This is a genomic window from Photobacterium indicum (assembly GCF_003026215.1).
Classification (GTDB): Bacteria; Pseudomonadota; Gammaproteobacteria; order Enterobacterales; family Vibrionaceae; genus Photobacterium; species Photobacterium indicum.
Window position 1 is genome coordinate 115343 of record NZ_PYOC01000006.1, and the last position, 56394, is coordinate 171736.

Below are 56394 nucleotides of genomic sequence, written 5' to 3' on the forward strand. Positions count from 1 at the left end.
TAAATCAGGTTGGCGAGTGGTGAGTACTGAGTGAATACGTTGGTAACGATCAGGAGTCATAATATCTTTTTTATCTAAACCATAAAGAAAACGCCCGTAAACGGGCGTCTGTTTTATCTTAGAGAGATGAAATATGAGTGTATGGTATTCTCATTATTTCATGTCTGCTGATTAGTTCTTTTGTCGTGCCACACGTACAACATTTGGCATCACACGAATATGTCGCATAATCTTGGCCAAATGAATACGGCTCTTAGTCGTGAGACGAACAGTGATGGTATATAAACGGCCATCTTTTTCTTCTGTCGCCAAACCTTGAATATTAGAACCCGTTGCTGCAATGGTATTGGTTAAATCAGCCAGCGCACCTTGGTGGTTTTGCATATCCACTTTTAGGTTGGTCACAAATTCATGTTCGAAGTCTTCACTCCATTCAACAGGCATATACTTATCAGGCTCACGCTGGTAACCACGAATGTTAGAGCATTCTTCACGGTGGATAACCAAGCCTTTACCTGGGCTAACATGCGCCATAATTGCATCGCCCGGCAGTGGGTGACAACAATTGGCGAAGGTCATTAAAATACCATCGGCGCCACGAATCGGCATCCGACGACCCGTATTAGCATCTGTAGAGTGGTTATCTTCAGTATTACCAAGTAAGCGACGTGCTACAACAATGCTCATTAACTCACCTAAACCAATTTCAACCAGCAAATCATCTGATGTTTCTAGACGTTGATCGGTCAGTAGTTGTTGTAGGCGAGTTGGATCAACTTGGTCGATATTCAGTTCACCAAGTGCATGATTGATTAGGCGTTTACCCAATGTAATGGATTCTTCACGGCGCATAGTCTTAAGAACCTGACGGATCTTCGTACGTGCACGTGCTGTCACTACATAGTTAAGCCATGCTGCATTAGGGCGAGCACCGGGCGCACTGATAATATCCACGGTCTGACCGTTTTTCAGTGGCTTGCTTAATGGATAAGGTTGACGATTGACGCGCGAACCGACACAGGCATTACCTACGTCAGTGTGTACTGCATACGCGAAGTCAACGGCCGTTGCACCTACAGGCAATTCAACGATTCTGCCTTTTGGCGTGAAGACGTAAATTTCATCTGGGAACAGATCAGATTTAACATTTTCAATGAATTCGAATGAACTTCCGGCACTTTGTTGAAGCTCAAGTAAACTTTGCATCCAGCGCTGTGCTTTAACCTGAGCGGTTGTGCCAGAGCTTTCGCCATTTTTCTTGTAAGACCAATGAGCAGCAACACCTTTGTCTGCCATCTGGTCCATATCGTCAGTACGAATTTGTACTTCGACAGGTACACCGTGAGGACCAACTAATGAAGTATGTAATGACTGGTAGCCATTGCCTTTAGGGATGGCAATGTAGTCTTTCATGCGACTTGGGCGCGGCTTGTACAAGTTATGTACTTGCCCTAATACTCGATAACAAGTATCCAAATCTTTTACTAAAACTCGGAAAGCGTAAATATCCATAATGGAATGGAATCGCTGTTCCTTGTTTTTCATCTTGTTATAGATGGAGTAAAGATTCTTTTCGCGGCCTAAGACTTTGCCTTCGATCCCCGCATCACCGAGACGTCCCTCGATTTCAGCGTGAATCTTATTGATCATTTCTTTTCTGTTACCACGGGCAGCAGCAACAACCCCTTTAAGAACGCGATAACGGTTTGGGTATAACGCTTCAAAGCCTAACTCTTCGAGTTCAGTTTTGATGTTATGGATACCTAAACGGTGAGCGAGGGGAGAAAATATTTCTAAGGTTTCGCGGGCAATTCGGCGGCGCTTATCTGGGCGTAAAGCACCCAACGTGCGCATGTTATGCGTACGGTCAGCGAGCTTGATGAGAATAACGCGAATGTCATGAGCCATAGCCATGATCATTTTACGGAAGTTCTCAGCCTGAGCTTCTTTGCGGTCACGAAACTTAAGTTTATCCAGCTTTGATACACCATCGACGAGTTCGGCTACGGTATCACCAAAGCGACTAGCAAGGTCTTCTTTTGTGACTTCGGTATCTTCAATAACGTCGTGGAGTAAGGCTGCCATGAGCGTCTCTTGATCGAGGCGCATTTCCGCAAGAATACGGGCAACAGCAATAGGGTGGATAATATAAGGTTCACCGCTTGAGCGGGTTTGCCCTTCATGGGCATCACGCGCAACGAGATACGCCTGCCGAAGAGCCTCAATTTGAGACTCTGGCAGGTATTCGATTGCGACTTCTTTCAGGCTATCAAATAGATACAATTCGCCCGGTTCCCTGAATTAACGGTGGTGGTGGTCGCCTGCAATTGCACTAACAGCAGCTAGTTCTGCCGCTTCTTGCTCTTGCAGTTCCTGACGCTCGCGAGCATCTAGGATATCTTTAGTGATTAGGCCTTCTTCGATTTCACGAAGCGCGATCACTGTGTATTTGTCGTTTTCTTCTGGTACCAATGGATCCTTGCCGCCCGTTTGCAATTGACGCGCACGGCGTGAAGCAATTTGGATCAGGTCGAAACGGTTGCCAATTTTATCAACAGCGTCTTGAACGGTTACGCGTGCCATGGAGGACTCCAGTGGTTATATAATGAGAAAGAAAATTGTATATAAATACTTACTGTTCTGCCAGTAGAGCATTTAGCATACTGTTATATTTAGCAGTTTGCTTGTCTTGCTTCAATCGTTCAGCACGAATAATGGCTTTAAAATCCATTAACGCAGCATCGAAATCATCATTCACGATAACATAGTCATATTCGTTGTAATGAGAAATTTCAGAACGAGCTTCTTGCATACGACGTGCAATTATGGTTTCACTGTCTTGACCACGAGCATTTAAACGACGCTCTAATTCTTCTTTTGAAGGTGGTAAAATGAAGAGACTTTTCGCCGCTGGCATTTGTACGCGGATTTGACGCGCACCCTGCCAATCAATATCTAAAAAGACATCAATACCTTTGTTCAGCTGTTCTTCAATCCAAGGGCGTGATGTACCGTAATAATTACCAAATACTTCAGCATGTTCAAGGAATGACTCTTGTTCGGTTAGTTCTGTGAACTCTTCAACACTAATAAAATTGTAATGAACACCATTTTCTTCACCAGGTCGCATACCGCGAGTCGTGTGGGAAACGGATACTTTCATGTCATAGGTCGGATTAGTTTCAAGCAGCGCATTAATCAAACTTGATTTACCAGCGCCACTTGGTGCCGACACGATGTATAGAGTACCTTTGCTCATTGCCTATTTTCACTCAGTGCTAGAAGGGCGCGCAGATTATCACGAACTGCGCAAAATTGAAATTATCTGATTGCTGGAATTTTCATCTTTTATACGGTTAATGCGACTTTATAAGCCGTCAGCTTAAGCCTAGATGGATTTATGGTTAATTTCAGACTATTCGTATTTTTAATTTTAACGCTAAAAAGTGTGACGATGGACCGTAAAAGGCAGTATTACTACTGCCTTTATTGGAATGACGTAAAGTCGCTCATTCACACATTCTTGATGATTATTCAATATTTTGGATCTGCTCACGCATTTGCTCAATCAATACTTTTAATTCAACAGCAGATGCTGTGATTTCTGTGGTGATTGATTTTGATGCGAGCGTATTTGATTCGCGGTTGAATTCTTGCATCATGAAATCAAGACGACGGCCACATGCGCCTCCTTTCTTCATGATTTTTTGTGTTTCTTTAACGTGCGAATCTAGGCGATCTAGCTCTTCAGCGACATCACTTTTTTGTGCCATCATGATCAGTTCTTGCTCAATACGACCTGCATCCAGCTCCACTTTTGCATCTTCAAAGCGGTTGGTTAGGCGTTCACGTTGCCACTTAATAATCTCAGGCATTTGTGCGCGAACTTGTGTTGCTTCAGCGGTAATGGCATCAAGGCGTTGAACAATTAATTCCTTCATGTTTTCGCCTTCGCTTGCACGTGCGGCAATAAAGTCAGCAATTGCTTCATCAAAACCTGTCAGCAAATCTTTATTGATTGCATCCAAATCTTGCTCTGGGGCTTCCATTACACCAGGCCAGTTCAATACCTGGAAAGGACCAATATTGCCTTCACCAGCCGTGTCTTTTACCCACTTAGCGGCTTTAATGACTTGCTTGGCTAAATCTTCATTGATTGTGAGCTCGCTGCTTGCTGCTTGGTTAGCTTCAAAACGCAGGTTACATTCAACTTTACCGCGGGCTAGGCGCTTACGAAAACGCTCACGTAGTACTGGCTCTAAACTACGAAATTGCTCTGGCATGCGAAGGTACGTTTCTAGGTAACGTTGGTTAACTGAACGAATTTCCCAAACGGCAGTGCCCCAGTCGCCTTTAACTTCGCGACGAGCATAAGCGGTCATGCTATGAATCATTGGCTGATGGCCCTTTATATAGATGGAATGTAACTACTTATTAAGTTTACTGCTATCGAGCAGGAAGCGTAATAGAAAGAATAGGCGCGTAGTTACAAGATTATGGTGATTATACTCACCATTACTTATAAAAGAAATGAAGCGCAACATGCACTTGATATTATGGGGTCGGTTTGCGGTCGGGTTTAACGTGCACTGCGAGAGAGAACTGGCTATAATCGCCGGTTAATGTAGCCCAGCGAAAGGTAAACCCCCGATGCGTCCAAGCGGAAGAAGCACTAGTCAAGTACGTCCTATTACGATCACTCGTAATTTCACAGCACATGCTGAAGGTTCAGTATTAGTCGAGTTCGGCGATACAAAAGTAATCTGTACAGCAAGTGTGGAAGAAAATGTACCTCGCTGGTTAAAAGGCAAAGGACAAGGTTGGGTTACTGCTGAATATGGCATGCTGCCTCGCGCGACTCATACGCGTAACCGCCGTGAAGCATCAAGCGGCAAACAAGGCGGCCGTACGATGGAAATTCAACGCTTAATTGCACGTAGCCTTCGCGCTGCGGTTGATTTAGAAGCGTTGGGTGAACAAATGATTACCGTTGATTGTGATGTAATCCAAGCAGATGGTGGCACTCGTACTGCTTCTATTACTGGTGCAATGGTTGCTTTGGTTGATGCCGTCAACTCAATGATTGAGAAAGGCACTCTGAAAAAGAGCCCAATTAAAGGCATGGTTGCTGCTGTGTCGGTGGGTATCTATAAAGGCGAAGCCATTTGCGATCTTGAGTATCTTGAAGATTCAGCGGCTGAAACCGATATGAACGTGGTCATGACCGAAGAAGGTAAGATGATCGAGATTCAAGGGACAGCAGAAGGCGAGGCGTTTAGCCACGAAGAATTGCTGGCCATGCTGGCTCTGGCGAAAGACGGCATTGCCGACATCGTCACAATGCAGAAACAGGCATTGGAAAGTTAATTATTAGGCGACTCGATTGAGTCGCTTTTTTTTGTCTGCATTTTGTTGAATGGTGTCCTTTTGACTACATTCGATAGATGTAGCGCGTAAGACGTATACCCAAGTTACCTCAAGGTGCTCGTTTCAGCGAGAATTTGTTGGACTCTAGGCAAGGCACTTATTTATAGACCTAGTCGTTCTAAGTTGAAAATAAGTAACACCGCATAGAGCCCAACAAAACTCGCCCTTCGGGAGTGATTCAGCGTATCTACTTCTGTGTCAAATGTGTTTGAAAGGGAATGCCATTCCTACACACATTTTCCTTGAATTAGATACGCTGAGATCACTCTGAATCCTGCATCTTGAGGTAGCTTGGGTATATCACCTATTTATCAATATTAAGGAATTACAATGAAAGCATATCAGCGTCAGTTCATCGAATTTGCCCTAGAAAAAGGTGTGTTGAAGTTTGGTGAGTTCACTCTGAAATCTGGCCGTATTAGCCCGTATTTTTTTAATGCTGGTTTGTTTAATACAGGTCGTGATTTAGCGCGCCTAGGCCGTTTTTACGCTGAAGCTTTGGTTGATGCGGGTATCGATTACGATGTGCTATTTGGCCCTGCGTATAAAGGTATTCCAATTGCGACAACAACAGCGGTTGCACTGGCTGATCACCACGATATCGATACGCCATATTGTTTCAACCGTAAAGAAGCAAAAACACACGGTGAAGGTGGTAGCTTAGTTGGTAGCGATCTTGAAGGTCGTATCATGTTGGTTGATGATGTGATTACGGCAGGCACTGCAATTCGCGAGTCAATGGAAATTATTAAAGCGAATGGTGCTGATCTTGCGGGCGTGTTAGTGGCCATTGACCGTCAAGAGAAAGGTAAAGGCGAGCTATCTGCTATTCAAGAAGTTGAGCGTGATTTTGGTTGCGCAGTTATTTCTATTGTATCACTGGGTGATGTTGTGACGTATTTGTCTGAACAAGACGGCATGGATGAACACTTAGCAGCCGTGAAGTCGTACCGTGCTGAGTACGGTGTATAAGAATATAAGATACGAGAACCTAGATTCTAGGAAGAACGTTTAAGTAAGAGACGCCTATGGATCTAGGCTCTAAAAAAGCGAGAGGTATTAACCTTTCGCTTTTTTATCTCGAAAATCGAGTAACTTGGATCTCGTTACTCGTAACTGTTTCTAACCTAGCTGAGCACTTAATAGTTGCCAGTAGTTATCGAAGTTCTCGGTAGGTTTATATTTGAAGTTAGAACGCACATAGCGGTTCAAACTGCCTTCAACCTGACCAAGTAATTGTGCAGCAAGTACACTTTCATCAACCGGAAAGCCTTTCCCTTCTCGTAATTTTCGTTCACGTAATACCTGACGAATCTGGGTTTCAATGCGTTCAAATAGCTGATTAATACGCGATTGTAGACGGTCTTGTTCAAACATCAGAGCATGACCTGTCATGATGCGTGTTAAACCTGGGTTACGTTCTGCAAAGACAAGAATAAGCTGAAGCACCATGCGTAGACGGTTCATGGTATCTTTTTCATCATCAAGGATACGGTTGATACGGGTAGAAATTGAATCTTCAATAAACTCAATTAAGCCTTCAAACATACGGGCTTTACTCGGGAAGTGGCGGTACAGTGCCGCCTCTGAAACACCGACTTGTGCTGCCAGTTTTGCTGTTGTAATACGTTGGCTGCCCTGAGTTGATTCAAGCATTTGTGCTAATGCTTGAAGGATCTCTTCGCGGCGATTGTTTTTTTTGTTGCCAGCCATGAATAACCGTTCCTTTTCAAAAATGACTGCATATAGCTGCAGTTTGAAACCCGTCTATCTTAGCGATGCCGTTGCGTTGTGAAAAGCGCAAGCTGTCGATACTGATCTATTTATCGACAAAAAAAGCGTAAGCTTAAGGCTTACGCTTTATATTTGATCAATTTCGTTTAATTACTAGTCAGATTAAGGTGTTGCCAATACCACTTTGAGTGTGTGTATCTTTTGATTTCTCTTAACGCTGACCAGAATGACCAAAACCACCGTCACCGCGTTCCGTTGCATCGAAATCAGTCACGATATTAAATTCGGCTTGTACTACCGGTACAAATACCAGTTGTGCGATACGATCGCCAGGTTCAATGGTGAATGTTGTTTGTCCACGGTTCCATACCGACACCATAAGCTGACCTTGGTAGTCAGAGTCAATCAGGCCCACTAAGTTCCCTAATACAATACCATGCTTATGACCGAGCCCTGAGCGAGGTAGAATCGTGGCTGCAAGGCTGTTATCGGCAATATGAATAGCCAAACCTGTTGGGACTAAATGGGTTTGACCGGGTTCGACAATTAATGCGTTATCTAAACAAGCACGCAAATCTAACCCTGCAGAACCGCTTGTGGCATAAGTGGGTAGTGGAAATTCGCTACCTACACGTGCGTCGAGAATTTTAAGATCAACCTTCTTCATGCTTATTCTCTTTGTAAAGTGCGACAATTTCTGTGATTAACTGTTGTCCCAGTGCATTTTTTGATGATAACGGCAGGGCTTTATTGCCGTTTGGCCAGAATAAATGCAGTGCATTATGGTCACTGTTAAACCCTTGCCCTGACTGGGATACATCATTGGCGCAGATTAAATCTAAATGCTTGCGAGCCAGTTTGCTGCGGGCATATTGTTCTACGTCTTGTGTTTCTGCGGCAAACCCAACAGTAAAGGGACGTTGTACTGACAGAGCGGCAACGTTTGCGACGATATCAGGGTTTTTCACCAGCCTCAGTACCATCTCGTCTTCATCTGATTTTTTCTTCATCTTGTGCTCTGCAACAGCTGCCGGACGGAAATCAGCCACCGCGGCGCAGGCAATGAAAATGTCGTGCTCAGTCGCCTGTGCGATTGCTGCCTGATGCATCTGTTCAGCACTTGCCACATCAATGCGGTTCACCCCTGCTGGCGTTGCAAGGCTCACTGGACCACTGATGAGTGTGACGTTTGCCCCGCGTTTAGCGGCGGCTTCAGCGATCGCGAACCCCATTTTTCCAGAACTACGATTGGTAAGGTAGCGAACAGGATCAATGGCTTCTTGGGTCGGACCGGCAGTAATAACAACACTGAGGTTGGTCAGATCGGCGGGTTGAAAGAAATCTTCCGCTAAATGTACTAATTGCATTGGCTCTAACATACGACCCGGCCCTACATCGCCACAAGCTTGCTCACCACTGGCTGGGCCCCAAACATGGAAGCCACGGCGTTGCAGTGTCGCAATGTTTTCTTGTGTCGCGACATTAAGGTACATCTGTTGATTCATTGCGGGTGATACGGCAATGGGGGAGTCTGTTGCCAAGCATAATGTACTGAGTAGGTCATTCCCCATGCCCGCACTGATTCGGGCGATAAGATCAGCGGTGGCAGGAGCTAATAAAATTAAGTCAGCCCATTTTGCCAGCTCGATATGCCCCATCGACATTTCAGCAGCAGGATCTAATAAGCTGTCTGATACGGGCCTACCAGACACGGCCTGCATTGTTAGTGGTGTAATGAATTCTTTTGCCGCTTTGGTCATTACTATCTGTACTTCGGCGCCGCGCTCGATTAAGCGACGTGTCAAATCTGCACATTTATAAGCGGCAATACCGCCGCTAATACCAAGAAGTATTTTCTTTCCTGCCAGTGTTTGCATTGTTTTACCTAAATCCATATTGCGTCTAAATCAACGCGACCAAAACCTAAAAAACCTTGCTCATATGCTAAATACGATATCACTAAAGGGCTATGGATTCATCGGGAACACGTTTCTAACCATAAGTGTGAAGGCATAGGGAAAGGGTGCTGCCCATAATGTAAGCCTCGACAGAAAGTGCGAAGGCATTCCCATAACCAACAAGATAAATTGAACAAGCAGAGAAAACCCCCTCATTTTAAATGGGTAACCATAAAGGGGGATGCATGTCATTAAAGCTACTACCTGAAGAATCTCGTCCACGGGAAAAGCTGCTAACACGTGGTGCAAAAGCATTATCCGATGCGGAATTATTAGCGATATTTTTACGAACTGGCATTAAAGGGATGAATGCGGTTGAGCTTGCAACCCACTTATTGGCAGAGTTTGGCTCGCTTAGGGCGTTATTTGCCGCCGATCAAACACTCTTTTGTTTGCACAAAGGGTTGGGGCCAGCCAAATATGCTCAACTGCAAGCCATAATAGAAATGAGCCAGCGACATTTGGAAGAAACACTAAAGGAAGGGGATGTACTGACCAGCCCCCAGCATACTCGACATTATTTGAGCCAATTATTACGCGATCGGCAACGTGAAGTTTTTTATGTATTGTTTCTTGATAATCAACATCGGGTGATTGCTGGAGAAGTTCTATTTGAGGGAACAATAAATTCTGCAGCGGTTTATCCAAGAGAAATTGTAAAAAGATCGTTGGAATTTAATGCAGCCGCTCTTATTTTAGCGCATAATCACCCGTCAGGCGTAGCTGAACCTAGTCAGTCAGACCTCCGAATTACACGAACAATCAGCGATGCGCTGGCTTTAGTCGATATTCGTGTACTAGATCATTTTATTGTAGGTGATGGAGATATTGTCTCTTTTTCCGAACAAGGTTGGCTATAAAATAAGCTAATTTTGATAAAAAAGATGAGAAAGGGTCGCTCGGGACTTGAGCAACTGGTTTTGACTTAGTATAATGCGCGACCTTTGATAGCTATGATTATATGCGAAAAGCTTTTTCGCATTGAATTAATCATAGTAGATATCGAGCTGAAACGATTTGGAGAAGACAGTAATGTCCCGAGTATGCCAAGTAACTGGCAAGCGTCCTGTAACGGGTAACAACCGTTCACACGCACGTAATGCCACCAAGCGTCGTTTTCTGCCGAACCTGCAAACTCATCGTTTCTGGGTAGAAAGCGAAAAACGCTTCGTTAAACTACGTCTTACCGCTAAAGGTATGCGTATCATCGACAAGAAAGGTATTGATATCGTTCTTGCAGAGATGCGTGTCCGCGGCGAGAACGTTTAAGAGGAATTTGAACAATGGCTAAAGGCATTCGTGAGAAGATCCGTCTAGTATCATCAGCTGGTACAGGCCACTTCTACACTACAGATAAGAACAAGCGTAACATGCCAGGCAAATTTGAGATCAAGAAATTTGATCCAGTAGTTCGCCAGCACGTTATGTACAAAGAAGCTAAAATCAAGTAATTGATTTGTAGTACTTTGATAAAAGCCCAGTTTAGACTGGGTTTTTTTATACCTAAAATTTGCCGTCAATATTACCTACCAATATTATTTATTTCCTCGCGAGATTGACCTTATTCCTTTAGTGTTATGATTCAAGTCGTTATTACGGCAAGACATACGCAAGGAAAAGCCCAATGAGATTGTCACGACGTGGCTGGAATAATGTCATCATCATCGCGGTTGTTATCTTCATCGCCATGATGCAACTGCCCGATCTAATTAAAGCCCGCTTAGCATCGTCTGATATAGCGTCATCTGATGAAGTAGCGTCGCCCATTTTGCATTCTTTATTACCCGCTAAAGCGACTATTTCTCAGTTAGTCTTACCTCATCATCAAATTATGAAGAAAGAGGGGATTTGGGTATCAGAGCCGAGTATCAATACAGAGCCTCAAGTATGGATTGAACATTGGGAATCTATTGCTGGTACGCCGGTGAATGATGACATGATGGTGCAGCTAAAAAGCCAGCTCACATCCCCCCGTACAGTTGAAATCTGGTTGCAATCAGCAGAAGAGCCGATACGGGTGACGGTATATCAACAGCCGCAGTTCTGGTTGTTAAAAAGCTGGCAAGGTAGTTGGATCGCTATATCTGTAGAGGAAGCTTACCTTTTCCCTCTTTAAAACGAAGATGCCAACGCTCACGAAGAGCCCTCACCATTGCTCACAATAGACGAGAGACATAATGCCTGAATTACCGGAAGTTGAAGTAAGCCGTATGGGGATCAGTCCGCATGTGGTTGGTCAAACCGTGACTAAAATTATTGTCCGGAACCCTAAATTACGCTGGCCTATCCCTGAGGAAATTCAGCAAATAGAAGGGCAGGTGATTCGAACGGTGACTCGTCGAGCTAAATATTTACTGTTACATACCGATGTGGGGTATGCCATCGTGCACCTTGGTATGTCGGGGAGTTTACGAATTTTACCTGCTTCCATTCCGCCAGAAAAGCATGACCATGTTGATTTAGTGCTATCGAGTGGTGAGGTGCTGCGTTATAACGATCCTCGTCGCTTTGGGGCGTGGTTATGGGAGTTGCCTGACCTTAACCATAAAGTATTGAGTCAACTTGGCCCTGAGCCGCTTAGCGATGATTTTAACGCTGAATACTTACAAGGTAGAGCTAAGGGTAAGCGCACGGCAATAAAACAGTTCATCATGGATAATAAAGTGGTGGTGGGAGTCGGGAATATTTACGCGAATGAGTCGCTATTTAGTGCGGGTATTCATCCCAAACGCGCTGCGGGTGAAATATCGGCCGAAAAAATCGCGTTGTTTGTCGATGAAATCAAATTGGTACTCGCGTTTGCGATCGAGCAAGGCGGAACGACGTTGAAAGATTTCAAAAATACAGACGGTAAACCCGGTTACTTTGCTCAAGAGCTGCAAGTCTACGGTAAAGGCGGAAAGCCCTGTCCACGCTGTGATAATCCGTTGAGTGAAATGAAAATTGGTCAGCGAGCCAGTGTGTTTTGCAGTGAGTGCCAGAAGTAGGCTCAATTAGGTTTAACCTGAGCCTCAATATTATTGATGGTATTTATCGTAAGATGCCATACCGTACAAGCACGTGCAGTGCTATGATCCACTCATTGTTGAATTGTAACAGTTAGATTTCTGTTTGGGTAAGAAGCGTTTATATGAAATATTTAGTAACTGGTGCTGCTGGTTTTATCGGTAGTTCTGTCTCTGAGCGCCTTTGCGCCCAAGGTCATGAAGTCATTGGTATCGATAATCTGAATGATTACTACGATGTCTCATTAAAACACGCACGGCTCGAACGTGCGGAGCATGACAAATTTACGTTTGTAGAATTAGATCTGGCTGATCGCGACGGTATGGCTGCGTTATTTGCTGAACAGCAATTTGATCGTGTTATTCATTTGGCGGCGCAAGCAGGCGTGCGTTATTCAATTGATAACCCAATGGCTTACGCTGATAGTAACCTTGTTGGGCACCTTGCTATTCTTGAAGGCTGCCGTCATAACAAGGTGAAGCACCTGGTGTATGCTTCATCGAGTTCGGTTTACGGCCTGAACCAAAAAATGCCATTTAATACCAGTGATAGCGTCGATCATCCTATTTCTCTCTATGCTGCGACAAAAAAATCGAATGAGCTGATGGCACACACGTATTCACATTTATACGATGTTCCAACCACTGGGCTGCGTTTCTTTACTGTTTATGGTCCGTGGGGGCGTCCTGATATGGCGCTGTTTAAGTTCACCAAAGCGATTGTCGATGGCGAGACAATTGATGTGTACAACAACGGTGATATGCGCCGTGATTTTACCTATATCGATGATATTGTCGAAGGTGTGATGCGCATTCAAGACGTGATTCCACAGAAGACCCCAGATTGGACCGTTGAAGCTGGCTCGCCAGCAACAAGTTCTGCACCTTATAAAGTGTATAACATTGGTCATGGTAGCCCTGTAAAGTTGATGGATTATATTGAAGCGCTTGAAGATGCACTAGGTATTGAAGCAAAGAAAAACTTCATGCCAATGCAGCCTGGAGATGTATACGCGACCTATGCTGATACTGAAGACCTATTTAAGGCGATCAATTATCAGCCTGCAGTGAAAGTGAAAGAGGGCGTGAAAGCGTTCGTTGATTGGTATCGCGCATTCTACAAATGCTAATTAGATAGATTATATGCAGATACAAAAAAGGAGCCTTAGGCTCCTTTTTTAATCGGTATCATTTTGAATTATTTAGTATGTAACTTCGCATTAAGCGCACCGGTAATTCGCAAATCAACAAACTGGCTAACATCGCCTTTATGTAACGCGACTTCTTTAACTATAGTTGACGAAATAAATGAATTTTCTTCTGAAGGCGTTAAAAAGACAGTTTCTAGCTCTGGCATTAAACGGCGGTTCATATTTGCGAGCTGGAATTCATATTCAAAGTCAGATACTGCACGTAACCCACGCACCAATATGTTTGCATTCGATTCTTTCGCAAAATCAACGAGTAAACCAGAGAAGCCAACAATTTCGACATTCGGTAAGTGTTTGGTGATGGCCTGCGTTAGCGCAACACGTTCTGGCAAATCAAATAAGGGCTTCTTACTGGGACTTGCAGCAATACCAACAACAACATGGTCAAACATTGCAGCAGCACGCTCAATCAAATCGAGGTGACCATTAGTGATTGGATCAAAGGTACCTGGGTAAATTACACGTGTTGTCATTTTCATCTTCCAGTTAATAAAGTGTGTTAACGTTGGTTTGCAGTAGAGAGTATGCCAGCTAGGATATTCTTAACGTGCTCGACACTAATGTCTTGCATTAAATCCGTTCCCTTTACGCGAGTACCCCAAGGTAAGTCATTAACTGGTTTACCTTGCTGCTCTTCAACATGTTGCTCGTAAACGCTCGCGACAATATCAAGACTATTGTAAGGTCCCGTTCTTTTAGGGTTACTGTGAGCATATAGACCGATCACTGGTGTGCCCTGCGTTGTCGCGAGATGTGCTGGCCCTGTATCCGGAGCCAAAACAACATCAGCTGCCCCTAATAGCGCCGTTAATTGTTTTAGGTTTGTTTGGCCAATAAGGTTTACGACGGGATGTTGGCAATGTTGCTCAATGCTTTTGCCTAGATTTATTTCTCTAGGGGCAGGAGAGCCGCACAACAGCACTTGCATCCCTTGCTGGTTGGCATAGTCTGCGATTTCGGCGTAGCGTTCTGTAAGCCAATTACGCTCATCTTTACTTGCGGCAGGAGAAATGAGTAAGGTCTTTTTATCTGCCGTATAATGTTTGGCAAATTGAATATCTTCACCTGTAAGAGGGATATTCCAACTTGGTGTGGTAAACGGCACACCAATATAACGTGCAAAATCGGCAAAGTTATCTAAAACATGAAATGAGTCAGTATTAGGAAGATGCTTATTGGTGAAAAGCCATTGGCCTTCTTTTGTACGATTACGGCTAAAACCGACACGGTACTTCGCTTTTATACCTAAAGATAATGCACTAGCGCGTATCGCAGCTTGCATATGCAGTAATGCATCGAACTTTTGTCCTTTTAATGCACTCCATACTGCCTGCATGCCTTTTAAACCCGCTTTCTTATCGAAGGTAACAACATTGATGCCGGGTAAATTACCAATGAGTTGAGTTTCTATTTTTCCAGTGACCCATGTGATGTCCGTGTCTGGCCAGTGCTGTTGGATGGCTTGCACAACAGCAATAGCATGGCAAACATCTCCGATCGCAGATAGTCGTAGAATACATAGCGATTTTGGAGGAGAAGAAAATAGTGCCATGGCTGATACTCAAGAATAAATTGAAGAAGTAATTATGCAGTTCATTCAGGGGATTGTAAAATGATGGCGCCTAATCTATCAGGAGTTTCACCGTGGAAAAATTGTGTTTTGATAACCAGCGCATTTGGTTTGATCCGAACTTATTACAAGAAGACCCGAAAGCATGTTTTGATGCATCTTTTTGGCAGCAGCAAGGAAAAGTGATTGGGTCAGCGCAAGGGCGCGGTACAACGTGGTTTGTTCAAGGTGAGACGTTACCGATGGCATTGCGGCATTATCGCCGTGGTGGGTTATTCGGTAAATTGGTTGAAGATGCCTATGTGTTCACGGGGTGGGAAAAAACCCGCTGTGCTGAAGAGGTGGCGTTACTGTCGACACTTGCCGCTGGGGGGGTGAATGTACCTCGCCCGGTAGCTGCACGAGCAACACGTCATGGTCCGGTATATCGAGCCGATTTACTGGTCGAAAAGATTGATAGTGCTAAGGATTTAGTGGCTTTGTTACAACAAGCAATGCTACCTGATCATGTGTGGTGTGCCATTGGGCGCACGGTTCGTAAGATGCATGACTTACAGGTGTGCCATACCGATCTTAACGCGCACAATATTTTAGTGGATAGCCGTGAATTGGTGTGGCTGATTGATTTTGATAAATGCTATACGCAAGAGGGCGAAGCGTGGAAGTCGAAGAATTTGTCACGCTTATATCGCTCTTTCATCAAAGAGCAAGGCAAGCGTAACATTTATTTCTCTGCCGCAAGCTGGAAAGTGCTGTGTCAGGGTTATGAGATGTGTGAGCCTGATAGCTGAGCCATAACAGCTGACACTGTTTTATTTACAGCGCCTTGGTTTTGTTTGACTACGGTCAAGGCTGCTTTCCCCATTGCCGCTTTTTGCTCGGGGTGAGTGAATAACTGAATAAGCTGTTGCGCTAGCATTTGGCTATCATCACATACCCACACCGCTTCCGCTTGGCGAAGTTGCTCCGTTATGTCGGTAAAATTGTAATAACTTGGCCCGGTAATGGCGGGTTTACTTAAAGCCGCTGGCTCCAACAAATTGTGACCCCCTACAGCGTTGCCGATCAAGCTTCCGCCCATAAATGTAATGTCGGCAGCCCCCAACATAATGAGCATCTCTCCCATCGTATCAGCCAAATACACCTGTGTGCCTGCGGTGATAGGTTGAGTTTGTGTACGGCGAACACACTCAAAGCCGGCTTGGATACACAGCTGTTCCACGTCGTTAAAACGTTCGGGATGGCGAGGTACCAAGATCAGTAGGCTATCTGGTTTGGTATTGAGTACTGATTGAAAAGCCGCTAAAACGTGTTCATCTTCCCCTTTGTGGGTGCTGGCAGCAACCCACACTGGTCGCTGAATACCAATCGTTTCTCGTAAAGTATTAGCTTGTTGCACGATGGTATCAGCGATCTCAATGTCGTACTTTATCGAACCAGTCACAGAGATGCGCTTGGCTGGTAGCCCTAATTGTTTGAAGCGTTCTGCATCATCGGAGTGAAGGCATAATACATGATCGAGGTGCTTAGCCAGTAAATTAAACACAGGTTGGAATTGCTGGTAGCGAGCAGCGGAACGGGCTGATAAGCGGGCGTTCATTACCATTACTGGTATCTTGTTATTATGTACTGTCGCGAGGGTGTTGGGCCACAGCTCAGTTTCCATGATTAACAGGGCTGAGGGTTGAATGTTTTTTAGAAAGCCTCGTACACACCATGCGAAATCTAACGGCATGTAACGGTGTTCTACCAAGTCCCCCAATTTTGAAACTTGTTCTGCACCTGTGCTGGTGGTCGTGGTGACCACGATCGTTGTCTCTGGATATTGTTTTTTCAATGCTTTAATCACAGGTACGACAGCAATTGATTCTCCTACGGAGACCGCATGAATCCAAATTGGTGATTGAACCGTTTGGGTTGTTAATGGTGGAGTAAAGCCAAAGTGTTCTTTCCAGCGAGAGCCAAATGAAGGCTTTCCTTCTTTTCTTTTGTATAAACCAAAAAGGAGAAATGGCGAAGCCAAGGTAAGTAATAAGGTATATAAGCAACGAATGAACACACGATTACCTAAGCGTGATGAGTAGGAGTAGATGATTGTAAACGAGAACCTTAAATTACTGATAGTCTATTGTTGAAGGTGTGATCACCTTGATAAGGTTTTTTCTGATAACTGGCTAGTAATGCGCTAAAATTGTGTACTGAAATTTTTTTTTGTTAGGGTTTTTAAGGAATGCAATCATCCACAGCAGTTGGTTCGGCTGACGGCGGAATATATCGATTTCTGCTTTATGTCGAGCAAAATTACTCTTTTGCTATCCTTCGTCCTCTTCAAGCTGCTGCTATCGCTGCTGGTCATCAAGTGCAATGGTTATTGGTGGGTGATGATGTATCGGCATCTTTTTTGGCTCCGAATGAAACACGCTGTGCATCAGTGAAAGCGGCGGTTGATTACCAACCACATGCGGTCTTTGTTCCTGGTGATCGCGTACCTTCTTTTATTCCCGGATTAAAAGTTGAAGTCTTTCATGGGTTAAATGAAAGTAAGCGGGGTAATGAATACCCAGAGCGCGGCATGTTTGATCTATTTTGTACTGAAGGCCATGGGCGTACCAAGATGCTGCAACCTCTCGCCGAAGAACGTGGTTATTTTCAGGTGAAAGAAACGGGATGGATAAAACTCGATAATTTGTTTAATTTTAAGCAATCCCAGTCATTCTCGCGTCCTCAGATTCTGTTTGCTTCAACATTTACACCAAGCTTGTCGTGTGCAGCTTCTGTGTATGATGAAATTAAAGCACTCAGTCAAGATAAACGCTGGCATTGGCTTGTGACTTTACATCCAAAAATTGACCCGCAAACAGCGGAAAAATATCGCCAGTTAGAGAGTGATAATCTCACTTTTTTTGATAACGATAAAGTGATTGAATTATTGCATCGTGCGGATGTCATGGTGTGTGATAACTCTTCAATTTTTCAAGAATTCTTATTACTCAATAAGCCGGTAGTGACAGTAAATAATCGTGAACCACAAGCGTGTTTTATCAATATTACAACACCGGATGCATTAGCTGATGCTATAGAACAAGCATTAGCACCTAGTGATGAACTTCTATCGGCGATTAAACAGTATGGGCCTAATATTACGCCTTATTTAGATGGGCAATCTTCGCAACGTGTTTTAGCGGCGGTGACTGAGATGTTAGTTGCAAATTGGCAAAATAAAAAACCAGCAAACCTGTTTCGTAATTTTAAAATGCGCAAAAAAATGCATTACTGGAAGTGGTAGAAACAAAGAGAAAGCACACTTTATCCATCATCTCGATTACCAAAAATGAAGCTGACCGTGATTTAACTGCATGATTACTTGCATCATTCTGAGGTAGGGTTAAGTGTAGATTACTCACGGTAATTTTAAAATTTAGGTGTACTAAACGTTGGGCTATTGAGGTATAGATTATGGCATTCTGGCATCGTGAAATGAAAGAGTATTTGAGAGTATTTAAATGTCGGTTTAAGCGGAGAGTACACTTAACGTCGGAAGAAATTCAAGGTGCCCAGCTAGCGTTATCGTTATTATCGGAGCCAGTTATTTCTGACGGGGAAAATAAAGTTGTTTGGATGTTCTGGGACTCTGGGCTAGAGAGTGCTCCGGATCTTGTTAAGCTAAGTTATCAAACATGGGTTAAGTATAATCCTGATTATCAAGTTATTTTACTTGATAATGATAATATTCAATCCTACCTTGGATTTGACTTTTTTGCTGTATTTAACGTAGTAACTATCGATCTTGGTTCCGCTGGAAAAAGTGATTTGTTAAGACTGTATTTACTCAGTCGTTTTGGTGGGGTGTGGGCTGATGCAACAACATTTTGTAAAAGGTCATTAACTGAATGGTTAGATATATCATCAACGGGATTTTTTTGTTTTCGGGAAAAATCATCAGATGATCGGCAACTAGTCTCTTGGTTTATAGCTGCATATAAAGGCCACCCAATTATTCAAGATTTGTTACAGGAGAGTCTTTGTTATTTGACTAAGAAACGAGATGTAAATCTCGATGTGATAGGGTTGAAATCTACTCGTTTGTTAGCGAGAAATACAGGTTTGATCCACTACCGTAATAGTGGGTTCCCTTTATTATCGTTTTTAGAAAAAAAATACTGTACGCCTTATTTTTGGATGTTTTATTTATTTAATGAGGTGATAAAGAAAGAGCAGCATCAAAATGTTTGGCAAACAATTACCGAAATGAATAATCATTATGCTGAGCTTGATGATGATTTCTCAATCTTTTGTGAAAGTGTTGTTTCTAAGCAAACATACCGAAGTAAATATATTACTCAAGCATTATATCAACGACGAAACGAGCATATAGTTGAGTATCTTAAATAGAAGTATAGGAGTCGGTTGATAGTGAGAAAGCATTCGTTATCGGTCATATTAATTACAAAAAATGAAGCGGACCGTGTGGTAGCGTGTTTACAGTCAGTGGCTACGATTGCTGATGAAATTATTGTGCTGGATAGCGGTTCTACGGATAAAACAGTGACGATCTGCCAAGAATATACCGACAATGTGTCGATTACTGATTGGCCAGGATTTGGTAAGCAAAAACAGCGTGCGCTGGATAAAGCTACATGTGACTGGGTGCTATCGATAGATGCCGATGAAGCGTTAGATACTAAAATGCAACAAGCATTGATCCAACTATTAGAACAAGATGTTATTCAGCCAACAGCGTATAAATTACCGTGGGGGGTCACCCTTTATGGAAAGACCTTGAAGTATGGGCGTAGTGCACGTTCGGTATTGCGTTTGTTTAAACGTGAAGGTGCGCGTTATACCTTGGATGAAGTGCATGAAACTGTTATCCCTGCTGAGGGTGAAATTGCGACGTTACCAGGTTTTTTATTGCATTATACGCATCGTGATTATGGGCATGGTTTAGATAAATCTTCGCAATACGCTTGGCTAGGTGCGCAAAAATATCACCGTAAAGGTAAGCGTTCGCACGGATTGGGATTAGCTTTGCTAAGGGCTATTTGGACTTTTTTCCATATTTACATTTTACGCCGCGGCTTCATGGACGGCAGCGTAGGCTTTATCATGGCGATGACCTACGCCCAAGTGAACTTCAACAAATATGTGGGTTTGTGGTTGTTAGAGAAAGGGCGCAGTTAAGCAATATTGCGGTAGCAGAATTTTACGACGTATAACAATCGTTCTACCGTATAATTAATAATTTAATTTCAAGGTTACTAGCATGAATGCAATTTTACCGTTAATAGGCCGTGAGCAAGAGCTGTTTGGTGCAGATATCACCTCACATGAACAGCAGTTGAAAGCTATCGTCTCGAGCTCTCGATTCTTGGTTCTGGGTGGTGCAGGTTCAATTGGCCAAGCAGTAACTAAAGAAATTTTTAAGCGTAGCCCTGAGAAATTGCATGTTGTTGATATAAGCGAAAATAATATGGTTGAGCTAGTGCGTGATATCCGTAGCTCGTTTGGTTATATCAACGGAGACTTCCAGACTTTTGCTTTGGATATTGGTTCAATTGAATATGATGCCTTTATTAAAGCTGATGGGCAGTATGATTATGTCCTCAATCTTTCAGCCTTAAAACATGTGCGAAGTGAAAAAGATCCGTTTACTTTGATGCGGATGATTGATGTTAATGTTTTCAATACTGACAAAACCATTCAGCACTCTATTGATGCCGGTGCGAAGAAATATTTCTGTGTTTCGACAGATAAAGCCGCGAATCCGGTAAACATGATGGGCGCCTCCAAGCGTATTATGGAGATGTTCTTGATGCGTAAGAGCGAGCAAATTTCTATATCGACCGCACGTTTTGCTAATGTTGCCTTCTCTGATGGTTCGTTGTTACACGGTTTTAATCAACGCCTGCAGAAAAACCAACCTATCGTGGCGCCTCATGATATCAAGCGCTACTTTGTGACCCCGCAGGAGTCCGGCGAGCTGTGCCTGATGTCTTGTATCTTCGGCGAAAACCGTGACATTTTTTTCCCTAAACTGAGCGAATCGCTTCACCTGATTTCTTTTGCTGATATTGCGGTGAAATACCTTGAGCAGCGTGGCTATGAATCGCATCTTTGCGAAAGTGAAGATGAAGCCCGTGAGCTGATAAAAACACTGCCAGCTCAAGGAAAATGGCCATGCCTCTTTACCACGAGTGATACCACGGGTGAAAAAGACTTCGAAGAATTCTTTACCAATAACGAAACGCTGGATATGGCGTGCTTTGAAAACTTGGGTGTGATTAAAAATGAAGCATTGTATCAGCCGGAGTTGCTGGCATTGTTTGAGCAGCGTATTGGTGAGATGAAACAAAACCGTGAGTGGAACAAAGAGGAAATTGTTGAGTTGTTTTTCGAAATGATCCCTGACTTTGGCCATAAAGAGACAGGCAAATACTTAGATAGCAAAATGTAATTGTTTGCTACTTAGCAGGAATTTTTATGAGTCAAGCAATTGTTGAGTTTGTCCGTGATATCTACAAAACGGATCAGTTTATTCCGCTACATGCGCCAACCTTTAATGGTAATGAGATGGCGTATGTATCTGAAACGATTCAGAGCACGTTTGTATCGAGTGTTGGCAAGTTTGTCGATGACTTTGAGCGAAAAATTGAAGTCTATACGCATAGTCCTAAAGCCGTTGCGACCGTCAATGGGACGGCGGCATTACATGCTGCGCTATACATGGCGGGGGTGGAGCGTGGTGATCTGGTACTCACACAGGCGCTGACGTTTGTAGCGACATGCAATGCGCTGTATCACATGGGTGCTGAGCCAATTTTTATTGATGTGTCCAAGGTTAGCCTAGGTTTGTGCCCTAAAGCCGTGGAGACTTATCTGGAGCAGCATGCCGTGCTTGATGAACGAGGCTGTGTCCATAAGCAAACTGGCCAGCGCATTCGTGCAGTGGTACCCATGCATACCTTTGGGCACCCAGTTGAACTTGATGAGCTTATCGCCGTTTGCCTGAAATGGAAGCTGGCTTTGGTTGAAGATGCAGCCGAGAGCTTAGGTTCTTTTTACAAAGGCAAGCACACCGGCACCCTAGGTGAATTCGGTGCTGTTAGTTTCAATGGTAATAAGATCATTACTACGGGTGGTGGTGGCATCGTATTGTGCCGTGATGCAGAGGCTGGAGCACATACCAAGCATGTGACGACAACGGCCAAGGTGCCTCACCCATATGAGTTCTATCATGATGAACCTGGCTTTAACTACCGCATGCCAAATCTTAATGCCGCGCTGGGCTGTGCGCAGATGGAAGTATTGCCAATTTTTCTTGAGCAGAAGCGTAAGCTAGCCCAACAGTATCAAGACTTTTTTGCTGGTACTGGCTTCCAGTTTGTCACTGAGCCTGAATATGCCCAATCAAATTACTGGTTGAATGCGGTGATTTGCCCGGATGCCAACGCTCGCGATGAACTGTTAAAAGTGACGAATGAAAATGGTGTGATGACACGTCCGATCTGGAAGCTTATGCATCGCCTGCCGATGTTCAAAGATGCAATGCGTGGTGATTTGCCTGTGTCGGAGTGGGTTGAAGCCCACTTAATTAACTTACCAAGTTCGCCAACTGAGATTTGACATGCAAAACCTCCCAATAGACTTATCTCGTGATATTTACTATCAGAAAGCGTATGCCGGGCTTTATACCTCAGAAGATGGTGAGCTTTTTGACTACGTATTCGAAGATGGCGACAAGACGATTCTGTTTCGCTCTATCAAGCGTCAAATAAAGAGTGTTGCCGGAGTGTCTGTTGAAGAAGAGCTCTATGATCTGGAAACGCCGTATGGTTACGGCGGTCCGTTGACCAATTGTTATGAAGATGCTTTTTTAAAACAGGCGTTTGAGTCTTATCGTCAGCATTGTCTTGAAAACAACATTGTTTGTGAATTCATTCGTTTTCACCCGTTTAATCCAATGTCGCAGCAGAAATCACAGTTTGATTTCTTAGTGCATGAAAGAACCGTTGTTGTGGTTAATTTAGCTGTTTCTACAGAGGAGCGTTGGGCTAAGTATTCTAAAACAACGCGTAATATACTGAGAAAAGCGCATAAGAAACTGAGTAAGACTGTAGGCAGACAAGATCTAGATAAGTTTATTCATTTGTACGAAGAGACCATGAATAAAAATGCGGCTGCAGATTTTTATTACTTCAAGCCGGAATATTTTGACAAGCTTGCGGCTATTGATGGCGTTGAGCTGATTGAAGCGGTGCTTGATGACGAGGTGGTTTCCTCAGGCTTCTTTATGCATGGCAACGAGATTTCGCATTATCACCTATCAGCGAATCATCAAAATTACTTACGAGAAAATGGTAATTATTTATTGCTCGATTATGCATTTGAACAAGCAAAAGCAAATGGTTGCCAGTGGATGATGCTCGGTGGCGGGCGAACATCCGATGAAAATGACAGCCTGTTCAAATTTAAATCCAAATTTTCGGATCAGAAACTCCCATTCTATATAGCAGGAATAGACTTTATGCCAGAGACACGGGCTCGGCTTAACAAGGTGTGGCAGGAACAGCATCAGAGTGAAACTGCGCCAAGACTGTTTCAGCTATATAGGAAGTGAAAAGGGTTAATATGAAATACAAAACATTTATTCTTGCCGAAGCCGGTGTTAACCATAACGGTGATATCAACCTTGCCAAACAGCTGATCGATGCAGCGCATGATGCAGGTGTCGATGCGGTAAAATTCCAGACTTGGAAAACTGAGCTTCTGGTGACGGAAGATGCCGAAATGGCGGAATACCAGAAAGAGAATACCCAGCAAGTCGAGTCGCAGTTTCAGATGCTGAAGCGACTGGAGCTTAGCTATGATGACTTCAGTGAACTGAAAACCTACTGTGATAACAAGGGAATCACTTTTTTATCGACCCCAGATGAAGAGCAAAGTGCCACGTTCCTAGACCAGCTTCAGGATCAGTTCAAAATCGGTTCGGGTGAATTAACCAATACCCCGTTTTTGCGTCATATAGCTAGTTTTAAAAAGCCAGTTATCTTATCAACGGGGATGGGTTATCTTTCGGAAGTAGAGCATGCCATCTTCACTCTGGAAGAGGCTGGTCTTACTCGTGATGAGATCACCGTACTGCACGCCACAACCGATTATCCTACGGCGCCGGAAGACGTCAATCTTAGTGCTATGGTGACTATTCGCAATGCGTTTCCAGGTATTCGTGTTGGCTATTCAGACCATACTCTGGGTATTGAAGTACCAGTTGCAGCCGTCGCCATGGGCGCCGTTGTTATCGAGAAGCACTTTACGTTGGATAAAACCATGAAGGGGCCGGATCATAGCGCAAGCCTAGAGCCGCAAGAGCTTAAGGCGATGGTACTGGCGATCCGAAACATCGAGGCAGCCCTAGGCAACGGGTGGAAAGTTCCGACTAAAACGGAAAAAGAGAATCGCAATATTGTTCGCAAGAGCATCATTGCCGCTTGTGATATCGCTGAAGGTGCGCTGCTGACACCGGATATGCTGGAGATTAAACGTCCGGGGTCTGGGATTTCTCCAACACGTTGGGATGAAGTCGTTAATTGTGTTGCGAAGAAAGCCTATACGAAAGGAGAGCTGATCTGATGCGCAAGATCTGTGTAGTAACGGCGACAAGGGCGGAATACGGGTTATTGAAGTGTTTGTTGGATGATATTTCCAATGAACCGGCGCTGGCGTTGCAGCTGGTTGTAACTGGCTCCCACTTGTCACCAGAGTTTGGTTATACCGTGGAGCAGATCCAAGAAGATGGCCATACAATTGATAAAAAAATCGAAATCCTACTTTCGTCTGATTCGCCGGTTGGTGTCAGTAAAAGTATGGGGTTAGCCCAGATCAGTTTTGCCGAGGCATTTGATGAGCTAAAACCTGATATTGTTTTAGTACTCGGTGATCGCTATGAACTGATCCCTATTGTGTCGGCTGCAAATATTGCCCGTATTCCTGTTGCACATCTTAATGGTGGTGAGTTGACCGAAGGGGCAGTTGACGAGCTGATCCGACACGGTATTACCAAACTGTCTCAGCTTCATTTCACGGCGATTGATGAATATGCCCGTCGCGTAATCCAGATGGGTGAAAACCCAAGCCGAGTGTTTAATGTCGGTGAAGTCGGATTAGATAATATCAGCCGTATGAAACTGATGAGCCGTGAAGACTTTGAAGCCTCTATTGAATGTAAGCTTGCGGCAAAGAACTTACTGATCACTTATCATCCGGAGACGACTGAATCGGTTTCTCAGATTGAGAAAGATTTTAGTCAGATTTTGGAGGCTCTCGATCAGTGCGAAGATACGTTATTGATTTTTACCAAAGCCAATGCGGATGTCGGCGGACGAACTATCAACCTGATGATTGATAAGTATGTAGAAGCAAATAAAGAAAAATCAATTGCATTTATGTCTTTAGGCCAGCTTAGGTACTTATCTGCACTTCAGTATATTGATGCGGTGGTGGGAAATTCTTCCAGTGGCATTGTTGAGGCGCCGTCTTTTAAAGTAGCGACGATTAATATCGGCGATCGCCAGAAAGGCCGAATTCGCTCTGAAAGTGTGATTGATATTGCCGTTGATAGACAACTGATGATCTCGGCACTTGCAGCAATTTATCAGTCTGATTTCCAGATGACGTTAAATAGCGTTGTTAACCCATATGGTCAGGGAGACAGTTCTCAGCAAGTTGTTGACGTACTGAAATCTGTTGAGTTAGATAAACTGCGTTCAAAACCTTTTTATGATGTGAGCTTTTAATATGTTTCATATTGGGGGTGAGCAGGAGTTGTGCAATAAGAGCTATTTTAGTGAAGTGACCAATTCCGGGCGCGCTTCATTACGGTTGATTATTGAAAATACGGATTTGGCTGGAAAGCACATTCTTGTACCAAATTTTTTATGTGAAGTGATACTCGATGTTTTCAAAGAGTACCGTATTACTTATTCATTTTATGAGGTTGAAGAGACGCTTAATTATCGGATGCCAGCAAACCTTGATGAGTATGATGCAGTGTATTTTATTAATTACTTTGGGTTTAAGTTACCTTCACTGGAACGTTCGATTTCGTTATGCAGCCAGCTCGTGATTGTTGACGATGTATTTTCACCATATCCGTCTGTATTAGCTCGTTCTAAAGCCTGGTGCTCATTTAACAGCTTGCGAAAAATCGCCCCGGTGGCTGACTTTAGCCTGGTTTATATCAATAACCCTATAACGAAAACTGAAGTCAGGTATCTTGACGATTTTTCAGATAAAAAATATCAGGCGAAGAATTTAAAATATTATTATCTGCATGATGAAAAAGGGGATGAAGGCGAGTATTTGAAGCTGTTTTCATCTGCAGAAACCCTTCTGGATGAAAATGTTGGTATTTTTAGCCCAAGCAGCCGCTCGTTAATTGAAGCGATTGAATTCTATTCCGAGATAGAGTCTGAAAGGTTAGTCAGACAAAAAAATTATGAGCTGGCGAAATCACTGTTGCCTGTGGATATTACACTGGATATGGTGTCTGATTTTTATTCCTACCTTCCAATCATAATTGATAGTAGAAATGAGGTTAGGCGCAAGTTAATGGATTCGAATATTTTTTTAGCAATCCATTGGCCCAGTACCTACGGAGTGGAAAATAAGCTTAGTCAACGGATACTCTCGTTACCTTTGGACTCTCGCTATTCCTCGGAAGATATTGAGCAGCTATGTCTCCAAATAAAACAAGCATTAAAACAACCAAGAAATTATAGCTAATGTTTTAAAGGTCTAATATGAAAAATAGCTGGCAAAAAATTATTATTTCACAGCAGGCAACGATACGTGACGCATTAAAAGTCATTGATAGCCAAGCTCTGGGTATTGCATTAATTGCTGATAATAACAAGCTCTTGGGAACGCTCACTGATGGTGACATTCGTCGTGGCTTGTTAAGAAGCCTCAATATGGATGATGCTGCTGTTGAGGTTATGAATTCGAATCCTATCGTTGTTGGGCCGGAAACAGAGAAAGAGCAATTGATCCATCTAATGGAATCAAAAAGTATTTTTGCGCTTCCTGTTGTTAAGAACGGTGTGATTGAAGGGATTCACACCTTACATGAATTGCTGCACAAGCCACAGTATGAAAACCCGATCTTCCTGATGGCGGGAGGCTTCGGTACCCGCTTGCGCCCGCTTACGGATGATTGCCCCAAACCATTATTGAAAGTTGGCAATAAGCCAATATTAGAGATAACGCTTCAACGTTTTATTGATGCAGGGTTCAAGAATTTTTACATCTCTACTCATTACTTGCCTAAAATGATCCAGGCGCATTTTGGTGATGGCAGCAACTGGGGAGTCAAGATCCAATATGTCCACGAGGAGAATCCGTTAGGTACGGGAGGAGCCTTGGGGCTTCTGCCGAAAGAAATCCCGCAATTACCATTAATTATGATTAATGGTGATATATTGACCAATATGGATTTTTCTAAGTTGCTGGAATTCCATAATAAAGAAAATGCGGATGCTACAATGTGTGTCCGTGAATATGATTATCAGATCCCATACGGTGTCATTTACGGTGAAGGACACCGTATTACCAGCATGATTGAAAAGCCGATTCAGCGGTTCCATATTAATGCTGGCATTTATGTTGTGAATCCAGAGGTTTATAACTCGGTTGATAAAGATACGGCAATTGATATGCCGACATTGCTTGAAAATAAAATTGCCAAGAACAAGAGCGTGTTGATGTTCCCGCTTCATGAGTATTGGCTGGATATTGGTCAGATGGACGATTATCGCAGAGCGCAACAAGATATCATCTCATTAGAGTTAGAGTAATGAATAGAATATTAGCAATTATTCCAGCCCGAGGAGGAAGTAAAAGGCTACCTCGGAAAAATATCTTGCCACTAGCAGGTAAGCCGCTTATTCAGTGGACTATTGATGCCGCCAAGGCTGTTGCTTCGATTGATACCGTGATGGTGTCGACTGATTGTCCGGAAATCGCAGACATTTCGCAGCAATGTAGTGCAGAAGTACCTTACCTGCGATCCGCTGAATTATCGAGTGATACAGCAAGCAGTATTGATGTGGTACTTGATGTTATTAGGCATTATGAGTCCAAAGGCAGGATTTTTGATTCAATTTTGTTGCTGCAACCGACGTCGCCTTTGCGTACATCTGAAGATATTGAAAAAGCGATCGCTTTGATGGCAGACAAAAGCGCGAATGGGGTAGTCTCAGTGACAGAGTGTGAACATTCTCCACTGTGGTGTAACACCTTACCCGATGATCTCGGCATGGACAACTTCATTCCTGAAGAATTGACCGCCAGACGAAGTCAGGATTTACCAACGTATTATCGATTAAATGGCGCGGTGTATCTGGTAAAAAAAGAGATAGTCGTATGTGACTCCTCATTATTCCCTCAACAGCACTCTTTTGCATTGGTTATGGATAACAACCATTCCGTTGATATTGATAATGAGTTGGACTTCAAGTTGGCGGAAATGATTAAAGCCTCGAAGTGAGGCTAGTATACGCTTTGTTTTGTACTCGGCTAATAATTGGCGTGTTAAGGATGGTGGCTGTCGTTACAAATACTAAATGAATGGCTCACGGTCTGAGCCATACTATTAACAGTTGGTCTGCGATAGTTTGATTTTATCTCTTACAGCGCGTTGTAGCTCACTATGATTATTTTGCCATGACAGCATTATAGGTTCGGATTTGCTGATTTGCTCTGCATCTAGCAATTCAATCTTATTGCAAAGATGCTCAAATCCAAGGCCTGCTGATGAACTTATCGAGATAATATTCACCTTCTTTTGATTGCTTAATAAAAGCAGTTCTAGAGGGAGTTTTGATGGGGCTAATTGAATATTAGGAAACCTATTCTGATAACTTTCCGGATCTTCCGACGGGTGTGTTTTCAAAATAATCGGTGTCCCAATGTCATTAAGCTGAGAGATCATTTCATCGTAGATTTTGAATTGTAAATCTGCTTCTAACACTTCTTTATGAAAGGCGGGTTGAGTTGCAATAATAAATGCATTGCTATCATTGTGTTGTTGCGGTTGATAGCCGAAGAACTGGTCTAAATACCCGATATTTTCTGACTTGGTAATAAAGTTGATTTGTTTGGCTTTGCTTCGGACTTCACTTGGGATCGCATCTGGCGTGACAGCATAGATAGCTTTGCAGCGGTTACTTTCGCCAAATAGCAGGTATGAGGGAGTCTTTCCTTGAAGCAGGCGGATTAGCCACTTTGACCTAGAGACGCTTTTTTTCGTGTAGTTTGCCATTCCATCTTCGATCATCTGATAATCAGGCACTAAGAGTCGAAATAAACGCGACATCTTGTTTCTTTCGTTAAAGATAAACAACTCGATTGGAGCGTTGGTAACATTTGTCTTTAATTCAGGCAACAGGTTGTTAAGCAAGTGAGCAAAGTGGTGTTTAATTATATTTGGAAGATAGGCATTGCGCATAGCAAGGAAGTGAAACAATTTACCTTGCAATGAATGACTTAGCTTGTTACCAATCGCTTTACGGCTTAACAGGGATACGGTGATGTGATCGGGTAGCGCCGTTAAGTCGAAGCTGTTTTTATCGATGTCCTGATAGTCATAAAAGAAGATAATATGACTTGGTGTTGGCTTTTCATAAGTTGCTTTCAAAAGGCTAAACAGCAGATGGCGAACCGTTGAGCAAATATAGACATTCATTTGTGTGATCCAATTATAAATCGATTACTTTTTGTTCTGCTGCAGCAATTCAAAAAATTCTAGGTGCTTCATCACCGTTTGTTTTGCATTAAATTCGTTATCGAGTTTATGCTTTGCAGCCAGACTGAATGCTTCTATTTTGTCGCGCTCATTGATCAATGCGTTCATGGCACCTGCCAGTGCTTTGGCATCTCCAGTTGGTACGATATAACCCGTTTCACCGTCAGCAACAAGTTCAGGTGAGCCTCCAGTAGTCGTGACAACGGAAGTGGTACCGTTAGCCATTGCCTCAATAATGGTGCGAGGCAGGCCTTCGCCACTGATGGATGGTTGGATCTGAAAATCCGCCATCGCCATGATGGAGGGAACGTCTTTTCGGTGCCCTACAACATGGATACGTTCTGCCATCGGGCTGTTTTTTATTTCTTCTAGATGAGGCTCGTAGCCACTGCCTATCAGTAATAGGTGGAAATTAGGATTATCAATATAGTGTGTTGCTTGAGCTAAAATTGAGATACCTTTACTTGGTCGGACATGGGCGGCACAGATACCAATGATGTGTTCATTATCTAAGCCAAACTCTTCCCGCTTTGTTGGCGGAACTAAGTACCAATCTAATTTGTGCCCTTTGTATATCGTTTTGACTTGCTCCGGCTTTTTCCAAGTCCGTGTTATAACATCTTGGCGAACAGCTTCAGAAACGCACACAATACCGTCAACTCGTGGATGAAGGTGGGTTAGGTATGCGCTTGGGTCATGACGGTATAGCCCTCCCGTTGTACCACGGTAGGTGACCATTTTTGCTTTTGTACCAATGCAGGCGAAAGCGGCATTTGGGATGGTTTTAGAGTTGAAACCATAACAAATATCATAATCTCCGTTTTTCAATTCGCGATGGATTGTTTTGATCGTCTTAGGGCAAATTTTCTTTGTTGGATAGCAGTCAATGACTTTAATCCCATTATCACGAAAGCGCGCAACATAATCAGCATCACCTTGGGTCACAACGGTGACTTGATGCCCTTGTTTGACCATTTCGATGAACATCTCGGCCTCAGGGCGAACGCTGTTCCAGGCGTGTTTGTAAGAACTGGCAATGAGTATTTTCATCTGATTACTTCACTTTATGGTTCATTTTATATTTAAAATTATGAGTTTCGCGCCGTAGTAGTTCTTTAACGTTGAACCATTCTCGCTTTAAACGTGCGAATAGTTTACGAGGTGGTTTTTTACCATACCCTATATCTGAATCAAAAATAGGGTCATTGGTTAGGCAGGCGGGAATGGTACCAAAGCATTCAACTTCGTTTACCCAAAAACGATCCATATAAATATCGACAGCCATGTACCAACGCTGAGAATGTTGAAGTAGCTTCTTCGCACCGTTGGGTGTTAAGAAGTAACCTGTTGCACTCATGTGCCCTTTGTTGAATTTACAAATGGATGTTGAACTAAGTTGTTGTTCTATATCGGAGCAATAGTTTTTTCTTTTATTAGAAAAGAGGCGAATACATTCATATTTTTTATCTAGTGTAGATGCTTTTTCAACGAACTCTAGGAATGGTTCTGAGTGTATTAGTGCATCATCTTCAATAATGATAAGAGGGAGATCGAGCTCTACACATTTTTGCCACATAAGGTAGTGACTGGCGTAGCAACCTATCTGACCTTTACTGAGTGATTTTTCTCTGTATTTTTTACTCAATTTATCGTCATACATATTAAAAAGAGGGTGTTGTTCAGTATGACCATTAATTGCAGAAAAAAAGTGAGGTTGTAAGCCAAGCTTGGTGAGTTGGGCTTGGATATTATTTTTTCTGTCGAGCGAAGACGCTAAATTAATTACATAAATATCGCAGCTCATTCTACAAACTCTTTTCTTTGTCGTTGTAGTTTATCAAACCACAAATGAGTAATAAATACATTGATAATGTCTGCCCATGGTTGAATGGCACATCAGTCAATGAAGCTATGGCAAACAGACTAACGATACCAATTATTTTGTATTTTCTGCCTGTGGAAACATATTTTGACTGTGTTAATGGAACAATAAGCAATGCTAAAAAGAATAATAAACCGAACACCCCATTTTTAATCAACTTGTCTAAATATTGATTATGGTAATGCGCGGGCTGGGAGTTGAAGAGTTTTTTTGAAATAAAGCCTTGTTTGTAAATTTCATCGAATCGTAATACATGCTTATCCCCTAAACCTAAGATGTAGTTATCTTGTAGCATATCAGGTGCCAGTTTCCACATTTGAAAACGTAAACCGATAGAGGTATTTAAGTTACCAGATGTGATTGCATTTACTTCTGCTTGGGTTTGTTCTACGCGTTGTTCTATTTGTGGTTTAGCCATGAAACCGATACTTAGAAACGCGGTCAGCCCAATAGTGGCATACTTCCAGTTGATGCCTTTATTTTTGACTTTGAGCAAAAGAATGATGGCCGCAGCGATGGTAAAACCTAGCCAAATACCACGTGTTTCTGTGAATATGATGGCTGTGAGGCTAAATATGAGTGCTAAGACTGCTTGTAATTTCACGCTTAATGATGCAGAACTTGATAACTGTGCAATCGTTAAGATCCCGAATGTGGCGCACATGGTGGCAAAGGGAATAGCATTGATCGGCCAGTTACGACGATCAATATTAAGATATAAATTATAGTAACACGTATATGCTAGGCAGAGAGATGATGCTAAGAGTGTTAACCCTAATAAGACTCTTTGGGTTAACAGCTCTCTCGGAAAACAAATTAAAAACAAAGAAGAGCCAATCAAGGCGCGAATTTCTCGTGAGCTACCGCCATGATAAAAATAAGCAAATAATGCGTACCCAGTAACCGCTAACAGTACCCATAAGGTTTTGTCATTTTTAAGGTTTTCTTTGAACGGAGCCAATCCGCGATGGATTAGAGTGGCGACTATGGCGATGATCATCATGACGATCATTGTTTTGTCGCTATTACGTAGCACTAATAATCCGGTCGAAAGCCAGATATAGGGTAATAACATAAGACATTTAAAAATATTTTCTTTAGTCATATTAGTTATTGCTCTTATATGGATTCGTCCCGCCCTCAGGGCGAGTTTTTAATAAACGCAAAATCCACATATATTGTTCTGGACGTTCCGTAACATATTGTTCGATGCATTGATTCATCATACGAGCATCGGTTTCTTCACTCCCTGTAGGGAATGGTAGTGCAGGGTAAAAATCGAGTTCGTATTTTCCGGTCTCACTGTTGTACATAGAAAACAGAGGGACAATTTTGGCACGGCTCAGTTTTGATAAACGCCCTAAGCCAGCCATTGTGGCTTTAGTTGTGCCAAAGAAATCAACAAATACACTGTGTTCTGGGCCTAAATCTTCGTCGGGCAGGTAATAACCTAGGTAGCCTTCGCGAATAGATTTAATGAAAGGTTTGATACCTCCATCACGTTCATAGATTCGGCCACCGTATTGCACGCGTTGTTTGTGCATCAACCAATCAGATACCTGGTTTTTTTGTTTCTTGGCCATCGCTGAAACAGGAAGTCCACGAGACGCAAGCAGTACAGCGGGAATATCAATAGCCCAAGTGTGAGGAACTAATAAAATGACACTCTGGTTTTGATCTGTCAGTGATGTTAAATGTTCTTCGCCACGAACCACCGTATTGTTTTCTAGCCATTGTTTGTTACGAACAGATAACGAGGCAAACCCCATTAGAAAGGTGCCCGCTGTAATCGTGCTTTGTCGCAACATCTCTTCTCGCTCCTCGTGTGTTTTTTCTGGAAAACACATCTCTAGGTTAACGCGAGCACGGCGGTTTGATTTATTTTTTAACTTAATGGATTGATTGGCAAACAGAGTGGCAATAGCACGTCTGAAAGTGTGTGGTAGCAGGCAAAGTAGTGACGCTAGCATTACGGCTAGCCAAGTACCCCAATATTTGGGGTGTAAAAATCCCCATTTGAATTCAGGGTTATAAGCTTGTTTATCGTAGTGATCTTTCATTGAGCTTCTTCGCGATCTATTTATTCAATATAGCCATGTACTCAGCGACACCTTCGGCAACTGACTTAAATGGCGCATCATATCCAGCAGCACGTACTTTCGTGAGATCTGCTTGTGTATATTTTTGGTAGCGCCCTTCTAAATGTGCAGGGAAAGAGACGATTTCTACTTCGCCTTTTCCGTGGTGTTTGATAACTGCATCAGCAACTGCTTGGAATGATTCCGCATTACCGGTTCCGCAGTTAAAAATCCCCGAAACGCTATTTTCTAAGAACCATAGGTTCATTTTACAAACGTCGCCCACATAGACAAAATCTCGTTTGAAAATATTTGAACCTTCAAATAACTTGGGGTTTTTGCCTTCAGTAATTTGAGTGTGTAGGTGGAATGCGACAGAGGCCATGCTGCCTTTATGTTGTTCGCGAGGACCATACACGTTGAAGTAACGGAAACCTGTGATCTGGGACAGTTTCTCGCTACGTTCTTCGGCGTCTAACCAAATACGGCGGACATAGTTGTCGAATTGCTGCTTTGAATAACCGTAAACATTGAGTGCGCCTTCATATTGCTTCTCTTCAATGAAATCATGGTCACGACCGCCATACGTGGCTGCTGAAGAGGCATATAAGAAGGGGATCTGGCGTTCTAAACAAAAATGCAGTAATTCTTTCGAATATTCATAGTTGTTTAGCATCATGTATTTGCCATCCCACTCTGTCGTCGCTGAACAAGCGCCTTCGTGGAAAATGGCTTCGATAGGTCCAAAGTCATCACCTGCCATGATTTGGGTGATAAAATCATCTCTATCCATGTAATCGGCAATATCTAAATCAACAAGATTGGCGAATTTAGTGCCGTCTTTTAAGTGATCAACGACTAAAATGTCGTTATGACCTTGCTCATTTAAGGTTTTGACGATGTTACTGCCGATCATGCCGGCACCACCAGTTACAATAATCATGATCCATCCTGATATTGAATGCGTTGGTAACAGCGGGATGTCGCCACTGTTGTAAATATGCGTTATGACTTATGATAATATCATGTGATTGCTAATGGGCGAAAGAAGTGAGATCGAATGAAGACCCGCGATAGAATTATTCAGGCCGCCCTTGAACTCTTTAATGAGAGCGGTGAGCCCAATATAACAACGAACCACATTGCTGCTCATTTGAGCATTAGCCCTGGCAACCTATATTATCACTTCCGTAATAAGGAAGAGATTATACATTGTATTTTTGATGAGTACGCCCGAGATATAAGTACCCGTTTTCAGCCCCAAGCTGAATTTGATGCAACGGCTGAGAGCCTGCTGGTTTATCTTGATGCAGTATTTATGTTGATGTGGCGTTATCGATTCTTTTACGCCAACTTACCCGATATTTTAAGCCGTGATCAAGCACTCCAATGTAAGTATTTGCAAGCACAAGAACAGCTGCATACCAACATAGTATTGTTGATGAATAGCTTTAAATCGAGTGAGCTGCTTGATCTTGATGACGGTGAGTTACTTAGTCTCGCGAATACCTTGAAATTGGTTGCTTCTAGTTGGATTTTCTACCAAACCACTCAAGTGCCCGGTGCTAAAATTACCAAAACCGTCATTTACCAAGGCGTGCTTCAGGTTTTGAGCATTGTTCGTCCGCTAACGACAGTGAAAGGTAGAGAAAGGGTTAAGCAACTTGAATTACATTACAGTGAGCAAGTACAACACGACCTAACCTAACACTTTATTCTGACTCTTAAAGTAATGAATATGGGATGCATGCTTGTGTCCCATATTGATTTTGTTCGTTATGACAGTTTCAAATCTCCGCAAACAGAGCCGACAGTGGTACCAAAGTAATATCTTCTTTCGTTAAGCCTGGCAGTAATTCATTCAGAGTGGACAGTGTAATTGGATGAGGGTGCCCAATTGCTATTGCATAGCCGTATTTCTTCGCCCGTTTTATTGCACTCGTTAACTGCTTTGTGACAAATTCTTTAGTTTGATAATGATCGAGAAAAATATGGCGGCGCAATGACAATACGTGATGGCTCGTGGCTTGTTGTTGTGCAATGGATTTAGCCGTAGTACGGCTGTCGAGATAATAAAGATTATGTTGTTTGAGTTCTGCCATTATCCAGCCCATCGCTTGTATATTTTGGCTGAGGGCGCTCCCCATGTGATTATTGATAGCAATCGCATCTGGGACTCGGGTTAGTGCTTGGCGTAAGGTGTGCTGTAAGGTCTGTTGTGACATCGTCGAGGTTAGGGTGTTAACTTCGAGTGGGGCTAAATGTTCCGGCTCCATGGGCATATGAAGCAATGTCTCTCGGTGTTGTTTTTTTGCTTGTGCCGCGACAGTCAAATCAAACGGTGTATTTGGTAAAATGGAGATAGTGACTTCTGGGGGAAGTTTTGATAGTAATTCAGGCATGGCCTGATAGCCTAAATCATCGATAACAATCGCTAATTGAGCGGCGTGAATACTGATTGATGTTAACAGAAGTAGAATCAGTGATGCTGTTTTGATTACGTTCCTTCGCATAGTAGATTGTCTGATAGCCTTCTTCCTTGAAGTGAATATCGAAATCATGTCGGGCTGACTGTCTGAGTCTAGCCCGATAAGTAGCACGTTTTATATTATTTTTTTAGCCACAACTTAGGATTGGTCGGCGCCCCTTTACGGCGGATCTCAAAGTACAAGGCTGAGCGCTCTTGACCACCACTGTCACCAACAAGTGCAATCGGATCATCAGTGCGCACATTGTCGCCGACTTTTTTCAGCAGTGTTTGATTGTAACCATAGAAGCTCATGTCACCTTTACCGTGATCGATTACTATCATAAGTCCGTAACCACGCAACCAATCGGCAAAAACCACTTTTCCAGAATAAATTGACTTCACCTGACTGCCTGATGATTGTGCGATAACCATCCCTTTCCAGCGCAGTTCGCCTTGCTGAATCGTACCGTATGAATGCAAGACAGAGCCTTTGACGGGCCAAGGTAATTTTCTTTTGTGTCTAGCCAAACCATCCATTGGTGCTTTGTTTGCTGCGGCTTTAGCTGCGGCTTCGGCAGCGGCCTTCGCTTTTGCTATCTCGGTAACAAGACGTTTTTCATTGCTTTGTAATTCATTGAGATATTGATTACTTGAACTGATCTGCCCTTTAATACTCTTTAGGGTTTTTTTGCGTGTGGTTTGCTTTGATTCAAGCGTGTTTTTTTCTGTTTTTAACTGCGCCAATACGATTTGCTGTTGTTCACGCTGTTGTTTTAGTTGATGGTATTTAAGCTGTAATTCTGTATCGGTTGCAGCTAATTGGTTGAGTGCTTGGCTGCGCGCTTGACTTAATCGCTCTGCATAGACAGTCATACGATCCAGTTCATTGCTTTGTTCGCCACTCAATAAATTCGACAGTTGACTATTTTCACCTTGTCGATATTGCGCATTGAGTAGTTCTTTCAGCATTTCTTGCTGCCCTAGCTGCAATTGTTCAAGTTTCTTTTGCTCGCGTTCAAGCTGGGCTATAGAGGTTTTTAACGTAGAGAGCTTATTATCAGCCTGGTGAATTTTTTTGGCTGTCTGTGAAATGCCAAGCTCTTGTTGTTTTAGTTCTTTCTGTAGTGCGTTGAATTTCTTTTGACGGTTGTCTAATTGATTTTGCTGACGTGAAATTTCCTGCTTAACGCCATCAAGTTGGTTTTGCCCTGAGGCTACACTCGATGTTGAAAATGACAGGCATAATAAAACGCCAGTGCATAGTGCACTGGCGTGGATAGTTTGGTTAAGGTGTTTGATAATATCCCGCATGGGGGGATTATTTCAGATCAAACAGTACCTGACCAGTCATCTCTGCAGGGATTTCGATATCTGACAATGAAAGCATGGTTGGTGCTAGGTCAGAAAGCTTACCGCCATCTTTTAGCGTTAGTGATTTATCACCAACATAAATAAGAGGAACAGGTAAGTTTGTGTGTGCAGTATGTACGCCCCCTGTTTCTGGGTTGATCATCATTTCAGCATTACCGTGGTCTGCTGTGATTAATAGTTGACCATCTACAGATTTGATTGCTTCAACAACTTGACCAATACAACCGTCTAGCGCTTCACAGGCTTGTACAGCAGCACCGTAAACACCAGTGTGACCAACCATATCGCCGTTAGGGTAGTTACAGATGATAGTATCGAATTCACCGCTTTTAATGGCTGCAACTAACTTTTCTGTCAGTTCTGGTGCACTCATTTCAGGCTGTAAGTCATAGGTAGCAACTTTTGGAGATGCCACTAATGAACGCGTTTCGCCGTCAAATTCGTCTTCAACGCCACCATTAAAGAAGAAGGTTACGTGTGCGTATTTTTCGGTTTCAGAAATACGTAACTGCTTTTTCCCTTTCTTTGATAACCATTCGCCAAGCGTATTTTCTAGGCTTGCTGGTGGGAAGGCTGCAGGTAACTTAATGTTTGCTGCGTATCGTGTAAGCATCACAAACTCAGCTAAAGCTGGCTTTTGTGTACGGGCAAAACTAGTGAAGTCAGCTTCAAATGCACGCGTAATTTCACGCGCTCGGTCAGCACGGTAGTTCATGAAAATAACTGCGTCACCATCAACCATTGCCGCAGATTCTTGATCTTCAGCACGGATTTCAGTGGCTTTTACAAACTCATCGTTTTCATCACGAGAGTAGGCATCTGTTAGGCCTGCAACTGCAGAATCAACCGTGAATTCCGCTTTAGCAGCAGAAAGTAGATTATAAGCGACTTCTACACGGTCCCAGTTGTTATCACGATCCATTGCGTAGTAACGACCAATCAACGATGCTGTACGGCCTTTGCCTAATTGTGCAAATAATGCATCGAAACGCTCTAAAGAGTTTTGTGCACTACGTGGCGGAGTATCACGGCCATCAAGGAAGCAGTGTAGATAAATCTTTTCTGCGCCACGTTTAGCTGCCATTTCAATTGCAGCTGCGATGTGATCCTCATGGCTGTGAACGCCACCAGGAGACATCAAGCCCATGATGTGAACGGCTTTACCTGCGTTGATCGCTTTATCCATTGCAGTTGTTAGCGCTTCATTTTCGAAGAAGTCACCGTCTGCGATAGATTTAGTAATACGAGTCAGATCTTGATAAACAACACGACCCGCACCAATGTTGGTATGGCCAACTTCAGAGTTACCCATTTGACCATCAGGTAAACCCACATCAAGGCCTGATGCAGAAATTAGTGTGTTTGCTTCATTAGCAATCAAGTTGTCCATAACGGGGGTATTCGCGTTAGCGATTGCGTTATTTGAATTATCTTCGCGGTAACCCCAACCATCTAGGATCACTAAAGCAAGTGGCTTTTTAGCAGACATTAACTGTCCCTCATAATTGATGAATTCTTATAAATATTGCCTTAAGCATCTGAAATGAAGATAGATGTTTAAGGTAATAGGTATAGATTGATTGTAATTTTACTACAGTTTACCTGATTAACGGTAGGTTGAGATCAAAGTATGCGGTCAATGGATTGTTATGTTACTAACAAAATATATGCATTTATTGCCCTGAGTGTAAGCCCTTGGTCACAGTTTTTTTCTATTTCATTGATTGGTGAGAGCTTGTTTACCTCTTATACTGTGCATGCTGCGCTCATTTCAGAACGAGTGAGCCAGTGCGCGGAATTGTTGACTGTTACTGTACAAGGCAGTTGACGGGGGTATACTCAGATTCCTTTTTAAGGCGTGATTAGCCTTAATATTAAGTACATTGTGCCAATTCGGTAAATAGAGCGGAAATCATGCAGCAATATATAGAGTTTGTTACGGGTAATCCTATTTTAGCCCTTGTTTGGGTTGGTTTGGTTGTCGCAATTATTGCGTCGATGGTAAAGCAAAAGACAGCGGGCTACACAGTAGTGAATCCCAATGAAGCGACAGTATTAGTGAATCGTGAAAACGGTGTGTTTCTTGATATTCGTTCTCGTGACGAATACCGTCAGGGGCATATTTCTGGCGCACTTCACACTTTACCAAGCCAAATTAAAGAACAAAACGTTACTGAGCTTGAAAAGTACAAAACTACCCCAATCATTGTGGTATGTAAGACAGGTCAGACAGCACAAGATAGTGCCAACTTATTGAAGAAAGCGGGTTTTGAAAACGTCAATGTCTTGAAAGATGGTCTGATTTCTTGGAATGAAGCAAAGTTACCTCTTGTACGCAGTAAAAATAAGAAGTAATTGTCGCCATTTCATGAGCAGCGAGAATTTATGTAACGTGTGATGATTATCATCACAATTGCGAATGTATGAATTATCTCATGTGATGGGATAGAAAGAATAAAAGGACTAAAAAGATGGCTGAAGTAGCAAATAACGAAGCACAACAAAATTTCCAGATCCAGCGTGTATTCCTAAAAGACGTTTCTTTTGAAGCGCCTAACTCACCTGACATGTTCCAGAAAGAATGGAACCCAGATGTGAAGCTGGATCTTGATACTCAAAGCCGTGAGCTGGGTGAAGGTGTTTACGAAGTTATCTTACGCCTAACAGTTACTGTTAAAAATGCAGAAGAAACAGCTTTCCTTTGTGAAGTTCAGCAAGGTGGTATCTTCACTGTTTCTGGCATGGAAGCACCACAGCTTGCACATTGCCTAGGCGCATTTAGCCCGAATATCCTATTCCCATATGCGCGTGAAACTATTTCAAGCCTAGTGGTTAAAGGTACTTTCCCACAGCTTAACCTTGCTCCTGTTAACTTTGATGCTTTGTTCATGAATTACTTACAGAACCAAGCAGAAGCAAACACAGAAAGCACTGAAGAAGCGTAATAAGCGATAAGTCACTATGAATCAAAACGTAAATAATGCGATCACAATGACAGTGTTAGGTGCCGGCTCTTATGGTACCTCGCTGGCAATTTCGTTAGCGCGTAATGGTGCCAATGTCATCCTTTGGGGACATGATGCAGAACATATTGCTCAGCTTGAAATTGACCGTGCCAATGAAGCCTTTTTACCTGGCGTTACTTTTCCTGAGTCGCTGATTCTTTCTGCGGATTTAGAAATGGCCGTACAGGCAAGCCGTGATTTATTGGTGGTAGTACCGAGTCATGTCTTTGGTTTGGTATTAAGCGATGTGAAGCCATTTTTACGTGAAGACTCACGTATCTGTTGGGCTACGAAAGGTTTAGAACCTGAAACGGGCCGCTTATTAAAGGAAGTGGCCGTTGAAGCTGTGGGCACCGAGGTGCCTTTAGCTGTTTTATCTGGTCCAACATTTGCGAAAGAGCTAGCTGCGGGTATGCCTACAGCCATTGCTGTTTCTTCTCCTGATGATGCGTTTGTTGAAGACCTTCAAGAGAAAATTCATTGTAGTAAAACATTCCGTGTGTACAGCAATAGTGATTTTATTGGTATGCAATTGGGTGGTGCAGTGAAAAACGTGATTGCGATTGGGGCCGGTATGTCTGATGGTATCGGGTTTGGTGCCAATGCTCGAACGGCATTGATTACTCGTGGCCTTGCTGAAATGTGTCGTCTTGGCGCTGCATTAGGTGCTCAAAAAGAAACATTTATGGGCATGGCAGGTTTAGGTGATCTAGTACTAACATGTACAGATAACCAATCACGCAACCGTCGTTTTGGTTTAGCGTTAGGGCAGGGTAAATCGGTTGATCAGGCGCAGATAGATATCGGCCAGGTTGTCGAAGGTTACCGTAATACCAAAGAAGTCTGGGCTCTTGCTCAGCGCTATGGTGTTGAAATGCCTATTTCAGAGCAAATTTATCAGGTGTTATATCAGGGTAAAGATGCAAGAGAAGCCGCGAAAGACTTATTAGCTCGTGACAAAAAATATGAATAGTCGATTATGGTGTTGTTAGCCGCATTTTCATTAGGGCGGCAACTAACATAGTCGAAATCGTTCTATTAAAAACAACGTAAGCTGAAAAGCGCACGTTGTTTTTTTTTCTGAGCAAGTTAAAGTTATAAGACAATATACCCAATTCTCGCTGAAACGAGCATCTTGAGGTAACTTGGGTATAGCCATTACTAACATAGATAAACCGAGGGTGATGTGAGGGAATGCCAACAGAACGAGGTCTGGCAAGCAATCAAGCTAGAAGCGAGAGCGCAGTCAGAACAAGAGCCTATGTTAGCCAGTTTTTATCATGCGACGATTATTAAGCATGACAACTTAGCCGCCGCGCTGAGTTATATTTTGGCTAATAAATTGGCGACACCATCGATGCCTGCAATGGCTGTACGTGAAGTGGTTGAAGAAGCCTTTGCGGCCGATTGTATGATCACTGAGTCTGCTGCTTGTGATATTAAAGCGGTCGTTGAGCGTGATCCTGCGGTAGAAATGTATTCTATCCCTCTGTTATATCTAAAAGGTTATCATGCTTTACAAGGCTATCGCGTTGCGAACTGGCTATGGAAGCAGAAACGCTTTGCATTAGCGGTATACCTGCAGAATCAAATTTCTGTAACATGCCAAGTCGATGTCCATCCTGCTGCGGTTATTGGGCAAGGTATTATGTTTGACCATGCGACAGGTATCGTTATTGGTGAAACGGCCGTGATTGAAAATGATGTCTCGATTTTACAAGATGTTACCTTAGGTGGTACTGGTAAAGTAGGCGGTGATCGTCACCCTAAAATTCGAGAGGGTGTGATGATAGGAGCGGGGGCGAAAGTTCTGGGTAATATTGAAGTCGGCGTAGGGGCAAAAATTGGCTCTTGCTCCGTGGTATTAAATCATGTTCTTCCTCATACCACCGTTGCTGGTGTGCCCGCTAAAGTCGTGGGGCGTCCTAGTAGCGATATGCCCGCTATGGACATGGATCAGCAATTTAACGGTACTACGCAAACCTTTATTGCGGGTGATGGTATCTAACGCCAACACTAATCTGCCGTAGTGTTATAACAACGAGAAGCGATTATTTGCTTCTCGTTTTGATGTTTAACCTTATTGTCTGGTGAGATAATGAGGCTAGATTGATCCTTTAAAGCCAAGTTGACGCCATGCTTCGTAACCAATAATAGCAGCAGCATTTGATAAGTTCAGGCTGCGGCTATCTGGGTGCATCGGTATACGTAAGCGTTGCTCTAACGGTAAGCTTTCAATAAAGTCAGCCGGTAATCCTCGAGTTTCAGGGCCAAAAATGAGTACATCACCTTCCGCGAATTGTGCATTAGTATGGTAATTCGTTGTCTTCGTAGTACAGGCAAATAAACGACGTCCAACCATTGCTTCTTTAAATGCAGCAAAGTCTTTATGGCGGTGTACGTGAGCTAAATCGTGATAATCTAACCCTGCACGACGCAGTTTCTTCTCTTCTAAATCAAACCCTAGTGGCTCTATAAGGTGAAGATTGGCGCCGCAGTTGGCACATAAACGGATTATATTGCCCGTGTTAGGGGCGATTTCAGGTTCGTAAAGGGCAATATCAAACATAAGTTTAGAAAACACATTGCAGAATGGTGGTGGTTATTGTGACAAGCACACCTTCAACAAGCAAATGGTATTACTTCTGAAGGCATGAGTGAAATAACAATTTATCTGACTTAATAGGATTGACTTAGCGGTATTAGAATCGTGATTCTAAGGCCGCCAAGGGGGCTCTTGCTTGCATGAATTTTCCCACTATGTTGGCGAATCGCGCTTTCTGTAATCGCAAGTCCTAAACCTGTACCACCACTGCTGCGATCTCTTGCGGTTGATACTCGGTAAAATGGACGAAAGATATCGTCGAGTTCATCATCAGGAACGCCTTCACCGTTATCATCAATCACAATAGTGAGCTGCTTTTCGTTAACTGAAAAATGCAGTGTTATTGTATCGTTACCATATTTGATAGCATTACGGATCACGTTTTCTAATGCGCTGATGAGTAAATTAGGGTTACCATTAATGGGCCATTCTTTTAGCTCATTATAAGTTAATGACTTATTATTCTGCTCGGCTTCAAAGCTGGCATCTTCTAGCATTTCATACCAAAGACTGTGTGCGTCAGAGTTTTCTAGTTGCTCGTGACTATTGACTTGCATGCGCGATAATTCCAACAGCTCGCTAATCATTTTTTCTAATCGTTCAGCTTCGGTATCAATCCGTGTCAGCTCTTTACTATCACCTTGCTTACGTTTCGCGAGTGCATTTGCCATGCGCAAACGGGTGAGGGGAGAGCGTAGTTCATGTGAAATATCGGATAACAAGCGTTGTTGGCCGCTAATCATTTGATTGATAGCCAATACCATTTGGTTAAAGCTAGCGCCTGCTTGTTTAAATTCACGAGGGCCGGTTTCAAGTTTTGGATCGGCTTCAAAATGCCCTGTCGCTACCCGCTCTGCTGCTCGTTGTAGTCGACGAGCAGGTAGACTAACAACCCAAGCTAACCATAGAAGAAAAGGGGTGCTGACTAACATAGTAACAAGTAATAGTTGGAAGGGCTTATCGAGTATTTTAATGAAGAAAGGGGGCGTTTCACGCCATATTCGCCCGATATACATCAACGTAGTTTGCTGTTGATCGGTGACTTTTAATGGCCCTGCCATCATCCAGCGACCATAAAGTTTCTGTCTTGGATTTTGTGGATCATCGGCAACCGTAATGAAATTGCGTAACGCTTTATTTCGTCCGTGAGGGGAAATAATTTCACCGTCTTCCGTGGTAAAGTACAGCTGGATACCTTTATGATTATCCCGATCGGTATAGCGTTTAAGTTTTTGTTTTAACGATCCTCGCTCGTTACTGATACGTTCTGAAATATCTTGAGCAGAATCTTGCAGGCGTTTTAAATGTTGTACTGGAATCGTATGTTGCGCCCGCGGATCAAGGTTAGGAAGCAGTACGAGAGTGACTACCACTACGAGCAGCGTTAGCCAAAAAATCGCAAAAATTCTGCCATATAAACTAGAAAACCGTGGGAATCGCATTATAGTTCCTCAACCAATAAGTAGCCTTTGCCGCGTAGGGTTTTGATGCGTGGTTTACCGTCTACGCGCTCTGGTAGTTTCTTTCGTAAATTAGATACGTGCATATCAATAGCGCGATCAAATTGAGCCAGACGTTTACCTAACACTTCCATACTGAGTTCATTTTTTGCAATAATTTTACCTGGATGCTGAATCAGGTAACTTAATAATGCGAGCTCAGTGCCTGTCATCTCGATAGACTCACCAAGGCAAAAAACTTCTTGGCGGCCAGGGTAAATATCGATGTCTTGATAAGACAGGCATTCCGGCTCGTTAGTGCGCAGGTTATTTTCTGTTAGTTGAGTTCGGCGTAAAATAGCCCGTATGCGAGCGAGCAGCTCACGATCACTGAATGGCTTGGGCAGGTAGTCATCGGCACCCAGTTCTAACCCGAGTACTCGGTCAATCTCTTCTCCTTTTGCCGTCAGCATCAATACTGGTGTTGCAAAGCTTTCTCTTAGTTTTCGTAGCATCTGAGTGCCGTTCATTTTTGGCATCATGACATCAAGCAAAACCAGATCGATACTGGCATCTATTTTTGCTAAGCCTTCAATACCATTGTTTGCCTCGACAATATCAAAGCCTTCCATCTCTAATATATCGGTTAATAAAGAGGTCAGCTCAATGTCGTCATCAACTAAAAGAATCTTTGCCATAATTAAAGCCCTAAATAGATGCCGTGATAATGACGGCGATATGCGCATAAGGTGAGTTCGATATAGATAAGTATCTCTAATCTATCCCATAGAGCCAAGTTTATATGTGCATGCTTTACGCAGCTTTACGTTCGATAGACAGCGCTTTACCTTGTACAGAGTAAGATTACTCCATACACCAACAACGGATACTTGGAGAAACAACATGACCTCATTTAAGAAAGCATTAGTAATCGCAATTGCACTTCCTATGGCTCTTGGCTCGGCGTCGGCACTTGCATTCGGCGGCAGCAATCATCATGGTGGAAAGGGTGGTTGTGGTATGCAAGATGGTCGTAAAGTATTTAGTCAATTAGATCTGACGGATGCGCAAAAAGAAAAAATGAAATCAATGCGTGAAGCGAATCGTGATGAAATGAAAAGTAAGCGCCTTGAAAAGTACACAGAAATGAGAGCAAATCACGATAAGATGCAAGAGCTAGTGCTTGCTAGCGACTTTGATGAAAACGCAGTGCGTGATTTAGCCCAGCAGATGTCAGCGGCTCAAGTTGAAGGGCGTGTGGCAATGCTTGAGAAACGTCATGAAATGCTCAATATCTTAACGCCAGAGCAAAAGACGAAATACCAAACCCTTCAGGCTGAACGTGCTGAAAAATGCCAAACTCGTATGGCAGAACATCAAAAATAAATGATCACAGTGTTATTCATAGGAGCCGCAACCTAGTTTGCGGCTTTTTGTTCTCTGAAATTTGGCTTTCATTCTGGCTAATTATGCAGTTTTGTTAGAGTAAATTGTCACGACAAGCTTTTTTTGTTATTAATTTTCGTCACAAAACAGCTATACTGCGGGGTATTAGATGTTGAATTAACCAATATTGATTTTATGATACCGTTCCAAAAAGTTTGAATCTTTTGATATGCGCGTAACGTATAGCCGATATCTACATGCATTGGTTAGCAATGATCTGTAGTGGGTAACTTGAACATCAGAACATATACTTAGATTGTATTGTTATTTTCGCTCACGCTATGAGCTAGGGCTTATTATTGCTCTGAATGATACCGATCAGATTTATACCGTGATTAACGATACTTGAGCGCATGAGTCAGAAGTGATCGTGATATGAATCAACAAAAAATTTTATCAAAATTGTAATACTCCTACATAAGTAGGAAAGTTACAGTTTATACGAGCATAAATCGGACAGTTCCGTTTATGGTGCCGAGAGGGGGAACCTCGGTAACTCGTTCCGGATTTGAATTTTCAATTCCCAAAGTCAGAGGGTAACCATGATTAAGAAGATTGGTGTTTTGACCAGTGGTGGTGACGCACCTGGTATGAATGCAGCGGTTCGCGGTGTTGTACGTGCTGCGTTATCAGACGGTCTAGAAGTTTACGGAATATATGACGGCTACCAAGGTCTTCATCAAAACCGTATCGAAAAACTAAGCCGCACAAGTGTATCAGACGTGATTAACAAGGGCGGTACGTTCCTTGGTTCAGCACGTTTCCCTGAGTTCAAAGACGAAAAAGTTCGTGCTCAGGCTATTCAAAACCTGAAGATGCACGGTATCGATGCACTTGTTGTTATCGGTGGTGATGGCTCATACATGGGTGCCAAGAAGCTAACTGAGATGGGCTATCCATGTATCGGTATTCCAGGCACAATTGATAACGATGTAGCAGGTACTGATTACACGATTGGTTACCTTACTGCTTTAAACACCGTTATTGATGCGATTGACCGTCTTCGTGATACGTCTTCTTCTCATCAGCGTATTTCTATCGTTGAAGTTATGGGCCGCCATTGTGGTGATCTTACTTTGATGTCAGCAATTGCGGGTGGCTGTGAGTACATCATTACGCCTGAAACTGGCCTTCATAAAGAAGAGCTGATCGCGAAGATTAAAGAAGGTATCTACAAAGGCAAGAAGCACGCGATTGTCGCGCTTACTGAGCTGATGACAGATGCTAACGAACTGGCAAAATACATCGAAGATGAAACTGGCCGTGAAACACGCGCGACTGTGCTAGGTCATATTCAACGTGGTGGTCAGCCGACGGCATTTGACCGTATTCTTGCATCACGTATGGGTGCTTATGCGGTTGAGCTGCTTATCCAAGGTGAAGGTGGTCGTTGTGTTGGTGTTCAGAATGAGAAGATGGTTCATCACGATATCATTGACGCAATCGAGAACATGAAGCGCCCTGTTCGTAAAGATCTTTACGAGCTAGCAGACAAACTGTTCTAAACAGGCATGTATTGTTTTAGGCAATAACGACGTTGTTGTAATAAAAGCCGACCATAGTGTCGGTTTTTTTATATCTGTTATTTAGGGCTTTAACCTTAAGCGCTGAGTGGTATGGCTGGAGAGTTGAGAATTAGCACTGGTTCAAAAACAAAAAAGGCCAACCGAAGTTGACCTTTTCTCACGTTATTCTAAAAATAGAAATTACGCTTTTGCTTCAGCTGCTGCTTTAGCGATAGCGGCAAAGCTTTTCGCGTCAAGAGCTGCGCCGCCAACTAGAGCACCATCGATGTCTGGTTGTGCAAAGTATGCTGCTGCGTTTTCTGGCTTAACAGAACCGCCGTATTGAATAACAACGTTCTTAGCAACTTCTTCAGATTTCTCTGCAATGTGAGCACGGATTTGAGCATGGATGCGTTGTGCATCTTCAGCTGTAGCTGCTTTACCAGTACCGATAGCCCAGATTGGTTCGTAAGCGATGATAGCGCCTTCAAGAGCTTCAACGCCTTGAGTGTTGATAACAGCGTCAAGTTGACGTGCACAAACAGCCATTGTTTCGCCAGCTTCGTTTTGTGCGTCAGACTCACCGATGCAAAGAACAGGTGTTAGGCCGTTTTCTTTTAGGAAAGCGAATTTCTTAGCAACAAATTCGTCTGATTCGTTGTGGTATTCACGACGCTCAGAGTGACCGATGATGATGTGAGATGCGCCGAACTCTTTAAGCATTGCTGGAGACATATCGCCAGTGAATGCACCGCTGTTGTTTAGGTCAGAGTTTTGAGCACCTAGGATAATCGCGCTGCCTGCTTCAGTAAGCGTATGCTCAGCAAGATCGATGAAAAGTGCTGGTGGAGCAACTGCTACGTCAACGCCTGTTACGCCTTCAAGTTCAGCGTTAAGACCGTTTAGTAGATTAACAACCATTTCTTTGCTGCCGTTTAGTTTCCAGTTACCCATAACTACAGGATGACGCATAGTTTTTCTCCAAATCATTTATGTAAATTAACTAAAGTAATTGAGTAAAAATATAACAGTATAAGGTGATATTTTTACTGTCTAAAATCATTAATGAGCTCGTTGTACCTTTTTCAGGAAGAAAAGTGAACTCTAAAACGGAATTATTTCCGAATAAATCCAAATCGATTTGTGATCGGTTCGTAATTGTTAGTGAATTGGTGAAATTAACATTTGTATGTGCCTAATCGATTGCGACTTAAAAAGAGAGTGATCTTAGGTTGAATTTTCAGCCAATAGTTTAGCCTCTTGCAATGAGATCGGGTAAATTATGAGCTGAAAACTAAAGGTCATATCATGGAGGAGTCGTTATGCCTAATTTGGTAATGGAGTATTCTGACCCAGTAGCAGAGCGTGTGAATATTAGAGACTTACTGGAAGATCTCCATCAAGCTTTATTAGAGAGTGGTTTGTTTGAACCAGAGTCGGTTAAATCCCGTTCTTACCCTTGCCATAATTGGTTTGTTGGCGAAGATGGTGATCGTAAAACGTTTATTCATCTCAATCTGAGTTTACTGTCAGGGCGAACACCTGAGAAAAAACGTGAATTATCGCGAAGCCTATTAAGTGTATTAGAGTCACATGCTAGCGAAATTAATAGTTTAACAGTCGATGTGCGCGATATGGATGTCGATAGTTTTCTAAAGGTTAGTTTCTAACTTTCAGCTTGATAGACTGGGCGTGTAAACGCTTTTACTTCTGCTGTATGTTCAGTTAAAGCTTGTGGGTCATTTAACGCTAGGGCAAAGCGCTTTAGTTGTTGTTGTAACTCTGCCATTAAAAGAATATTGATGTGGTTCGGGTTTTTACCACGTGCGATAACGTGGTTAATATGGTTCATTTGCGCACGTAAGCGAGGCTGCATAGCTTGGCTAGATTGTTCGATAATCTCTTCACTCATGCTGTTTCGCAAGGCCTCAAGTTCATGTGGTGCGTTCTCTGCCATGGCTTTTAACTCGTCAAAAGATGGTAATGTTTGCATTGCAACGCCCTCTATCCGTGTCATCTTTTTATGACCTCGCTTTAATCTGCTGGGCCATAAAAAGAGTGAAGTGATTTAGATAAGCGTAGTCAGTCTAGTAAACTCTAGACTGACTTGTTTTTGAGACACAGGGTGAGACAGTGGCGAGATAAGAACGATTTATCATCTAGTCGTTATTACTAGTAATATTACCAATAGTGTTCCATGGTGATTTGCCCTGGTTTACGACGTAGATTTTTCTCAAATCCTTTGGCTTCAAGGGCCGCTTTCGTATCTTTGACCATTTCAGGATTGCCACACAACATGATTTGGCTCGTTGCTGGGTTAAGAGGTAAGCCGACATGGCGTTCTAACATTCCATCTGCAATCGCTTGAGGTATGCGCCCCGGCAAACTGAGCATTGCGGGTTCTCGGCTGACAAAAGGTTGGACGATGAACTGATCGGGGTACCTTTCTTTTAGCGTATTTATTTCAGCTTGATAACTAAGATCAGACGCAAAGCGCACTGCATGGATTAGCACGACTTTACGGTAGCGTTTCCAAACGCTGTTCGCACTGGTATCTGAATTTAATAAGATAGAAAGATAAGGGCCAATCGCCGTACCTGTGGCAAGCATCCACAAATGCTCACTCTCGGGCACTTCATTTAGTGTGAAATAGCCATTGGCGCGGGCAGATACAAATACCGTATCGCCTGCTTGTAGAGCGTGAAGGCGAGGCGAAAGCAAGCCATCAGCCACGCGTGTGGCATATACTTCAACAAGGGTTTCACTCGGAGGGTTAACGAAGGAGTAGGCTCGCTGGATCATTTTGCCATCAATTTCCAAACCGAGTTTGGTAAATTGCCCAGCTTTAAATGGTTCAATATTAGCGCGTAAAGTTAAACTAAAAAGGTCATTGTTCCAGTGACGATTAGTAACAACTTCCGCAGGAATCCAGTCAGCCATAATTTTCTCCCAATTCTTTATTCAGAATTATGTATTCGATAAGCGCAACGCCTCTCTCCGGCAATAATGTGTTCGTGTCTTTCTATGGAGCAATTGTCCCCTAATAGACGTCTGAATACAGAAAGTTCAGACTTACATAATGAAGGACAACGTTTTGCAGCGTGACAAATTGGACAGTGATTTTCTAATAATATGAATTCATCACCATCTTGCTGTAGCTCAGCCATGTAGCCTTCTTGTTCCCTCAGTGTAGTCAGTATTTCCAATTTTTCTTTTAAAGTTGAGCTATTTGCCATTGCGTGTTGGTATTGTTCAAAGGTTTGATTCTCTCGTCGTTCGATGATTTGATTTAAACCACCACTGCCAAAAATGTCTTCGACAGAATCAAGCATTTGAATAATGAGATCGCCATGACGATCGGCAAAGCGGCTATGCCCTCGAGGCGTTAAACTCCAATGTCTAGTTGGCCTACCTACCTTGACTTTCACATCATGAAAATTCACCAACCCTTCATCTTCAAGACCCTGCAGGTGTTGACGTACTCCCATGGTGGTGAGGCTAAATTCTTGTGACAATACTTTTGCTGTCACGGGGCCTTCACGCTTCATGTGGTAAAGAATTTTATTGATGGTTTTCATAACTGCCTGCTTCTTCCTTAGTCATGACTATTATGTAACTAGCCAAGTATATAAAGCAACGACTTTACATAATAAGAATAGAGCAGTTCGGCATTAATTGCTGATAGATATAAATATCTTATGGAAGTATTAAAGGGGCTGGCGTGTTTAGTGGGATAAAAAAGACGTACAGAAGTACGTCTTTTTCTTGGAATCTATTAAACCGAGCTCGAATTTAAATGATATGGTTTTTGATTGAATCGTCTTTACGATCAAGGTAGTGCGTTGACTTAATACGACGAATGGTGCGGCACTTACCACGAATCAATAGTGTTTCAGTGGTCGCGATATTACCTTTACGGGTAATGCCTTCAAGTAGGTCACCTTTTGTGATCCCTGTACCAGCAAAAATAACGTTGTCGCTTTTCGCCATGTCTTCCATGCGTAATAACACGTTAGTTTCGATACCCATTTCTTTACAGCGATCAATTTCGGTTTGACCTAGGCGACGGTTATCTTCGTTATCTTCTTTTACTTCATGGCGAGGTAGAAGACGAGCGTGCATATCACCGCCAAGGGCACGAATTGCAGCAGCAGAGACTACGCCTTCTGGTGCGCCACCGATACAATACATTACGTCGACTTCACTGTCTGGCATACAGGTTAAGATAGATGCCGCTACATCGCCGTCAGGGAATGCAAATACACGTACACCCATAGATTGCATCTCTGCAATAACACCATCATGGCGTGGTTTTGCCAAGGTAGTAACCACTAGGCTATCTAAGGTTTTACCGAGTGCTTTTGCGATGTTTTCAAGGTTTGTTACGAGGGGAAGGTCAAGGTTGATACACCCTTTAGCTTCAGGACCAACAACCAATTTTTCCATGTACATATCTGGGGCTTTCAGGAACGAGCCTTTTTCACCAGCAGCCAGAACAGCAAGGGCATTGTTTTGTCCCATTGCTGTCATACGCGTTCCTTCGATTGGGTCAACGGCAATATCAACGGCATCGCCACCTAGACCGACTTTTTCACCGATGAAAAGCATCGGTGCTTCATCGATCTCACCTTCACCAATAACAATTTCACCTTCAATTTCAGTTTGATTAAGAAGGGTACGCATTACCTCTACAGCGGCATTATCGGCAGCAATTTTATCACCACGGCCAAGCCATTTGTAGCCAGCAAGTGCTGCGCCTTCAGTTACACGAGAAAATGCCATTGCTAAATCGCGTTTCATGGTTACTCCAGGAATAGAAATCAGTGAGTTAATGTATGGGTGTTTAACTGGCGCGGATTTTATCATAGCTCGCAGTGAAACGTTTGCGTTTATTCAAAATCAGCAAGAACATCGTATTTTTAGCCCAAAAGGCAAGATTAAAGAATATTGATGTAAATCATAAAATGAGAATGTTAACAAGCAGGCAATAAAAAGGTCCGCAATTTGCGGACCTTTATTTACGAAAATTTTAAAGATTAATCAGTGTGATTATTCGTCTTCGTCTTCCTCATCGATAGCCCAGCCCTTCGCGCACTCTACGGCACGCTGCCAGCCGCGGTAGCGACGGTCACGTTTCTTATCATTCGCGCAAGGGATGAATTGACGATCAAGCTTCGCTTTATCTTGAAGTTCATCAATGCTATCCCAGAACCCGACAGCTAAGCCTGCAAGGTAAGCTGCACCCAATGCTGTTACTTCTGTTACTACAGGGCGGAATACCTGCGTATCCAAGACATCCGACTGGAATTGCATTAAGAAGTTATTGGCTACTGCACCGCCATCAACACGTAATGTCGCTAACTTGATACCAGAATCCGCTTGCATCGCATCGAGAACATCACGAGTTTGGTAAGCCACACTTTCAAGCGTTGCACGGATGATGTGGTTAGAATTAACACCACGTGTTAAACCGACGATTGCACCACGTGCATACGGGTCCCAATATGGGGCACCAAGACCTGTAAATGCAGGTACAACGTAGACGCCATTTGAGCTGCCCACTTTCTCTGCAAAGTATTCTGAATCTTTTGCATCGCCCAGTAATTTCACTTCATCACGAAGCCACTGAATAGATGCACCACCCATGAATACAGCCCCTTCCAATGCATAAGCAACTTCGCCTTTAGGACCACAAGCTAGCGTGGTTAAAAGGCCATTTTGAGAAGTGACTTTTTCTTTACCTGTGTTCATCAGTAAGAAACAGCCTGTACCATAGGTGTTCTTAGCTTGACCTGCTTCCACACACATCTGACCGAAGAGTGCAGCCTGCTGATCACCAGCAATACCACAAATAGGGATACGTGTGCCGCCTTTACCACCAATGTTTGTTTTGCCGTAAACTTCTGATGAAGCTTTTACTTCTGGCATCATAGATAGTGGAATATCCAGTGCTTTAAGTAACTTCTCGTCCCACTGAAGTGTGTTGATATTAAACAGCATGGTACGTGATGCGTTAGTGTAATCAGTAACGAATGTACGTCCTTGCGTCATCTTCCAGATTAGCCAAGTATCAACAGTACCGAATAATAGGTTGCCAGCTTCAGCTTCTTCACGAGCACCTTCTACGTTGTCGAGAATCCACTTGACCTTGGTACCAGAGAAATACGGGTCAACCACAAGACCAGTATTTTCACGGATGTATTCTTCTAAGCCTTGTGCTTTTAATTCTTCACAAATGCTAGCGGTACGACGACACTGCCAAACAATCGCATTATAAACGGGCTTACCGGTGTTTTTGTCCCAAACAATGGTAGTTTCACGTTGGTTGGTAATACCAATCCCCGCAATTTCATCAGAGCGGATACCTGCTTTAGCCAATACTTCTACTAGGGTTGAACTTTGAGTTGCGTAAATCTCTAGTGGATCATGCTCTACCCAGCCCGCTTTCGGGTAAATTTGAGTAAACTCGCGTTGTGACGAACAAATGATATTCGCATCGTGATCCAGTATGACGGCACGAGAACTGGTTGTACCTTGATCAAGTGCAACAATATATTTTTGCTCAGTAGTCATGATGAATGTCCTTTAGTTCTAATTATAGGGTAGAGAAGTAATTAAGCTTTTGCCGTATCTTGCTCGTCAGTACCTTCGCACTGGTTTGGAATCGTACATTTGTTGCCAGGTAGGTAAAGTTCGATAGCTTTAGGGTATAGCCATCCGCCAAATGCAGCTCCACAGATAGGCGCTAAAAGTGGCACAATCATGTAAGGAATATCTTTACCACCAGTCAGAGCCATGTCGCCCCATCCAGCTAAAAAGGCAAAGAATTTAGGACCGAAATCACGTGCAGGGTTCATTGCGAAACCTGTTAGTGGACCTAAAGAACCACCAATAACCGCAATTAAAATACCGATTAGAAGTGGACCCATAGCACCACGTGGTGCCCCATTCTTTTCATCGCCAATCGCTAGAATTGCAAACATTAGCACTGCTGTAATTACAAACTCGACTGCAAAGGCACCACCAAAAGAAAGTGCAGGGTGAGGGTAGGTAGAGAAGATACCGGCAGTCGCAAGGCTAGCTTCAGAGCCTCGTACAATTTGTTGAGCAGCTTCAAAGTCAGTGAATAGGTTAGCGTATAGGGCGTAAATTAATGCCGCTGAACAAAATGCACCGAGCATTTGCGCGACAATATAAGGGGCAACTTTGCGTTTATCAAACCCATGGAACAAGGCTAAGGCGATTGTCACGGCTGGGTTTATGTGCGCGCCAGAGACACCAGCGGTACAATAAATCGCAATTGCTACACCTAAGCCCCACATGATACTTATTTCCCACTGACCAAATTCAGCGCCAGTCAGTACGAGTGCAGCTACACAGCCCACACCAAAAAAAATCAGTAATCCGGTTCCTATAAACTCAGCGATACACTCGCCAAGTAGCGTGTGTTGTTTCGAGTTAGTCATCATTCAGTCCTTTTGTTGATAATGGGTATGTCGTCGTAGAGGTACTTTTATATTTTTTATTCGAGCGTCAATTTACATTACTCGAATATTATTAACATACTCTTGAGTTAAAAATGTGCGTTCGAGCATAAAATTTGTATAACTTCGCTCATAAAAGCAAGCGTTTGCTTTTTTATGATTGAACGCACATTTTAGGTTTATATGATTTCAGTTTCAGATTGGAAAATAATGCTCATAACGTAACTTGCTGATATAAATGAAAAACCCGACCTTAAGTGGGGTCGGGTGTGCCAAAGCGGCGAATTCTTGGATAATTCCAAGAGAGATACGATCAAGATAAAAATTAGCATGTGAATGCTGCATGAAAATAGAGTTAGATCGCACTTTTAAGCATTTTACATTCATTTAACGTTCTTTTCTTTTAATACCAAGATGTTAGTCATTTTGTATGACAATCTGCTTTCGTTTTGGTCCGATGAGTTTGGAGTCCAGGAGGTATGTTACTTGTGTCCTAGTGTGTTGATTTTACAGCTAGGTAGTCTAAAAAGTAGCCGAATGAAAAAGTGGCTAAGCGCATTTGTTATATATTGCTCATGGCTTATTGGGTGATCGTAAATAGGCATTGAGTTCATAACCGAGTTATATTGCGTAGCGAGCAAAATAGTTGTCTTGTAATATGTATTGGCTGCAAAGGCTAAAGTGGTGCCAAACCTTTAAAAATAAGGGGGCAGCCTTTTTTGTTTGCAAAAATTTCAACAATATTGTGTGAAATTTATCCATTTACCACCAACTGGTGGAATAGTGGATGCCAGAGAGCGGCAGCCTCGTTAGAATAGATTTATAAACGAATTTAACCATGCTCGTGTGGTGCTCCCTTAACGGTTTAAGAGAGATACGGGCTTATATCAGGTGAACAATATGTCATTAGAAATGTTGGAAAAGCTAGAAGCCAAGGTACAAATGGCTGTTGATACAATTTCTTTGCTTCAGATGGAAATTGAAGAATTAAAAGAAACAAACGAAAGTCTAACGGCTGAAGCTCGTGAATTACGCTCAAACCGTGAAGTGCTAGTACAAGATAATGATAAATTGCAAAATGATCATCAAGCATGGCAAGAACGTGTTCGCACTCTGCTAGGTAAGATGGATCACGTAGAATAAAAAAAACAGAGCCGATGGCTCTGTTTCTTTATTAGCACTGTGGGTTATTACACCGATTCGATTATTCGATATCGAGTGGTTCTGGCGACAGAATAACCCCTGTGTTGTCAGCGTAAATATGATCTTCTGGTAAAAACGTCACGCCACCAAAGTTTACGGCAATATCAATATCGCCTACACCTTGCTGATCCGCTCCTACAGGTATTGACGCTATAGCTTGAATACCAATCTCGAGTTCATCTAAGTCATCGACATTGCGCA

General features: G+C 42.9%; 60 protein-coding genes (2 of these 60 only partly in view). 29 read left to right on the forward strand and 31 right to left on the reverse strand.

The window, feature by feature from the left end:
- The 5 genes from trmH to C9J47_RS16645 form a co-directional block, all read right to left on the reverse strand.
- Positions 1 to 60 carry the 5' portion of a tRNA (guanosine(18)-2'-O)-methyltransferase TrmH gene (gene trmH, locus C9J47_RS16625; protein ID WP_107254515.1) on the reverse strand. 645 nt of this gene lie to the left of the window's left edge, so only the first 60 of its 705 coding nucleotides appear in the window; the start codon lies at positions 58 to 60; the stop codon falls past the left edge of the window.
- A 111-nt stretch (positions 61 to 171) separates the two neighbouring features.
- Entirely contained in the window at positions 172 to 2283 is a 2112-nt protein-coding gene (gene spoT, locus C9J47_RS16630) for a bifunctional GTP diphosphokinase/guanosine-3',5'-bis pyrophosphate 3'-pyrophosphohydrolase (RefSeq protein WP_107254516.1), read from the reverse strand.
- An 18-nt stretch (positions 2284 to 2301) separates the two neighbouring features.
- Positions 2302 to 2583: a DNA-directed RNA polymerase subunit omega gene (gene rpoZ, locus C9J47_RS16635; protein WP_006233310.1), complete on the reverse strand. Its 282-nt coding sequence runs from the start codon at positions 2581 to 2583 to the stop codon at positions 2302 to 2304.
- 49 nt (positions 2584 to 2632) lie between these two features.
- Positions 2633 to 3259 (reverse strand): guanylate kinase, encoded by a 627-nt coding sequence (gmk, locus tag C9J47_RS16640; protein ID WP_107254517.1) that lies wholly within the window; start codon positions 3257 to 3259, stop codon positions 2633 to 2635.
- Positions 3260 to 3530: 271 nt separating this feature from the next.
- Positions 3531 to 4394: a YicC/YloC family endoribonuclease gene (locus C9J47_RS16645; RefSeq protein WP_107254518.1), complete on the reverse strand. Its 864-nt coding sequence runs from the start codon at positions 4392 to 4394 to the stop codon at positions 3531 to 3533.
- A 256-nt stretch (positions 4395 to 4650) separates the two neighbouring features.
- Between C9J47_RS16645 and rph the strand changes: the two genes are divergently transcribed.
- Positions 4651 to 5367 carry a ribonuclease PH gene (gene rph, locus C9J47_RS16650; protein ID WP_006233313.1) on the forward strand — a complete coding sequence of 239 codons (717 nt, stop codon included), beginning with the start codon at positions 4651 to 4653 and terminating at the stop codon, positions 5365 to 5367.
- A 390-nt stretch (positions 5368 to 5757) separates the two neighbouring features.
- Entirely contained in the window at positions 5758 to 6399 is a 642-nt protein-coding gene (pyrE, locus tag C9J47_RS16655; protein ID WP_107254519.1) for an orotate phosphoribosyltransferase, read from the forward strand.
- A 150-nt stretch (positions 6400 to 6549) separates the two neighbouring features.
- Here the strand turns inward: pyrE and slmA are convergent, their stop codons facing one another.
- From slmA to coaBC, 3 genes are all read right to left on the reverse strand, one after another.
- Positions 6550 to 7140 (reverse strand): nucleoid occlusion factor SlmA, encoded by a 591-nt coding sequence (gene slmA / locus C9J47_RS16660; RefSeq protein WP_107254520.1) that lies wholly within the window; start codon positions 7138 to 7140, stop codon positions 6550 to 6552.
- A gap of 232 nt (positions 7141 to 7372) precedes the next feature.
- Positions 7373 to 7828 carry a dUTP diphosphatase gene (gene dut / locus C9J47_RS16665; RefSeq protein ID WP_107254521.1) on the reverse strand — a complete coding sequence of 152 codons (456 nt, stop codon included), beginning with the start codon at positions 7826 to 7828 and terminating at the stop codon, positions 7373 to 7375.
- The gene (gene coaBC / locus C9J47_RS16670; RefSeq protein WP_107254642.1) at positions 7815 to 9038 is read right to left on the reverse strand and encodes a bifunctional phosphopantothenoylcysteine decarboxylase/phosphopantothenate--cysteine ligase CoaBC; all 1224 of its coding nucleotides are present in this window, start codon (positions 9036 to 9038) and stop codon (positions 7815 to 7817) included. The genes dut and coaBC overlap by 14 nt, the downstream gene beginning before the upstream one ends.
- Before the next feature lie 266 nt (positions 9039 to 9304).
- Here coaBC and radC point away from each other — a divergent pair, with 266 nt between their 5' ends.
- From radC to C9J47_RS16700, 6 genes are all read left to right on the forward strand, one after another.
- On the forward strand, positions 9305 to 9979 hold the full coding sequence (gene radC, locus C9J47_RS16675; protein WP_107254522.1) for a RadC family protein: 675 nt from the start codon (positions 9305 to 9307) through the stop codon (positions 9977 to 9979).
- A 172-nt stretch (positions 9980 to 10151) separates the two neighbouring features.
- Positions 10152 to 10388: a 50S ribosomal protein L28 gene (gene rpmB, locus C9J47_RS16680; RefSeq protein WP_045031821.1), complete on the forward strand. Its 237-nt coding sequence runs from the start codon at positions 10152 to 10154 to the stop codon at positions 10386 to 10388.
- Positions 10389 to 10402: 14 nt separating this feature from the next.
- Positions 10403 to 10570 carry a 50S ribosomal protein L33 gene (rpmG, locus tag C9J47_RS16685; protein WP_002535344.1) on the forward strand — a complete coding sequence of 56 codons (168 nt, stop codon included), beginning with the start codon at positions 10403 to 10405 and terminating at the stop codon, positions 10568 to 10570.
- A 173-nt stretch (positions 10571 to 10743) separates the two neighbouring features.
- Positions 10744 to 11235, forward strand: a complete 492-nt coding sequence (locus C9J47_RS16690; protein WP_107254523.1) for a hypothetical protein — start codon at positions 10744 to 10746, stop codon at positions 11233 to 11235.
- 61 nt (positions 11236 to 11296) lie between these two features.
- The gene (gene mutM / locus C9J47_RS16695; RefSeq protein ID WP_107254524.1) at positions 11297 to 12106 is read left to right on the forward strand and encodes a bifunctional DNA-formamidopyrimidine glycosylase/DNA-(apurinic or apyrimidinic site) lyase; all 810 of its coding nucleotides are present in this window, start codon (positions 11297 to 11299) and stop codon (positions 12104 to 12106) included.
- A gap of 143 nt (positions 12107 to 12249) precedes the next feature.
- Complete coding sequence (locus C9J47_RS16700; protein ID WP_107254525.1) at positions 12250 to 13254, forward strand: NAD-dependent epimerase; 1005 nt, start codon at positions 12250 to 12252, stop codon at positions 13252 to 13254.
- Positions 13255 to 13322: 68 nt separating this feature from the next.
- Here C9J47_RS16700 and coaD read toward each other — a convergent pair whose 3' ends face one another.
- Both coaD and C9J47_RS16710 read right to left on the reverse strand, forming a co-directional pair.
- Positions 13323 to 13808 (reverse strand): pantetheine-phosphate adenylyltransferase, encoded by a 486-nt coding sequence (gene coaD, locus C9J47_RS16705; RefSeq protein WP_006233204.1) that lies wholly within the window; start codon positions 13806 to 13808, stop codon positions 13323 to 13325.
- A gap of 26 nt (positions 13809 to 13834) precedes the next feature.
- Positions 13835 to 14887, reverse strand: coding sequence for a glycosyltransferase family 9 protein (locus tag C9J47_RS16710; RefSeq protein WP_107254526.1), 1053 nt, complete (start codon positions 14885 to 14887; stop codon positions 13835 to 13837).
- A gap of 92 nt (positions 14888 to 14979) precedes the next feature.
- On the opposite strand from C9J47_RS16710, the gene C9J47_RS16715 reads away from it, so the two are divergent.
- Complete coding sequence (locus C9J47_RS16715) at positions 14980 to 15696, forward strand: 3-deoxy-D-manno-octulosonic acid kinase (RefSeq protein ID WP_107254527.1); 717 nt, start codon at positions 14980 to 14982, stop codon at positions 15694 to 15696.
- Here the strand turns inward: C9J47_RS16715 and waaA are convergent.
- A complete protein-coding gene (gene waaA, locus C9J47_RS16720) occupies positions 15669 to 16964 on the reverse strand; it encodes a lipid IV(A) 3-deoxy-D-manno-octulosonic acid transferase (protein WP_107254528.1) in 1296 nt (431 codons plus the stop codon). The genes C9J47_RS16715 and waaA overlap by 28 nt on opposite strands.
- 171 nt (positions 16965 to 17135) lie before the next feature.
- Between waaA and C9J47_RS16725 the strand changes: the two genes are divergently transcribed.
- The 11 genes from C9J47_RS16725 (at position 17136) to C9J47_RS16775 (ending at position 28448) form a co-directional block, all read left to right on the forward strand.
- A complete protein-coding gene (locus C9J47_RS16725; protein WP_107254529.1) occupies positions 17136 to 18191 on the forward strand; it encodes a CDP-glycerol glycerophosphotransferase family protein in 1056 nt (351 codons plus the stop codon).
- 170 nt (positions 18192 to 18361) lie between these two features.
- Entirely contained in the window at positions 18362 to 19297 is a 936-nt protein-coding gene (locus C9J47_RS16730) for a capsular polysaccharide synthesis protein (protein WP_107254530.1), read from the forward strand.
- Between the two features lie 21 nt (positions 19298 to 19318).
- Positions 19319 to 20086, forward strand: a complete 768-nt coding sequence (locus C9J47_RS16735; protein WP_107254531.1) for a glycosyltransferase family 2 protein — start codon at positions 19319 to 19321, stop codon at positions 20084 to 20086.
- Between the two features lie 82 nt (positions 20087 to 20168).
- Complete coding sequence (locus C9J47_RS16740; protein WP_107254532.1) at positions 20169 to 21359, forward strand: UDP-N-acetylglucosamine 4,6-dehydratase; 1191 nt, start codon at positions 20169 to 20171, stop codon at positions 21357 to 21359.
- Between the two features lie 26 nt (positions 21360 to 21385).
- Positions 21386 to 22528, forward strand: a complete 1143-nt coding sequence (locus C9J47_RS16745) for a LegC family aminotransferase (RefSeq protein ID WP_107254533.1) — start codon at positions 21386 to 21388, stop codon at positions 22526 to 22528.
- A gap of 1 nt (position 22529) precedes the next feature.
- Positions 22530 to 23522: a GNAT family N-acetyltransferase gene (locus tag C9J47_RS16750; protein ID WP_107254534.1), complete on the forward strand. Its 993-nt coding sequence runs from the start codon at positions 22530 to 22532 to the stop codon at positions 23520 to 23522.
- An 11-nt stretch (positions 23523 to 23533) separates the two neighbouring features.
- The gene (neuB, locus tag C9J47_RS16755) at positions 23534 to 24535 is read left to right on the forward strand and encodes an N-acetylneuraminate synthase (protein ID WP_107254535.1); all 1002 of its coding nucleotides are present in this window, start codon (positions 23534 to 23536) and stop codon (positions 24533 to 24535) included.
- Positions 24535 to 25698 (forward strand): UDP-N-acetylglucosamine 2-epimerase, encoded by a 1164-nt coding sequence (neuC, locus tag C9J47_RS16760; RefSeq protein WP_107254536.1) that lies wholly within the window; start codon positions 24535 to 24537, stop codon positions 25696 to 25698. Before neuB ends, neuC begins: the two co-directional genes overlap by 1 nt.
- Before the next feature lies 1 nt (position 25699).
- The gene (locus C9J47_RS16765) at positions 25700 to 26686 is read left to right on the forward strand and encodes an aspartate aminotransferase family protein (protein ID WP_107254537.1); all 987 of its coding nucleotides are present in this window, start codon (positions 25700 to 25702) and stop codon (positions 26684 to 26686) included.
- Between the two features lie 17 nt (positions 26687 to 26703).
- Complete coding sequence (locus C9J47_RS16770; protein ID WP_107254538.1) at positions 26704 to 27756, forward strand: nucleotidyltransferase family protein; 1053 nt, start codon at positions 26704 to 26706, stop codon at positions 27754 to 27756.
- Positions 27756 to 28448 (forward strand): acylneuraminate cytidylyltransferase family protein, encoded by a 693-nt coding sequence (locus C9J47_RS16775; protein ID WP_107254539.1) that lies wholly within the window; start codon positions 27756 to 27758, stop codon positions 28446 to 28448. The genes C9J47_RS16770 and C9J47_RS16775 overlap by 1 nt, the downstream gene beginning before the upstream one ends.
- A 105-nt stretch (positions 28449 to 28553) precedes the next feature.
- Here C9J47_RS16775 and C9J47_RS16780 read toward each other — a convergent pair whose 3' ends face one another.
- The 6 genes from C9J47_RS16780 to rfaD are packed head-to-tail and all read right to left on the reverse strand — an operon-like array spanning position 28554 to position 34608.
- Positions 28554 to 29645 carry a glycosyltransferase family 52 gene (locus C9J47_RS16780; protein ID WP_107254540.1) on the reverse strand — a complete coding sequence of 364 codons (1092 nt, stop codon included), beginning with the start codon at positions 29643 to 29645 and terminating at the stop codon, positions 28554 to 28556.
- 24 nt (positions 29646 to 29669) lie between these two features.
- Positions 29670 to 30755 (reverse strand): glycosyltransferase family 4 protein, encoded by a 1086-nt coding sequence (locus tag C9J47_RS16785; protein ID WP_107254541.1) that lies wholly within the window; start codon positions 30753 to 30755, stop codon positions 29670 to 29672.
- Positions 30756 to 30759: 4 nt separating this feature from the next.
- On the reverse strand, positions 30760 to 31509 hold the full coding sequence (locus C9J47_RS16790; protein WP_107254542.1) for a glycosyltransferase family 25 protein: 750 nt from the start codon (positions 31507 to 31509) through the stop codon (positions 30760 to 30762).
- Between the two features lies 1 nt (position 31510).
- A complete protein-coding gene (locus C9J47_RS16795; protein ID WP_107254543.1) occupies positions 31511 to 32692 on the reverse strand; it encodes an O-antigen ligase family protein in 1182 nt (393 codons plus the stop codon).
- Position 32693: 1 nt separating this feature from the next.
- Positions 32694 to 33647 (reverse strand): lauroyl-Kdo(2)-lipid IV(A) myristoyltransferase, encoded by a 954-nt coding sequence (lpxM, locus tag C9J47_RS16800; protein ID WP_107254544.1) that lies wholly within the window; start codon positions 33645 to 33647, stop codon positions 32694 to 32696.
- 16 nt (positions 33648 to 33663) lie between these two features.
- A complete protein-coding gene (gene rfaD / locus C9J47_RS16805; protein WP_107254545.1) occupies positions 33664 to 34608 on the reverse strand; it encodes an ADP-glyceromanno-heptose 6-epimerase in 945 nt (314 codons plus the stop codon).
- A gap of 117 nt (positions 34609 to 34725) precedes the next feature.
- Between rfaD and C9J47_RS16810 the strand changes: the two genes are divergently transcribed.
- Entirely contained in the window at positions 34726 to 35373 is a 648-nt protein-coding gene (locus tag C9J47_RS16810; RefSeq protein ID WP_107254546.1) for a TetR/AcrR family transcriptional regulator, read from the forward strand.
- Positions 35374 to 35452: 79 nt separating this feature from the next.
- Here C9J47_RS16810 and C9J47_RS16815 read toward each other — a convergent pair whose 3' ends face one another.
- The 3 genes from C9J47_RS16815 to gpmM form a co-directional block, all read right to left on the reverse strand.
- On the reverse strand, positions 35453 to 36178 hold the full coding sequence (locus C9J47_RS16815; RefSeq protein WP_107254547.1) for a divergent polysaccharide deacetylase family protein: 726 nt from the start codon (positions 36176 to 36178) through the stop codon (positions 35453 to 35455).
- 95 nt (positions 36179 to 36273) lie between these two features.
- Positions 36274 to 37446: a peptidoglycan DD-metalloendopeptidase family protein gene (locus C9J47_RS16820; RefSeq protein ID WP_107254548.1), complete on the reverse strand. Its 1173-nt coding sequence runs from the start codon at positions 37444 to 37446 to the stop codon at positions 36274 to 36276.
- Positions 37447 to 37453: 7 nt separating this feature from the next.
- Positions 37454 to 38995: a 2,3-bisphosphoglycerate-independent phosphoglycerate mutase gene (gene gpmM / locus C9J47_RS16825; protein WP_107254549.1), complete on the reverse strand. Its 1542-nt coding sequence runs from the start codon at positions 38993 to 38995 to the stop codon at positions 37454 to 37456.
- A 425-nt stretch (positions 38996 to 39420) separates the two neighbouring features.
- Here gpmM and C9J47_RS16830 point away from each other — a divergent pair, with 425 nt between their 5' ends.
- The 4 genes from C9J47_RS16830 (at position 39421) to cysE (ending at position 42519) form a co-directional block, all read left to right on the forward strand.
- Positions 39421 to 39861, forward strand: a complete 441-nt coding sequence (locus C9J47_RS16830) for a rhodanese-like domain-containing protein (protein WP_107254550.1) — start codon at positions 39421 to 39423, stop codon at positions 39859 to 39861.
- Between the two features lie 116 nt (positions 39862 to 39977).
- Entirely contained in the window at positions 39978 to 40451 is a 474-nt protein-coding gene (gene secB, locus C9J47_RS16835) for a protein-export chaperone SecB (protein WP_006233187.1), read from the forward strand.
- Between the two features lie 16 nt (positions 40452 to 40467).
- Positions 40468 to 41484, forward strand: coding sequence for an NAD(P)H-dependent glycerol-3-phosphate dehydrogenase (gpsA, locus tag C9J47_RS16840; protein WP_107254551.1), 1017 nt, complete (start codon positions 40468 to 40470; stop codon positions 41482 to 41484).
- A 213-nt stretch (positions 41485 to 41697) separates the two neighbouring features.
- Complete coding sequence (gene cysE / locus C9J47_RS16845; RefSeq protein WP_107254552.1) at positions 41698 to 42519, forward strand: serine O-acetyltransferase; 822 nt, start codon at positions 41698 to 41700, stop codon at positions 42517 to 42519.
- 96 nt (positions 42520 to 42615) lie between these two features.
- On the opposite strand, the gene trmL is transcribed toward cysE, so the two are convergent.
- The 3 genes from trmL to C9J47_RS16860 form a co-directional block, all read right to left on the reverse strand.
- Positions 42616 to 43080, reverse strand: coding sequence for a tRNA (uridine(34)/cytosine(34)/5-carboxymethylaminomethyluridine(34)-2'-O)-methyltransferase TrmL (gene trmL, locus C9J47_RS16850; protein WP_107254553.1), 465 nt, complete (start codon positions 43078 to 43080; stop codon positions 42616 to 42618).
- A 110-nt stretch (positions 43081 to 43190) separates the two neighbouring features.
- Entirely contained in the window at positions 43191 to 44558 is a 1368-nt protein-coding gene (gene cpxA / locus C9J47_RS16855; protein WP_107254554.1) for an envelope stress sensor histidine kinase CpxA, read from the reverse strand.
- On the reverse strand, positions 44558 to 45253 hold the full coding sequence (locus C9J47_RS16860; protein WP_107254555.1) for a response regulator: 696 nt from the start codon (positions 45251 to 45253) through the stop codon (positions 44558 to 44560). Before C9J47_RS16860 ends, cpxA begins: the two co-directional genes overlap by 1 nt.
- Before the next feature lie 205 nt (positions 45254 to 45458).
- Between C9J47_RS16860 and C9J47_RS16865 the strand changes: the two genes are divergently transcribed.
- Together C9J47_RS16865 and pfkA are read left to right on the forward strand one after the other, a co-directional pair.
- Positions 45459 to 45941: a CpxP family protein gene (locus tag C9J47_RS16865; RefSeq protein ID WP_107254556.1), complete on the forward strand. Its 483-nt coding sequence runs from the start codon at positions 45459 to 45461 to the stop codon at positions 45939 to 45941.
- Between the two features lie 602 nt (positions 45942 to 46543).
- The gene (pfkA, locus tag C9J47_RS16870) at positions 46544 to 47506 is read left to right on the forward strand and encodes a 6-phosphofructokinase (protein WP_006233897.1); all 963 of its coding nucleotides are present in this window, start codon (positions 46544 to 46546) and stop codon (positions 47504 to 47506) included.
- 201 nt (positions 47507 to 47707) lie between these two features.
- On the opposite strand, the gene tpiA is transcribed toward pfkA, so the two are convergent.
- Positions 47708 to 48478: a triose-phosphate isomerase gene (gene tpiA / locus C9J47_RS16875; RefSeq protein WP_006233896.1), complete on the reverse strand. Its 771-nt coding sequence runs from the start codon at positions 48476 to 48478 to the stop codon at positions 47708 to 47710.
- Between the two features lie 350 nt (positions 48479 to 48828).
- Here tpiA and C9J47_RS16880 point away from each other — a divergent pair, with 350 nt between their 5' ends.
- Entirely contained in the window at positions 48829 to 49176 is a 348-nt protein-coding gene (locus tag C9J47_RS16880) for a 5-carboxymethyl-2-hydroxymuconate Delta-isomerase (protein WP_107254557.1), read from the forward strand.
- On the opposite strand, the gene C9J47_RS16885 is transcribed toward C9J47_RS16880, so the two are convergent.
- The 6 genes from C9J47_RS16885 to C9J47_RS16910 form a co-directional block, all read right to left on the reverse strand.
- Complete coding sequence (locus C9J47_RS16885; RefSeq protein ID WP_107254558.1) at positions 49173 to 49499, reverse strand: DUF3135 domain-containing protein; 327 nt, start codon at positions 49497 to 49499, stop codon at positions 49173 to 49175. The two genes, C9J47_RS16880 and C9J47_RS16885, sit on opposite strands and share 4 nt — an antisense overlap.
- Positions 49500 to 49687: 188 nt before the next feature.
- The gene (locus tag C9J47_RS16890; RefSeq protein WP_107254559.1) at positions 49688 to 50446 is read right to left on the reverse strand and encodes a ferredoxin--NADP reductase; all 759 of its coding nucleotides are present in this window, start codon (positions 50444 to 50446) and stop codon (positions 49688 to 49690) included.
- Positions 50447 to 50463: 17 nt separating this feature from the next.
- Complete coding sequence (locus tag C9J47_RS16895) at positions 50464 to 51084, reverse strand: helix-turn-helix transcriptional regulator (RefSeq protein ID WP_107254560.1); 621 nt, start codon at positions 51082 to 51084, stop codon at positions 50464 to 50466.
- Positions 51085 to 51298: 214 nt separating this feature from the next.
- Positions 51299 to 52306: a class II fructose-bisphosphatase gene (gene glpX / locus C9J47_RS16900; RefSeq protein WP_107254561.1), complete on the reverse strand. Its 1008-nt coding sequence runs from the start codon at positions 52304 to 52306 to the stop codon at positions 51299 to 51301.
- 249 nt (positions 52307 to 52555) lie between these two features.
- Positions 52556 to 54079, reverse strand: a complete 1524-nt coding sequence (glpK, locus tag C9J47_RS16905; RefSeq protein WP_107254562.1) for a glycerol kinase GlpK — start codon at positions 54077 to 54079, stop codon at positions 52556 to 52558.
- Between the two features lie 41 nt (positions 54080 to 54120).
- Positions 54121 to 54972, reverse strand: coding sequence for an MIP/aquaporin family protein (locus C9J47_RS16910; RefSeq protein ID WP_107254563.1), 852 nt, complete (start codon positions 54970 to 54972; stop codon positions 54121 to 54123).
- A gap of 918 nt (positions 54973 to 55890) precedes the next feature.
- On the opposite strand from C9J47_RS16910, the gene zapB reads away from it, so the two are divergent.
- Entirely contained in the window at positions 55891 to 56133 is a 243-nt protein-coding gene (gene zapB / locus C9J47_RS16920; RefSeq protein WP_107254565.1) for a cell division protein ZapB, read from the forward strand.
- A gap of 61 nt (positions 56134 to 56194) precedes the next feature.
- Here zapB and rraA read toward each other — a convergent pair whose 3' ends face one another.
- Positions 56195 to 56394, reverse strand: the 3' end of a protein-coding gene (gene rraA, locus C9J47_RS16925) for a ribonuclease E activity regulator RraA (protein WP_107254566.1). It continues 286 nt past the right edge of the window; 200 of the gene's 486 nt are visible here — the last part of the coding sequence; the start codon falls outside the window, past its right edge; the stop codon is at positions 56195 to 56197.

What these genes read in the sequence shown, in the direction of transcription:
- rpoZ (WP_006233310.1), bottom strand. Translation starts at nt 2,583, where the DNA reads ATGGCACGCGTAACCGTTCAAGACGCTGTTGATAAAATTGGCAACCGT.
- gmk (WP_107254517.1), bottom strand. Translation starts at nt 3,259, where the DNA reads ATGAGCAAAGGTACTCTATACATCGTGTCGGCACCAAGTGGCGCTGGT.
- C9J47_RS16645 (WP_107254518.1), bottom strand. Translation starts at nt 4,394, where the DNA reads ATGATTCATAGCATGACCGCTTATGCTCGTCGCGAAGTTAAAGGCGAC.
- rph (WP_006233313.1), top strand. Translation starts at nt 4,651, where the DNA reads ATGCGTCCAAGCGGAAGAAGCACTAGTCAAGTACGTCCTATTACGATC.
- pyrE (WP_107254519.1), top strand. Translation starts at nt 5,758, where the DNA reads ATGAAAGCATATCAGCGTCAGTTCATCGAATTTGCCCTAGAAAAAGGT.
- slmA (WP_107254520.1), bottom strand. Translation starts at nt 7,140, where the DNA reads ATGGCTGGCAACAAAAAAAACAATCGCCGCGAAGAGATCCTTCAAGCA.
- dut (WP_107254521.1), bottom strand. Translation starts at nt 7,828, where the DNA reads ATGAAGAAGGTTGATCTTAAAATTCTCGACGCACGTGTAGGTAGCGAA.
- coaBC (WP_107254642.1), bottom strand. Translation starts at nt 9,038, where the DNA reads ATGCAAACACTGGCAGGAAAGAAAATACTTCTTGGTATTAGCGGCGGT.
- radC (WP_107254522.1), top strand. Translation starts at nt 9,305, where the DNA reads ATGTCATTAAAGCTACTACCTGAAGAATCTCGTCCACGGGAAAAGCTG.
- rpmB (WP_045031821.1), top strand. Translation starts at nt 10,152, where the DNA reads ATGTCCCGAGTATGCCAAGTAACTGGCAAGCGTCCTGTAACGGGTAAC.
- rpmG (WP_002535344.1), top strand. Translation starts at nt 10,403, where the DNA reads ATGGCTAAAGGCATTCGTGAGAAGATCCGTCTAGTATCATCAGCTGGT.
- C9J47_RS16690 (WP_107254523.1), top strand. Translation starts at nt 10,744, where the DNA reads ATGAGATTGTCACGACGTGGCTGGAATAATGTCATCATCATCGCGGTT.
- mutM (WP_107254524.1), top strand. Translation starts at nt 11,297, where the DNA reads ATGCCTGAATTACCGGAAGTTGAAGTAAGCCGTATGGGGATCAGTCCG.
- C9J47_RS16700 (WP_107254525.1), top strand. Translation starts at nt 12,250, where the DNA reads ATGAAATATTTAGTAACTGGTGCTGCTGGTTTTATCGGTAGTTCTGTC.
- coaD (WP_006233204.1), bottom strand. Translation starts at nt 13,808, where the DNA reads ATGACAACACGTGTAATTTACCCAGGTACCTTTGATCCAATCACTAAT.
- C9J47_RS16710 (WP_107254526.1), bottom strand. Translation starts at nt 14,887, where the DNA reads ATGGCACTATTTTCTTCTCCTCCAAAATCGCTATGTATTCTACGACTA.
- C9J47_RS16725 (WP_107254529.1), top strand. Translation starts at nt 17,136, where the DNA reads ATGCAATCATCCACAGCAGTTGGTTCGGCTGACGGCGGAATATATCGA.
- C9J47_RS16730 (WP_107254530.1), top strand. Translation starts at nt 18,362, where the DNA reads ATGGCATTCTGGCATCGTGAAATGAAAGAGTATTTGAGAGTATTTAAA.
- C9J47_RS16740 (WP_107254532.1), top strand. Translation starts at nt 20,169, where the DNA reads ATGAATGCAATTTTACCGTTAATAGGCCGTGAGCAAGAGCTGTTTGGT.
- C9J47_RS16745 (WP_107254533.1), top strand. Translation starts at nt 21,386, where the DNA reads ATGAGTCAAGCAATTGTTGAGTTTGTCCGTGATATCTACAAAACGGAT.
- C9J47_RS16750 (WP_107254534.1), top strand. Translation starts at nt 22,530, where the DNA reads ATGCAAAACCTCCCAATAGACTTATCTCGTGATATTTACTATCAGAAA.
- neuB (WP_107254535.1), top strand. Translation starts at nt 23,534, where the DNA reads ATGAAATACAAAACATTTATTCTTGCCGAAGCCGGTGTTAACCATAAC.
- neuC (WP_107254536.1), top strand. Translation starts at nt 24,535, where the DNA reads ATGCGCAAGATCTGTGTAGTAACGGCGACAAGGGCGGAATACGGGTTA.
- C9J47_RS16765 (WP_107254537.1), top strand. Translation starts at nt 25,700, where the DNA reads ATGTTTCATATTGGGGGTGAGCAGGAGTTGTGCAATAAGAGCTATTTT.
- C9J47_RS16770 (WP_107254538.1), top strand. Translation starts at nt 26,704, where the DNA reads ATGAAAAATAGCTGGCAAAAAATTATTATTTCACAGCAGGCAACGATA.
- C9J47_RS16775 (WP_107254539.1), top strand. Translation starts at nt 27,756, where the DNA reads ATGAATAGAATATTAGCAATTATTCCAGCCCGAGGAGGAAGTAAAAGG.
- C9J47_RS16780 (WP_107254540.1), bottom strand. Translation starts at nt 29,645, where the DNA reads ATGAATGTCTATATTTGCTCAACGGTTCGCCATCTGCTGTTTAGCCTT.
- C9J47_RS16785 (WP_107254541.1), bottom strand. Translation starts at nt 30,755, where the DNA reads ATGAAAATACTCATTGCCAGTTCTTACAAACACGCCTGGAACAGCGTT.
- C9J47_RS16790 (WP_107254542.1), bottom strand. Translation starts at nt 31,509, where the DNA reads ATGAGCTGCGATATTTATGTAATTAATTTAGCGTCTTCGCTCGACAGA.
- C9J47_RS16795 (WP_107254543.1), bottom strand. Translation starts at nt 32,692, where the DNA reads ATGACTAAAGAAAATATTTTTAAATGTCTTATGTTATTACCCTATATC.
- lpxM (WP_107254544.1), bottom strand. Translation starts at nt 33,647, where the DNA reads ATGAAAGATCACTACGATAAACAAGCTTATAACCCTGAATTCAAATGG.
- rfaD (WP_107254545.1), bottom strand. Translation starts at nt 34,608, where the DNA reads ATGATTATTGTAACTGGTGGTGCCGGCATGATCGGCAGTAACATCGTC.
- C9J47_RS16810 (WP_107254546.1), top strand. Translation starts at nt 34,726, where the DNA reads ATGAAGACCCGCGATAGAATTATTCAGGCCGCCCTTGAACTCTTTAAT.
- C9J47_RS16815 (WP_107254547.1), bottom strand. Translation starts at nt 36,178, where the DNA reads ATGCGAAGGAACGTAATCAAAACAGCATCACTGATTCTACTTCTGTTA.
- C9J47_RS16820 (WP_107254548.1), bottom strand. Translation starts at nt 37,446, where the DNA reads ATGCGGGATATTATCAAACACCTTAACCAAACTATCCACGCCAGTGCA.
- gpmM (WP_107254549.1), bottom strand. Translation starts at nt 38,995, where the DNA reads ATGTCTGCTAAAAAGCCACTTGCTTTAGTGATCCTAGATGGTTGGGGT.
- C9J47_RS16830 (WP_107254550.1), top strand. Translation starts at nt 39,421, where the DNA reads ATGCAGCAATATATAGAGTTTGTTACGGGTAATCCTATTTTAGCCCTT.
- secB (WP_006233187.1), top strand. Translation starts at nt 39,978, where the DNA reads ATGGCTGAAGTAGCAAATAACGAAGCACAACAAAATTTCCAGATCCAG.
- gpsA (WP_107254551.1), top strand. Translation starts at nt 40,468, where the DNA reads ATGAATCAAAACGTAAATAATGCGATCACAATGACAGTGTTAGGTGCC.
- trmL (WP_107254553.1), bottom strand. Translation starts at nt 43,080, where the DNA reads ATGTTTGATATTGCCCTTTACGAACCTGAAATCGCCCCTAACACGGGC.
- cpxA (WP_107254554.1), bottom strand. Translation starts at nt 44,558, where the DNA reads ATGCGATTCCCACGGTTTTCTAGTTTATATGGCAGAATTTTTGCGATT.
- C9J47_RS16860 (WP_107254555.1), bottom strand. Translation starts at nt 45,253, where the DNA reads ATGGCAAAGATTCTTTTAGTTGATGACGACATTGAGCTGACCTCTTTA.
- C9J47_RS16865 (WP_107254556.1), top strand. Translation starts at nt 45,459, where the DNA reads ATGACCTCATTTAAGAAAGCATTAGTAATCGCAATTGCACTTCCTATG.
- pfkA (WP_006233897.1), top strand. Translation starts at nt 46,544, where the DNA reads ATGATTAAGAAGATTGGTGTTTTGACCAGTGGTGGTGACGCACCTGGT.
- tpiA (WP_006233896.1), bottom strand. Translation starts at nt 48,478, where the DNA reads ATGCGTCATCCTGTAGTTATGGGTAACTGGAAACTAAACGGCAGCAAA.
- C9J47_RS16880 (WP_107254557.1), top strand. Translation starts at nt 48,829, where the DNA reads ATGCCTAATTTGGTAATGGAGTATTCTGACCCAGTAGCAGAGCGTGTG.
- C9J47_RS16885 (WP_107254558.1), bottom strand. Translation starts at nt 49,499, where the DNA reads ATGCAAACATTACCATCTTTTGACGAGTTAAAAGCCATGGCAGAGAAC.
- C9J47_RS16890 (WP_107254559.1), bottom strand. Translation starts at nt 50,446, where the DNA reads ATGGCTGACTGGATTCCTGCGGAAGTTGTTACTAATCGTCACTGGAAC.
- C9J47_RS16895 (WP_107254560.1), bottom strand. Translation starts at nt 51,084, where the DNA reads ATGAAAACCATCAATAAAATTCTTTACCACATGAAGCGTGAAGGCCCC.
- glpX (WP_107254561.1), bottom strand. Translation starts at nt 52,306, where the DNA reads ATGAAACGCGATTTAGCAATGGCATTTTCTCGTGTAACTGAAGGCGCA.
- glpK (WP_107254562.1), bottom strand. Translation starts at nt 54,079, where the DNA reads ATGACTACTGAGCAAAAATATATTGTTGCACTTGATCAAGGTACAACC.
- C9J47_RS16910 (WP_107254563.1), bottom strand. Translation starts at nt 54,972, where the DNA reads ATGACTAACTCGAAACAACACACGCTACTTGGCGAGTGTATCGCTGAG.
- zapB (WP_107254565.1), top strand. Translation starts at nt 55,891, where the DNA reads ATGTCATTAGAAATGTTGGAAAAGCTAGAAGCCAAGGTACAAATGGCT.